This window comes from Pseudoxanthomonas sp. 22568 (assembly GCF_052044485.1).
Classification (GTDB): domain Bacteria; phylum Pseudomonadota; class Gammaproteobacteria; order Xanthomonadales; family Xanthomonadaceae; genus Pseudoxanthomonas_A; species Pseudoxanthomonas_A beigongshangi.
This window is the reverse complement of sequence record NZ_JBQENC010000019.1, coordinates 1-54,605: the sequence shown is the minus strand read 5'-3', so window position 1 is coordinate 54,605 and position 54,605 is coordinate 1. Positions and strand designations below refer to the sequence as shown.

The 54,605-nt window shown below is 67.0% G+C and carries 57 protein-coding genes (1 of these 57 running past the window's edge); 13 read left to right on the top strand and 44 right to left on the bottom strand.

From position 1 onward, the window contains the following. Nucleotides 1-922 carry the 5' portion of a bifunctional 2-methylcitrate dehydratase/aconitate hydratase gene (locus ACTJI2_RS18510; protein WP_440842965.1) on the bottom strand. The gene continues 530 nt to the left of window position 1, outside the view, so the window shows 922 of its 1,452 coding nt (coding positions 1-922); its start codon is at nucleotides 920-922; the stop codon falls past the left edge of the window. Nucleotides 923-1,050: 128 nt separating this feature from the next. On the opposite strand from ACTJI2_RS18510, the gene ACTJI2_RS18505 reads away from it, so the two are divergent. Beyond that, a complete protein-coding gene (locus ACTJI2_RS18505) occupies nucleotides 1,051-1,860 on the top strand; it encodes a DODA-type extradiol aromatic ring-opening family dioxygenase (protein WP_318287603.1) in 810 nt (269 codons plus the stop codon). 33 nt (nucleotides 1,861-1,893) lie between these two features. Here the strand turns inward: ACTJI2_RS18505 and ACTJI2_RS18500 are convergent, their stop codons facing one another. After that, a complete protein-coding gene (locus ACTJI2_RS18500; protein ID WP_203322124.1) occupies nucleotides 1,894-2,823 on the bottom strand; it encodes a LysR family transcriptional regulator in 930 nt (309 codons plus the stop codon). A gap of 127 nt (nucleotides 2,824-2,950) precedes the next feature. Between ACTJI2_RS18500 and ACTJI2_RS18495 the strand changes: the two genes are divergently transcribed. From ACTJI2_RS18495 to ACTJI2_RS18480, 4 genes are read left to right on the top strand one after another with little or no spacing between them, the layout of a single operon-like run. After that, nucleotides 2,951-4,147 (top strand): MFS transporter, encoded by a 1,197-nt coding sequence (locus tag ACTJI2_RS18495; protein WP_440842970.1) that lies wholly within the window; start codon nucleotides 2,951-2,953, stop codon nucleotides 4,145-4,147. A 37-nt stretch (nucleotides 4,148-4,184) separates the two neighbouring features. Further along, the gene (locus ACTJI2_RS18490) at nucleotides 4,185-5,216 is read left to right on the top strand and encodes an aldo/keto reductase (protein ID WP_183638602.1); all 1,032 of its coding nucleotides are present in this window, start codon (nucleotides 4,185-4,187) and stop codon (nucleotides 5,214-5,216) included. Between the two features lie 38 nt (nucleotides 5,217-5,254). Next, nucleotides 5,255-6,274, top strand: coding sequence for a zinc-binding alcohol dehydrogenase family protein (locus tag ACTJI2_RS18485; RefSeq protein WP_183638605.1), 1,020 nt, complete (start codon nucleotides 5,255-5,257; stop codon nucleotides 6,272-6,274). Nucleotides 6,275-6,278: 4 nt separating this feature from the next. Beyond that, entirely contained in the window at nucleotides 6,279-6,908 is a 630-nt protein-coding gene (locus tag ACTJI2_RS18480; protein ID WP_203322121.1) for a LysE family translocator, read from the top strand. A gap of 12 nt (nucleotides 6,909-6,920) precedes the next feature. On the opposite strand, the gene ACTJI2_RS18475 is transcribed toward ACTJI2_RS18480, so the two are convergent. Genes ACTJI2_RS18475 through ACTJI2_RS18465 form a run of 3 tightly spaced genes read right to left on the bottom strand, consistent with a single transcriptional unit; the run spans nucleotide 6,921 to nucleotide 11,849 of the window. After that, a complete protein-coding gene (locus ACTJI2_RS18475) occupies nucleotides 6,921-9,728 on the bottom strand; it encodes an AAA family ATPase (protein WP_440842964.1) in 2,808 nt (935 codons plus the stop codon). Further along, a complete protein-coding gene (locus ACTJI2_RS18470; protein ID WP_318287608.1) occupies nucleotides 9,721-10,488 on the bottom strand; it encodes a hypothetical protein in 768 nt (255 codons plus the stop codon). The genes ACTJI2_RS18475 and ACTJI2_RS18470 overlap by 8 nt, the downstream gene beginning before the upstream one ends. Beyond that, nucleotides 10,485-11,849: a hypothetical protein gene (locus tag ACTJI2_RS18465; RefSeq protein WP_440842963.1), complete on the bottom strand. Its 1,365-nt coding sequence runs from the start codon at nucleotides 11,847-11,849 to the stop codon at nucleotides 10,485-10,487. The genes ACTJI2_RS18470 and ACTJI2_RS18465 overlap by 4 nt, the downstream gene beginning before the upstream one ends. 179 nt (nucleotides 11,850-12,028) lie before the next feature. Between ACTJI2_RS18465 and ACTJI2_RS18460 the strand changes: the two genes are divergently transcribed. The 3 genes from ACTJI2_RS18460 to ACTJI2_RS18450 all read left to right on the top strand — a co-directional run bounded on the left by ACTJI2_RS18460 (nucleotide 12,029) and on the right by ACTJI2_RS18450 (nucleotide 15,744). Further along, complete coding sequence (locus ACTJI2_RS18460) at nucleotides 12,029-14,071, top strand: FAD-dependent oxidoreductase (protein ID WP_440842962.1); 2,043 nt, start codon at nucleotides 12,029-12,031, stop codon at nucleotides 14,069-14,071. Nucleotides 14,072-14,522: 451 nt separating this feature from the next. Continuing rightward, the gene (locus ACTJI2_RS18455; RefSeq protein ID WP_192199249.1) at nucleotides 14,523-14,987 is read left to right on the top strand and encodes a cell wall hydrolase; all 465 of its coding nucleotides are present in this window, start codon (nucleotides 14,523-14,525) and stop codon (nucleotides 14,985-14,987) included. Nucleotides 14,988-15,132: 145 nt separating this feature from the next. Continuing rightward, entirely contained in the window at nucleotides 15,133-15,744 is a 612-nt protein-coding gene (locus ACTJI2_RS18450) for a glutathione S-transferase N-terminal domain-containing protein (RefSeq protein WP_183638620.1), read from the top strand. A 103-nt stretch (nucleotides 15,745-15,847) separates the two neighbouring features. Here ACTJI2_RS18450 and prpF read toward each other — a convergent pair whose 3' ends face one another. From prpF to prpB, 5 genes are all read right to left on the bottom strand, one after another. Further along, complete coding sequence (prpF, locus tag ACTJI2_RS18445) at nucleotides 15,848-17,041, bottom strand: 2-methylaconitate cis-trans isomerase PrpF (RefSeq protein ID WP_440842961.1); 1,194 nt, start codon at nucleotides 17,039-17,041, stop codon at nucleotides 15,848-15,850. An 18-nt stretch (nucleotides 17,042-17,059) separates the two neighbouring features. Then, nucleotides 17,060-17,518, bottom strand: a complete 459-nt coding sequence (locus ACTJI2_RS18440; RefSeq protein WP_203322211.1) for an SRPBCC family protein — start codon at nucleotides 17,516-17,518, stop codon at nucleotides 17,060-17,062. Nucleotides 17,519-17,576: 58 nt separating this feature from the next. Further along, nucleotides 17,577-20,186: a Fe/S-dependent 2-methylisocitrate dehydratase AcnD gene (gene acnD, locus ACTJI2_RS18435; protein WP_440842969.1), complete on the bottom strand. Its 2,610-nt coding sequence runs from the start codon at nucleotides 20,184-20,186 to the stop codon at nucleotides 17,577-17,579. Between the two features lie 97 nt (nucleotides 20,187-20,283). Continuing rightward, nucleotides 20,284-21,438, bottom strand: coding sequence for a bifunctional 2-methylcitrate synthase/citrate synthase (gene prpC, locus ACTJI2_RS18430; RefSeq protein ID WP_141455913.1), 1,155 nt, complete (start codon nucleotides 21,436-21,438; stop codon nucleotides 20,284-20,286). Between the two features lie 91 nt (nucleotides 21,439-21,529). After that, nucleotides 21,530-22,417 (bottom strand): methylisocitrate lyase, encoded by an 888-nt coding sequence (prpB, locus tag ACTJI2_RS18425; protein WP_440842960.1) that lies wholly within the window; start codon nucleotides 22,415-22,417, stop codon nucleotides 21,530-21,532. Nucleotides 22,418-22,562: 145 nt separating this feature from the next. Here prpB and ACTJI2_RS18420 point away from each other — a divergent pair, with 145 nt between their 5' ends. After that, nucleotides 22,563-23,780: a citrate synthase family protein gene (locus tag ACTJI2_RS18420; RefSeq protein WP_440842959.1), complete on the top strand. Its 1,218-nt coding sequence runs from the start codon at nucleotides 22,563-22,565 to the stop codon at nucleotides 23,778-23,780. A gap of 7 nt (nucleotides 23,781-23,787) precedes the next feature. Here ACTJI2_RS18420 and prpE read toward each other — a convergent pair whose 3' ends face one another. The 4 genes from prpE to ACTJI2_RS18400 form a co-directional block, all read right to left on the bottom strand. After that, nucleotides 23,788-25,728: a propionate--CoA ligase gene (gene prpE, locus ACTJI2_RS18415; protein ID WP_440842958.1), complete on the bottom strand. Its 1,941-nt coding sequence runs from the start codon at nucleotides 25,726-25,728 to the stop codon at nucleotides 23,788-23,790. Nucleotides 25,729-25,828: 100 nt separating this feature from the next. After that, nucleotides 25,829-26,815: a malate dehydrogenase gene (locus ACTJI2_RS18410; protein WP_203322111.1), complete on the bottom strand. Its 987-nt coding sequence runs from the start codon at nucleotides 26,813-26,815 to the stop codon at nucleotides 25,829-25,831. A 32-nt stretch (nucleotides 26,816-26,847) separates the two neighbouring features. Further along, complete coding sequence (locus ACTJI2_RS18405) at nucleotides 26,848-28,047, bottom strand: pyridoxal phosphate-dependent aminotransferase (protein WP_192199241.1); 1,200 nt, start codon at nucleotides 28,045-28,047, stop codon at nucleotides 26,848-26,850. 172 nt (nucleotides 28,048-28,219) lie between these two features. Then, nucleotides 28,220-28,714, bottom strand: a complete 495-nt coding sequence (locus ACTJI2_RS18400; RefSeq protein ID WP_141455906.1) for a peptidylprolyl isomerase — start codon at nucleotides 28,712-28,714, stop codon at nucleotides 28,220-28,222. Between the two features lie 205 nt (nucleotides 28,715-28,919). On the opposite strand from ACTJI2_RS18400, the gene typA reads away from it, so the two are divergent. The 4 genes from typA (at nucleotide 28,920) to ACTJI2_RS18380 (ending at nucleotide 36,519) form a co-directional block, all read left to right on the top strand. Next, nucleotides 28,920-30,749, top strand: a complete 1,830-nt coding sequence (typA, locus tag ACTJI2_RS18395) for a translational GTPase TypA (RefSeq protein WP_192199240.1) — start codon at nucleotides 28,920-28,922, stop codon at nucleotides 30,747-30,749. Nucleotides 30,750-30,759: 10 nt separating this feature from the next. Continuing rightward, on the top strand, nucleotides 30,760-31,230 hold the full coding sequence (locus ACTJI2_RS18390; RefSeq protein WP_440842957.1) for a DUF2127 domain-containing protein: 471 nt from the start codon (nucleotides 30,760-30,762) through the stop codon (nucleotides 31,228-31,230). Nucleotides 31,231-31,283: 53 nt separating this feature from the next. Continuing rightward, a complete protein-coding gene (locus ACTJI2_RS18385) occupies nucleotides 31,284-32,897 on the top strand; it encodes an amidase (protein ID WP_192199238.1) in 1,614 nt (537 codons plus the stop codon). Between the two features lie 91 nt (nucleotides 32,898-32,988). Beyond that, nucleotides 32,989-36,519 (top strand): bifunctional diguanylate cyclase/phosphodiesterase, encoded by a 3,531-nt coding sequence (locus ACTJI2_RS18380; RefSeq protein ID WP_440842956.1) that lies wholly within the window; start codon nucleotides 32,989-32,991, stop codon nucleotides 36,517-36,519. 7 nt (nucleotides 36,520-36,526) lie between these two features. On the opposite strand, the gene ACTJI2_RS18375 is transcribed toward ACTJI2_RS18380, so the two are convergent. From ACTJI2_RS18375 to tuf, 30 genes are all read right to left on the bottom strand, one after another. After that, nucleotides 36,527-37,921 (bottom strand): class II 3-deoxy-7-phosphoheptulonate synthase, encoded by a 1,395-nt coding sequence (locus ACTJI2_RS18375; RefSeq protein WP_440842955.1) that lies wholly within the window; start codon nucleotides 37,919-37,921, stop codon nucleotides 36,527-36,529. A gap of 55 nt (nucleotides 37,922-37,976) precedes the next feature. After that, on the bottom strand, nucleotides 37,977-38,492 hold the full coding sequence (locus ACTJI2_RS18370; protein WP_183638666.1) for a disulfide bond formation protein B: 516 nt from the start codon (nucleotides 38,490-38,492) through the stop codon (nucleotides 37,977-37,979). Between the two features lie 215 nt (nucleotides 38,493-38,707). Beyond that, nucleotides 38,708-39,079, bottom strand: a complete 372-nt coding sequence (rplQ, locus tag ACTJI2_RS18365) for a 50S ribosomal protein L17 (protein ID WP_183638668.1) — start codon at nucleotides 39,077-39,079, stop codon at nucleotides 38,708-38,710. Nucleotides 39,080-39,283: 204 nt separating this feature from the next. Further along, the gene (locus ACTJI2_RS18360) at nucleotides 39,284-40,282 is read right to left on the bottom strand and encodes a DNA-directed RNA polymerase subunit alpha (protein WP_141455898.1); all 999 of its coding nucleotides are present in this window, start codon (nucleotides 40,280-40,282) and stop codon (nucleotides 39,284-39,286) included. 54 nt (nucleotides 40,283-40,336) lie between these two features. Further along, on the bottom strand, nucleotides 40,337-40,963 hold the full coding sequence (gene rpsD, locus ACTJI2_RS18355; RefSeq protein ID WP_141455897.1) for a 30S ribosomal protein S4: 627 nt from the start codon (nucleotides 40,961-40,963) through the stop codon (nucleotides 40,337-40,339). Nucleotides 40,964-40,977: 14 nt separating this feature from the next. Continuing rightward, the gene (rpsK, locus tag ACTJI2_RS18350) at nucleotides 40,978-41,370 is read right to left on the bottom strand and encodes a 30S ribosomal protein S11 (protein WP_055941307.1); all 393 of its coding nucleotides are present in this window, start codon (nucleotides 41,368-41,370) and stop codon (nucleotides 40,978-40,980) included. Between the two features lie 12 nt (nucleotides 41,371-41,382). Then, nucleotides 41,383-41,739, bottom strand: coding sequence for a 30S ribosomal protein S13 (gene rpsM, locus ACTJI2_RS18345; protein ID WP_055943298.1), 357 nt, complete (start codon nucleotides 41,737-41,739; stop codon nucleotides 41,383-41,385). Between the two features lie 354 nt (nucleotides 41,740-42,093). Next, on the bottom strand, nucleotides 42,094-43,446 hold the full coding sequence (gene secY, locus ACTJI2_RS18340) for a preprotein translocase subunit SecY (RefSeq protein ID WP_183638670.1): 1,353 nt from the start codon (nucleotides 43,444-43,446) through the stop codon (nucleotides 42,094-42,096). A gap of 7 nt (nucleotides 43,447-43,453) precedes the next feature. Further along, complete coding sequence (gene rplO / locus ACTJI2_RS18335) at nucleotides 43,454-43,897, bottom strand: 50S ribosomal protein L15 (protein ID WP_181444278.1); 444 nt, start codon at nucleotides 43,895-43,897, stop codon at nucleotides 43,454-43,456. Next, nucleotides 43,897-44,088, bottom strand: a complete 192-nt coding sequence (rpmD, locus tag ACTJI2_RS18330) for a 50S ribosomal protein L30 (RefSeq protein ID WP_055941302.1) — start codon at nucleotides 44,086-44,088, stop codon at nucleotides 43,897-43,899. Before rpmD ends, rplO begins: the two co-directional genes overlap by 1 nt. Next, complete coding sequence (rpsE, locus tag ACTJI2_RS18325; RefSeq protein WP_141455894.1) at nucleotides 44,081-44,623, bottom strand: 30S ribosomal protein S5; 543 nt, start codon at nucleotides 44,621-44,623, stop codon at nucleotides 44,081-44,083. The genes rpmD and rpsE overlap by 8 nt, the downstream gene beginning before the upstream one ends. 153 nt (nucleotides 44,624-44,776) lie before the next feature. After that, a complete protein-coding gene (gene rplR / locus ACTJI2_RS18320) occupies nucleotides 44,777-45,133 on the bottom strand; it encodes a 50S ribosomal protein L18 (RefSeq protein WP_183638672.1) in 357 nt (118 codons plus the stop codon). 29 nt (nucleotides 45,134-45,162) lie between these two features. Next, nucleotides 45,163-45,690, bottom strand: a complete 528-nt coding sequence (gene rplF, locus ACTJI2_RS18315) for a 50S ribosomal protein L6 (protein ID WP_440842954.1) — start codon at nucleotides 45,688-45,690, stop codon at nucleotides 45,163-45,165. Between the two features lie 12 nt (nucleotides 45,691-45,702). Further along, nucleotides 45,703-46,101, bottom strand: coding sequence for a 30S ribosomal protein S8 (gene rpsH / locus ACTJI2_RS18310; RefSeq protein WP_141455891.1), 399 nt, complete (start codon nucleotides 46,099-46,101; stop codon nucleotides 45,703-45,705). A 198-nt stretch (nucleotides 46,102-46,299) separates the two neighbouring features. Then, on the bottom strand, nucleotides 46,300-46,605 hold the full coding sequence (rpsN, locus tag ACTJI2_RS18305) for a 30S ribosomal protein S14 (protein ID WP_183638676.1): 306 nt from the start codon (nucleotides 46,603-46,605) through the stop codon (nucleotides 46,300-46,302). Nucleotides 46,606-46,625: 20 nt separating this feature from the next. Beyond that, entirely contained in the window at nucleotides 46,626-47,168 is a 543-nt protein-coding gene (gene rplE, locus ACTJI2_RS18300) for a 50S ribosomal protein L5 (RefSeq protein WP_141455889.1), read from the bottom strand. 11 nt (nucleotides 47,169-47,179) lie between these two features. Further along, the gene (gene rplX, locus ACTJI2_RS18295) at nucleotides 47,180-47,497 is read right to left on the bottom strand and encodes a 50S ribosomal protein L24 (RefSeq protein ID WP_141455888.1); all 318 of its coding nucleotides are present in this window, start codon (nucleotides 47,495-47,497) and stop codon (nucleotides 47,180-47,182) included. A 15-nt stretch (nucleotides 47,498-47,512) separates the two neighbouring features. After that, a complete protein-coding gene (gene rplN, locus ACTJI2_RS18290; protein WP_013535986.1) occupies nucleotides 47,513-47,881 on the bottom strand; it encodes a 50S ribosomal protein L14 in 369 nt (122 codons plus the stop codon). A 15-nt stretch (nucleotides 47,882-47,896) separates the two neighbouring features. Further along, the gene (gene rpsQ, locus ACTJI2_RS18285) at nucleotides 47,897-48,163 is read right to left on the bottom strand and encodes a 30S ribosomal protein S17 (RefSeq protein ID WP_183638678.1); all 267 of its coding nucleotides are present in this window, start codon (nucleotides 48,161-48,163) and stop codon (nucleotides 47,897-47,899) included. A 12-nt stretch (nucleotides 48,164-48,175) separates the two neighbouring features. Beyond that, nucleotides 48,176-48,361 carry a 50S ribosomal protein L29 gene (rpmC, locus tag ACTJI2_RS18280; RefSeq protein WP_141455886.1) on the bottom strand — a complete coding sequence of 62 codons (186 nt, stop codon included), beginning with the start codon at nucleotides 48,359-48,361 and terminating at the stop codon, nucleotides 48,176-48,178. After that, nucleotides 48,361-48,774 carry a 50S ribosomal protein L16 gene (gene rplP, locus ACTJI2_RS18275; protein ID WP_183638680.1) on the bottom strand — a complete coding sequence of 138 codons (414 nt, stop codon included), beginning with the start codon at nucleotides 48,772-48,774 and terminating at the stop codon, nucleotides 48,361-48,363. Before rplP ends, rpmC begins: the two co-directional genes overlap by 1 nt. A 2-nt stretch (nucleotides 48,775-48,776) precedes the next feature. Then, nucleotides 48,777-49,511, bottom strand: coding sequence for a 30S ribosomal protein S3 (rpsC, locus tag ACTJI2_RS18270; protein ID WP_141455884.1), 735 nt, complete (start codon nucleotides 49,509-49,511; stop codon nucleotides 48,777-48,779). Between the two features lie 2 nt (nucleotides 49,512-49,513). Then, nucleotides 49,514-49,849, bottom strand: coding sequence for a 50S ribosomal protein L22 (gene rplV / locus ACTJI2_RS18265; RefSeq protein WP_079724420.1), 336 nt, complete (start codon nucleotides 49,847-49,849; stop codon nucleotides 49,514-49,516). 12 nt (nucleotides 49,850-49,861) lie between these two features. After that, nucleotides 49,862-50,137: a 30S ribosomal protein S19 gene (rpsS, locus tag ACTJI2_RS18260; RefSeq protein ID WP_183638682.1), complete on the bottom strand. Its 276-nt coding sequence runs from the start codon at nucleotides 50,135-50,137 to the stop codon at nucleotides 49,862-49,864. A gap of 6 nt (nucleotides 50,138-50,143) precedes the next feature. Then, nucleotides 50,144-50,971, bottom strand: a complete 828-nt coding sequence (gene rplB / locus ACTJI2_RS18255; protein WP_141455883.1) for a 50S ribosomal protein L2 — start codon at nucleotides 50,969-50,971, stop codon at nucleotides 50,144-50,146. Between the two features lie 11 nt (nucleotides 50,972-50,982). Further along, a complete protein-coding gene (gene rplW, locus ACTJI2_RS18250; protein ID WP_141455882.1) occupies nucleotides 50,983-51,279 on the bottom strand; it encodes a 50S ribosomal protein L23 in 297 nt (98 codons plus the stop codon). Beyond that, on the bottom strand, nucleotides 51,276-51,881 hold the full coding sequence (gene rplD / locus ACTJI2_RS18245; RefSeq protein WP_440842953.1) for a 50S ribosomal protein L4: 606 nt from the start codon (nucleotides 51,879-51,881) through the stop codon (nucleotides 51,276-51,278). The genes rplW and rplD overlap by 4 nt, the downstream gene beginning before the upstream one ends. A gap of 11 nt (nucleotides 51,882-51,892) precedes the next feature. After that, nucleotides 51,893-52,546, bottom strand: a complete 654-nt coding sequence (gene rplC / locus ACTJI2_RS18240; RefSeq protein ID WP_183638685.1) for a 50S ribosomal protein L3 — start codon at nucleotides 52,544-52,546, stop codon at nucleotides 51,893-51,895. Between the two features lie 11 nt (nucleotides 52,547-52,557). After that, nucleotides 52,558-52,869 (bottom strand): 30S ribosomal protein S10, encoded by a 312-nt coding sequence (gene rpsJ, locus ACTJI2_RS18235; protein ID WP_022968186.1) that lies wholly within the window; start codon nucleotides 52,867-52,869, stop codon nucleotides 52,558-52,560. Between the two features lie 566 nt (nucleotides 52,870-53,435). Further along, nucleotides 53,436-54,605, bottom strand: a 1,170-nt coding sequence (gene tuf / locus ACTJI2_RS18230) for an elongation factor Tu (protein WP_235997023.1), incomplete at its 5' end; no start/stop codon positions are given.

The following is a 54,605-nucleotide window of genomic DNA, read 5'->3' as shown; positions in this document are numbered from 1 at the left end:
GCGGATGCAGGCGCAGGGCGCATTCGACCGCGGTCTGCGCATGGAACTCGGCGGGATGGCTGATCTTGAAGAGGATGTTTTCCATCACGTAACTGCCGAAGGGTCGCTCGAAGCGAAACGGCTGGCCGCCGAAGGCCACGTCATAGAAGCCCCAGACCGGGGCGCTGAGGGCGCTGGGGTAGCCGGTTTCGCCCTTCACCGCATTCAAGGCGTGGATCACCGCACGGCGGCAGGCGTCGCCCGCCGCCCAGCTCTTGCGAGGGCCGGTGTTGGGCGCGTGGCGATAGGTGCGCAAGGCGCCGTTGTCGATCCAACTGTTGGAAATCGCATTGATGATCTGCCCGCGGGTTCCGCCGAGCATGTGGGTCGCCACCGCGGTGGAGGCCAGCCTGACCAGGATGACGTGATCCAGGCCGACCCGGTTGAAGGCATTGAGCAGCGCATAGCCGCCCTGGATCTCGTGGGCCTTGATGGCATGGCCCAGCAGGTCGCGTACCGTCATTGGCGCGCGGCCTTCGCGGCGCGCCTGCCGGCTCAGATAGTCTCCCAGCGCCAAGAGGGTGCCCAGGTTGTCGGACGGATGCCCCCACTCGGCGGCCAGCCAGGTGTCGTTGAAGTCCAGCCAGCGGATCTGGGTGCCGATGGCGAACGCCGCCTGGACGGGATCCAGTTCGTGGACCGTTCCCGGTATCCGGACGCCGCCGGCCATCTCCGCGCCCGGCACCACCGGTCCCAGGTGGCGGGCACACTCGGGAAACTCCGTCGCCAGCATCGCGCAGGCCAGCGAATCCAGCAGTACCCAGCGCGCGGTGTCGTAGGCCTCGGCCGAGTCGATGCGATGGTCGACGACGTAGTCGGCCACCTGGACCATCGGCGGATCGGGATCCGGGCGGCGCGCCGAACGGAGATCATCCTGGCTCATGGGGCCTCCTTGGACCGAGGGCAGCGCCATCTTGCCAGAACCCGATCCCGCGCCGGCTTCGCAGGGCGTTCCGGCGCCGCAACACATCGGTGTGCCGCCGTCTATTGGCGTGGACCCGGGGCGGGCCCATGCTGCACGGCATGGACACTCCCGCCGCGCTTCCCGCCGTCTTCCTTTCCCACGGTTCGCCGATGCTGGCGGTCGAGGACTCGCCCACCGGCCGGTTCCTGGATCGGCTCGGCGAACTGCTGCCGCGCCCGCGCGCCATCGTGGTCGCGTCGGCGCACTTCATGGCGGCGGTCCCGACCGTCACCGCCACCGGCGCGCCCCGCACCATCCACGACTTCGGTGGCTTTCCCGCGCCGTTGTACGAAATCCGCTATCCGGCGCAGGGCTCGCCGTCGCTGGCCGGCACGGTCTTCGAACTGCTGCGCGAGGCCGGCATCGACGCGCGCCAGGACGATCAGCACGGCATCGATCACGGCGTCTGGGTGCCGCTGCGGCGGATGTATCCGCAGGCGGACATACCGGTCGTGGCGCTGTCGGTGAATCCGGATGGCGATGCCGAGGAGCACTATCGGGTCGGCCGTGCGCTCGCGCCGTTGCGCGCCGATGGCGTGCTGGTGGTCGGCTCCGGCGGTTTCTCGCACAACCTGCGCGCGCTGGACTGGCGCAACCCCGGAGCCGCCGAGTTCCCGTGGGTCGCCGCGTTCACCGACGCGCTGCGCGCGAAACTGGAGGCGGGCGACACCGCCGGCGCGCTGGACTGGCGCGCGCTGCCCGAAGCATTGCGCAACCATCCGACCCAGGAACACCTGTATCCGCTTTACGTCGCCCTTGGCGCGGGTGGCGACGGTGCGCACGGCCGGCTGCTGCATCGCGACGTGGAGATGGCGGGCCTGGCGCTGGACGCCTTCGCCTTCGACACCTGGACCTGAGGCGGCGCCGACCGGCGCGCCCGAACCGGACGTTCAGCCGACCAGCGAGGGAAGTCCCTGCTCCCAGGGCGGGTTTTCGCCGAATCGTGCGGCCAGCAGGTCGATGAACGCGCGCACCCGCGGCGGCACCAGCCGCCGCTGCGGCATCACCGCGCTGATCGCGGTGGTGGCCGGCGGGTACATCGGCAACACGACTTCCAGCCGGCCGGCACGCAGGTCGTCGGCCACGTGCCACAGGGAATGCACGGCAATGCCCTCGCCCGCGACCGCCGCGTCGCGCAGCAGTTCGCCGAAGTTGCTTTCGTAGCGTCCGTTCACCCGCACCGCGACCTCCTTGCCCTGCGGATCCTGCAACCGCCACACATCCTGCCGCCCCTGGCTGCCGACCAGCAGCAGACATTCGTGCTGCGCCAGTTGTTCCGGATGCAACGGACGCCCGCGCCGCCGCAGGTAGTCGGGCGAGGCGCACAGCAGCCGTCGGTTGGGCGCGATGCGGCGTGCGACCAGCCCCGAGTCCTCGAGCGCGCCGATGCGAATCGCCAGATCGAAGCCCTCGCTGACCAGATCGACCACCTGATCGCTCAGGTGCACGGCCATCCGCAGTTTCGGATGCTCGGCGAGGAACGCGGGCAGCAGCGGCGAGACGTACTGCCGTCCGAAGGTCGCCGACAGGGTCACCCGCAGGGTGCCGGCCACCTCGGTGGCGGCTTCGCGCAGGCCGGCACCCAGCGACTCCAGATCCTCCACCAACGCCCGGCCCTGCTGGGCCAGCGCCGCGCCTTCCGGGGTGGGGTGCAGGCGACGGGTGGTCCGGTGCAGCAGGCGCACGCCGAGTTCGCGCTCCAGCCGCTTCAGCCGCTGGCTGGCGACCGCCACCGACAGGTCCAGGCTGTGCGCCGCCGCGGTGATGGACCCCAGGTCCAGCACGCGCAGGAACAGGGTCAGGTCGCCGACACGATCCATGATTATCAAATATTCATTGATAGTGATTCGGCATATTCGCGCTTTTTCGCAACCTGTGGAAGGTCCAGAGTGCGCACCTTCTCCACCCGGACCCTTCCCCGTGACCGCTGCCGCCCCCCGCTCCCGCATGCCGATCGCGCTGTACGCCCTGACCGCCGGGGCATTCGGCATCGGCACCACCGAATTCGTCATCATGGGCCTGCTGATGCAGGTCGCCACCGATCTGCATGTCTCCATCGCCGCCGCCGGGCTGCTGATCTCCGGCTACGCGCTGGGCGTGTTCGCCGGGGCGCCGCTGCTGACCGCGGCCACCAGCCGGATGCCGCGCAAGGCGGTGCTGGTGGCGCTGATGATCATCTTCACCCTCGGCAACCTGGCCTGCGCGATCGCGCCGGACTACACCTCGCTGATGATCGCGCGGGTGATCACTTCGCTGGCGCACGGGACGTTCTTCGGCGTCGGCGCGGTGGTCGCCACCGGGTTGGTGGCCGAGGACCGCAAGGCGTCGGCGATCTCGATCATGTTCACCGGCCTGACCGTGGCGACGCTGCTCGGCGTGCCCGCCGGCGCCTGGCTGGGTCTGCAGTTCGGCTGGCGCGCGACATTCTGGGCCGTGACCGCGATCGGCGTGATCGCCACCATCGTGATCGCCACGCTGGTGCCCTCCGATCGCGGCGACGCCGCGCCGATCGCCTTCCGCGAGGAATTGAAGTCGATCGCGCAGCCGCAGGTGCTGCTGGGCCTGCTGATGACGGTGCTGGGCTTCGGCGGCATGTTCACCGTGTACACCTATATCCAGCCGCTGCTCACCCAGATCACCGGCTTCGCCGACGCGGCGGTGTCGCCCATCCTGCTGGTGTTCGGCGTCGGCATGATTGTCGGCAACCTGCTGGGCGGCCGCTTCGCCGACCGCCGCCTGCAACCGGCGCTGCTCGGCACGCTGATCGCGCTGGCGCTGGTGATGGGGCTGATGAGTTTCGCGCTGCACAGCCGCTGGGCGATGGTGCTGTTCACCGGCCTGCTCGGCGCCGCCGCGTTCGCCACGGTCTCGCCGCTGCAGCTGTGGGTGCTGCAGAAGGCCGGCGCCGCGCAGAGCCTGGCCTCCAGCCTCAATATCGGCGCCTTCAATCTGGGCAATGCGATGGGCGCCTGGCTGGGCGGCCTGGTCATCGCCCACGGCGCCGGCCTGTCCGCGCTGACCTGGATTGGCGCGCTGGTGCCGCTGTCGGCCTTCGTGGTGGCGCTGTGGAGCATCGCGCTGGAGCGCCGCCAGCTTCGCGACGCCGCCACTCCGGCCGCACTGCGCGCCGGCGAATGCGCTTGACGTACTTCCTTCCCCCTTCTCCCTACTAGGACATTCCATGGAAACCCGTTTTCTCGGCCGTTCCGGCCTCAAAGTCTCCGCGCTCGGCTTCGGTGCCGGCACCTTCGGCGGCAAGGGTCCGCTGTTCAGCGCCTGGGGCAACACCGATGTCGCCGAAGCACGCCGGATGATCGATCTGTCCATCGAAGCCGGCATCAATTTCTTCGACACCGCCGATGTCTATTCCGACGGCGCGTCCGAATCCATCCTCGGCGAAGCGCTGCGCGGCCGCCGCGACCAGGTGATCCTGTCCAGCAAGACCGGGCTGCGGCTGGGCGACGGCGCCAACGACGCCGGCACCTCGCGGCTGCGCCTGCTCAAGGCGGTGGACGCTTCGCTGAAGCGGCTGGATACCGACTACCTGGATCTGCTGCAACTGCATGCCTTCGATGCGATGACGCCGATCGAGGAGACCCTCTCCACCCTCGATGACCTGGTCCGTGCTGGCAAGGTGCGTTATCTCGGCGTCTCCAACTTCTCCGGCTGGCAACTGATGAAATCGCTGGGCATCGCCGAGCGCCACGGCTGGAGCCGCTACGTCGCCAACCAGGCCTACTACTCGCTGATCGGCCGCGATTACGAATGGGAACTGATGCCTCTGGGCCTCGACCAGGGTGTCGGCGCGGTGGTCTGGAGTCCGCTGGGCTGGGGCCGGCTGACCGGCAAGATCCGCCGCGGCCAGCCGCTGCCGGAAACCAGCCGCCTGCACGACACCGCCGCGATCGGTCCGGCGGTGGATCCCGAACGCCTGTACCGCATCGTCGACGTCCTCGATGAAATCGCCGCCGAGACCGGCAAGGCGGTCCCGCAGATCGCCATCAATTGGCTGCTGCAGCGTCCCACCGTGTCGACCGTACTGATCGGCGCGCGCAACGAAGAGCAGCTGAAGCAGAACCTTGGCGCGGTCGGCTGGCAGCTCACGCCGGATCAGATCGCCCGCCTTGACGCCGTGAGCGCGACCGAAACGCCGTATCCGTACTATCCCTACTGGCGCGGGCAGTTCGCCGAGCGCAGCCCGCTTCCCGTCTGAATCACTCGCCCGAATCCTCGTCGCAACCGGAGTCCCCCATGAAAGCCGTCGGCCTTACCCGCTACCTGCCCATCGACGATCCGCAATCCCTGCAGGACATCGAACTGCCCAAGCCAGAACCCACCGGCCACGACATCCTGGTGCGGGTGGAAGCGATCTCGGTCAACCCGGTCGATACCAAGGTGCGCGCGCCCAAGCCGCAGCAGGAAGATCCGCCGCGCGTGCTCGGCTACGACGCCGCCGGCGTGGTCGAAGCGGTTGGCGACCAGGTGACCCTGTTCGCGCCCGGCGACGAGGTCTACTACGCCGGCGACATCACCCGTGCCGGCAGCAACGCGCAGTTCCAACTGGTCGACGAGCGCATCGTCGGCCGCAAGCCGGCGACGCTGGACTTCGCCGAGGCCGCGGCGCTGCCGCTGACCACCATCACCGCCTGGGAGCTGCTGTTCCACCGCATGCCCTATTCGATCGACAACGAATGCAACCGCCGCAGCCTGCTGGTCATCGCCGGCGCCGGTGGCGTAGGGTCAATGGCGATCCAACTGGCGCGCCGCGCCGGCTTCACCGTCATCGCCACCGCCTCGCGTCCGGAAACGATCGAATGGTGCCGTTCGCTGGGCGCGCAGCACGTCATCGATCATCGACAGGATCTGGCGCCGCAACTGGCGGCGATCGGGTTTTCACAGGTTGACGCGGTGCTGAACCTGGCCGACACCGACCGCTACTGGACCGCGATTGGCGAAATCATTGCTCCGCTCGGCCATGTCGGCTTGATCGTCGAACCCAGGGGCGAGCTGCGCATCGGCGATCCCTACAAGGCCAAGTCGGTCGGCATCCACTGGGAAATGATGTTCGCGCGCCCGCGCTTCCAGACACCCGATCTGATCGAACAGCACCGGCTGCTCAGCCGCGCCGCCAGCCTGATCGATGCGGGTGAACTGCGCAGCAACCATCGCGAGACATTGGGGCCGATCAACGCCGCCAACCTGCGCGAGGCGCATCGCCGGCTGGAGTCCGGCACCACCATCGGCAAGCTGGTGCTGGCGGGCTGGGAGTGACGGCATGAGCGCAGGCGCCTGGTGGCTGTTCTGCACGCTGTCACTGATCACCGCCTTCACGCCGGGACCGGCGGTGCTGCTGGCGGTTTCCAATGCCGCCACGCTGGGCGCGCGGCGGGCGCTGATCAGTTCGCTCGGCAATGCGACCGGCGTGTTCGTCGTCGCGGTCACCGCGTTGCTGGGGCTGGGAGCGCTGTTGCAGGCGTCCTCGACCGCGTTCACCGTGCTCAAGATCGCCGGTGCGATGTATCTGGTCTATCTGGGCATCCGCCAATGGCGCAGCCCGCCGCCGTTCGCGGCAGACGCTTCGCTGTCGCCGGCCAATGGCGATGCATGGCGGTTGTTCGGCCAGGGCGTGCTGGTGGCGGCGACCAATCCGAAAAGCATCCTGTTCTTCACCGCGCTGCTGCCGCAGTTCATGCAGCCGCAGGCTTCGCCCTGGCGGCAGGGCCTGCTGCTGACCGTCACCTTCGCCGCCTGCACGGTGCTGTCGCACCTGTGCTACGTCGCCGCCGCGCGCCACCTGCGCCGCTGGCTGGGCGGCGCCCGTGGGCGCTGGTGGCAGCGTCTCAGCGGCACGTTGTTCATCGGGCTAGGACTGGGCCTGCTGCGACTGCGCAGGCAGGCCACCTGACGCCGCGTGGACTCAGGCCGCGGCCGCGTCCTGCCCGCGATCGCGCTTGAGCACCGCCACCGGTTCGGCCCAACTGCTGCCGGCGCGCCGCTTGCTGGTCGCCAGCACCAGGTCCGAGGGTTCGAACACGTTGACGTTGTGGGTGATCGGCGTGGTCAGGATGTACTGGGCGTCGGTCGAGCGCAGGAAGCGGCCGACCTTTTCGATGTTGGCCACGTCCAGGTGCGCGAACGGTTCGTCGATGAAGACGAATCCGCCCGGTTGTTCCTCGTCGCGCAGCAGCGCCACCAGCAACAGCAGCGACTTCATCACCTGCTGGCCGCCGGACGCCTCGCCGTCGTCCAGGCCGATCCAGCCCTTGCGATCGAAATCGAAGCGCACGGTCAGGCCCGCCTGCGCCAGCGCGGTGTCCTCGTTGACCAGTTCCGGCATCTCCACGTCGACGCCGATGCCGGACAGCTCGCCCAGCGCGACCAGGTTCTTGCGGTAGCGGCGGACGGTGGCACGCAGCACGTTGATGTAGGCGCCCCGCGCTTCCTCGGTCAACTTGCGCGCGCGGTGCAGGTGCGCCTCGCGTTTGCCGATGGCGGCTTCCAGCCCGGCGTGGTCGGCGGCGAACTTGTCGCGCAGCGCGACGCAGCCGTCGTCCTCCACGTAGGCGCCGCGCGCCAGCCGCTCGTCGATGCGCTCGACTTCGCGACGCACCGCGTTGGCGCTTTCGTATTCGTCGCGTGCGGCCCGCAACGCGGCCACGCCGCGCCACTCCACCGGCATCTGCGCGCGGCGGCGGCGGAAGTCGACGATCCGCTGCACCAGCGCCATCCGCTCCTGCGCGATCTGGTGTTCGCGCTCGCGCAGTTCATTCTGCAGCGCCTTCAGTTCGCCCGCCCGGCTGGCGGCGGCGAGGCTCTCCGCCTTGTCCTCGGCGGCCAGGCGATCGAGCTCGGTGCGCACTTCCATCAATGCGGTGGCCGCCTGCTGCGCGGCCTCGGCCAGTTCCGGCAGGCGTTCGGCCGCATCGGCGAACTCGGCCGCGCGCGTCACCAGTTCGTTGCCCGCGCCCAGTCCGAGCAGGCGCGCCTGGCTGGCGTCGACCTGCTGGCCCAACCCGCTCAGTTCTTCCTCGCGCGCATGCGCGCGCTGCTGGAGGGCCGTCAGTTCCGCGCGCAGTTCGGCCAGTTGCGCCTGGCGGGCACCCGCACCGAAGTGATGCGCGTTGCCGCCGATATGACGACCGCCACGCTGTTCGCGCAGATAGCCCTTGGCGGTAATCCAGTCCTGGCCCTTGGGCAGGCGATGGCCGGCCTGCACGTCCTCCACCCGCTGGATCCGATCCAGCTGGCGCGGCAGCCACGCCGGCGGGTCGTCGAGGAAGCGCACCACTTCCAGCAGCGAACCGCGGGTCGGCTTGTCGGCCGGCGCGCGATCGGCGACCAGGAAGTGGCGGTACTGCATCTGCTCGCCCAGTTGCCACGCCGCGGCGGCGTCCTTCGGCGAATCCAGCACCAGCAGATGGCGGTAGGGCGCGAGCACCGCTTCCACCGCCGTCGCCCATTCCGGCTCTGCAATCTCGACCAGTTCGGTCAGCACCTTGTGGCCGATGCCCTTGGCGTCGAGCGCGGCACGGAAGTCGCGTTCGAACGGCTCGGTGACCCGACCGCCGCCGCTGAGCGCGGCGACCTGGGCGGTTATCTCGGCGGCGCGCTGGCGATCGCGCTGGCCTTCCAGTTTCAGCTCGGCCTGGCGCCGGCGGCCCTCCTCGACTTCCCGGCTCAGCGCCTTGACATCGGCGCCCTTGCGTCCACCCTGCAGGCGATCCAGATCGTCGCGTCGCTTGACCAGCATCTCCGCATCGCGCGCATGGTCGCGGGCATGGGTGAACACCGCTTCGGCCTCAGCCTGGCGCGCGCGCACCTCGGCCAGCGCCTGCTGCAAGGTGGTGCGCTGCGCCTGCGCGCCGGCTTCCTGCGCCAGCAACGCGGCGTGCGCATGCCCGCGTTCGCGCAGCGCGCGGCGCAGGCCGGTGAGGCGCGGCCGCGCGCCTTCGATGGTGGCACGCAGATCCGCCAGTTCCACCTTCGGCACGATCTCGGTATGCAGGCGGTTGCGCTGCGACCGCAGCGACAGGCCGTCTTCGAACGAGCGCACATCGGCGCGCGAGGACTCCAGCCGCAGATGGAGTTCCGCCAGGCCCTGCTGGAGCTGGCCGATTTCCTTCTCCACGTCGAATTGTTCGCTGCGCGCGCGCTGGTAGTCGTCCAGCACCGCCTTGTCCTCGAACACGTCGAACACCAGTTGCAGCAATTCGCGCGGCGAAAGCTGGCAGAGTTTGTCGGTGGCGCCCTGCTCCAGGGTCAGCACGCGGCAGATCGCGCGGCTCAGGCCCGCGCCGGCCAGGCGCACCCGGTAGTCGCGCACGCCCAGCCATTCGCCACCCTGCTCCAGCGTCTCGATCGGCACGTCGCCGGGCACGATCTGGTAGTCGCGGGACCAGTCGCCGCCGCGCTTGCGCACCCGACAGGCAATCGTGACCTGCTCGTCCATGTACGGGAAGAACGCGCGCTTGCCGCGCCGATCGGCGGGATTGCTGACCACCGCGCGCAGCCAGGCATAGGGCTTGCCGTTGTGGCGCAGGTAGGTCTTGTAGTCGCGCGCCATGTCGCGATCATCGATGGCCAGCAGCGTGCGCAGCGCATCCAGCAGGGTGGTCTTGCCGGAGCCGTTGGGGCCGACCACGGTGATGATAGAAGCATCCAGCGGCAGCGTGTAGCGCTGCCAGTAATCCCAGTGGACGACTTCCAGCTGACGGAACTCAAACATCGGCCTGCACCTCTTCGTCCAGCGCGCTCTCGTCGAGTGCGTCCTCGTCGGGCACGTCATCGCCCGACGCATTCCCGGACGCATCCACGCCCGCTTCCTCGCCGCGTTCGCGGGCGGCGGCCTGCGACTGCCGCGCTTCCTCGATGACCTGCGACAGCGCGCCGTCCATCACCCGGCTGGCGATGCGCTCGTAGTCGAACGCCAGGTCCAGCAGCGGGCCCTCGTGGATGCGCTCGCGACGGCGGACGATGAAACCCTGGCGCTGCAGCGCGCCCAGGTTCATCTGCAATCGCCCCTTGCCGCCCAGCTTGTCGCTGAAGTCGGCCAGCAGGGTGCGTTCGTTGATCGGCTCGATCACTTCCGCGCCCACCGGCACCGGCTTGAGTTCGGCGAACATCTGCTCCTGTTCCTGCGCGCGCTCGCCTTCCTGGCGCGCGATCTGGCGCTGGCGCTTGGGCAGCACCAGCAGCGCCCACAGGACCACCAGCAACGCCAGCGCGTCGCGGCCCAGCGACAGGTTGCTGGCCGCCCACGCCTCGGCGTTGCCGAATACCTCGTTCTCCTGCGCGCGTGCCACGCCCACCGCCACATGCGCGGCGTAGGGATGTTCGAGCAGGCGCAAGCCGGCGGCGGCGAGGCGGCGATCGAGGTCGTCGCGCAGTTCGGCGTCGACCAGGACCTGGCGCATGGCGCGGTCCTCGCGCGGCAGCCAGCGCTCGGCCAGCAGCCGCGCGATCAGGGATGCGATGGGGTCACTCATGCGGTCTGGGTCTTCCGTTTCTTCGGTTTGTCTTGCTTGTCTTGCTTGTCTTGTTTGTCTGGCTTGCGCGTGGCGACGGGCATGGCAGGTGTCGGCGCGGATTGCGGCAGCAACTGGCCGCGGCTCATATAGGCGACGCCGGCGCGCTGGACCTCTTCGAACACCGGTTCGACCCGCCACTGCATCGGCAACTGCGCCAGCGACGCGCCCACACCCTGCCGGTTCTCGGCACCGGCATCGCCGATCAACCCGAGCAGCGACAGCCGGTACGCGCTGAGCGCAAAGCTTTCCTGCGGCACCCAGTCGGCCAGCGGGGCCTCCTGGTCGAGGCCGGCGAGCTGATCCAGCCATTGTTCGGCATGGGCGTAGTCGTTCTGCGCGACCGGGGCCTGGGTATCGCTGGGCGCCTGCTGCGCCGGCGGCAGCGCGGTGCTTTCCTGGCCTTCGCGTTCGCGCTCGACCAGTTCGTACTCGGCCACGTCCAGGGCGATCGGCCCGAGCACGAAGGCCGGCATCGGCGTGCGCACCAGCACGTCGTCGGCCAGGGCGGCCAGCGCGTCGATGTCGCGGGCGCGCAGGAAACGGTTGACGTCGGAAGAGGACAGTCCGCTCGCGCCCAGGTGCACGCGGTGGCGATCCAGCTGGTTCAGCGCGCGCTGGAACACCGACGCCTGGCGCAGCAACGCGCTCTGCGCGCGGCCGATCTGCTGGGCCACCCGATGGGTCGCGGTATCCAGATCGCCGTCGGCGGCGATGTCGCGAATCAGTTCGGTGCCCTTCTCCACCCATTGCCAGACCGACTGCAACGTATCGGCGGCGCGCTGGATGCGGTGTTCCGAACCGCTCAGCACGGCCTGGTCGAAATCCTCGCGCAGTTCGTTGAGCCGCGACAGCAGGTGCTGCAGATCGTCGGCGCCGACCCGGCCCACCGCCTGGCCCGCGGCCAGCTGCGCGGTGACGTAGGCCAGTTCGTCGCCTTCGCGGTTGAACTGCAGCAGCATGCCGATCGCCGCCAGCGCCTGGCGCCCGACCGGACTGATACGGTAGCGCTGGCTGTGCGCTTCCCATAGCAGCAGGCCGTTCTCGCGCAGGCGTCCCAGCACGGTGTCGAACTTGACCGGATCCAGATACGCGAACTGGTCGCGCAGTTCCTGCGGACTCCAGTCCGGCGCCTGCCCGCGCTCGCCGATCGTGCGCAAGACCAGCAGGCGCACCATGACGTTCTCCTCGCCCCCGTGGAACAGGGTCGAGAAGGCCCGCAACTGATCGCGGGCGGCAAGCAGGGGATGGAGGTCCGGCAGATCCGCGGCGGCGATGCCGTCGCGCAGGTAGTCGTGCAGGGGAGGTGATGCGGCGTCCATGACGTCCCGAAAGCCTTGGTCCCCTATGGTCCCCGAGCCGGACGGACGGGACAACTCTTGCCAAGCGGGCGCGTTCTGTGCCGTGCTTGGACTTGTCCCGGAGGTGGCGCCAGCACTTGCGCCGGCGCGCTGCCCGGGGCATCGTGTCGCATCCATACGCCAGCGTATCCATCGCCCGCATGACGTCCAGCGCCGCCGCCCTCCCCGCCGAGCACTATCCGCACCTGTTCGCCCCGCTGGATCTGGGTTTCACCCGGGTCCGCAACCGCATCCTGATGGGTTCGATGCACACCGGCCTGGAGGACCGCGCCCGCGACTTCCCGCGGCTGGCCGCCTATTTCGCCGAACGCGCCGCCGGCGGCGTGGGCCTGATGGTGACCGGCGGCTTCTCGCCCAACCTGGTCGGCTGGCTGAAGCCGTTCGGTGGCAAGCTGTCCTGGCCGTGGGAAGTACGTCCGCACAAGTTCGTCACCCGCGCCGCGCACGAGCACGGGGCGCTGATCTGCCTACAGTTGCTGCATGCCGGCCGCTACGCCTACCACCCGCTCTCGGTGGCGCCGTCGAAGCTGAAGGCGCCGATCAATCCGTTCACCCCGCGACAGATGTCCGCGCGCGCCGTGCAGTCGCAAATCAACGCCTATGCCGGCGCTGCCCGGCGCGCCCGCGATGCCGGTTACGACGGTGTCGAGGTGATGGGCTCGGAAGGCTATCTGATCAACGAGTTCACCGCGCCGCGCACCAATCGCCGCAACGATGCCTGGGGCGGCACCCCGGAAAAGCGCATGCGCTTCGCGGTCGAGATAGTCCGCCGCATCCGCGAGGCCTGCGGGCCGGACTTCATCATCATCTACCGGCTGTCGCTGCTGGATCTGGTGGAGGACGGCAACCAGTGGGAGGAGATCCTCGCCCAGGCCCGCGCGGTGGAGGCGGCCGGCGCGACAATCATCAATTCCGGCATCGGCTGGCACGAGGCGCGGGTGCCGACCATCGTCACCTCGGTGCCGCGCGCGGCGTTCGTCGACGTCACCGCCAAGCTCAAGCCGCATGTGTCGGTGCCGGTGGTGGCGACCAACCGCATCAACATGCCGGACGTGGCCGAGGGCATCCTGGCCGCCGGCAAGGCCGACATGGTGTCGCTGGCGCGGCCGCTGCTGGCCGATCCGCAGTGGCCGGAGAAGGCACGCACCGGCCGCGCGCGCGCCATCAATACCTGCATCGCCTGCAACCAGGCCTGCCTGGATCATGTGTTCGAGAACAAGACCGCCAGCTGCCTGGTCAATCCGCGCGCCTGCGCGGAAACCGAGCTGACCTATCCGAAGACCTTCGCCGCCAAACGCGTCGCCGTGGTCGGCGCGGGGCCGGCCGGGCTGGCCTGCGCGACCGTGGCCGCCGAACGCGGACACCGGGTCACCCTGTTCGATGCCGAGCCGGAAATCGGCGGGCAGTTCAATTTCGCCAAGCGCATCCCCGGCAAGGAGGAATTCCACGAGACCCTGCGCTATTTCCGCCATCGGCTGGAAGAGACCGGCGTCGAAGTGAAGCTCTCCACGCACGCCGATGCGGCGCTGCTGGCCGGCTTCGACGAAGTGGTGCTGGCGACCGGCATCACCCCGCGCCGCGTGGATTTTCCCGGCGCCGATCACCCCAGGGTGATCAGCTATACCGACGTACTGTCGGGCCGGGTCACGGTCGGCGCCCGCGCGGCGTTGATTGGCGCCGGCGGCATCGGATTCGACGTGGCCGAGTTCCTGGTCCAGGAAGGCCCCTCGTCCAGCCTGGATCCCGCGCGCTGGATGGCCGAATGGGGCGTGGACGCGACCTTCGAGGGCCGCGGCAGCCTGGCCCGCCCGCACCCCGAACCGCCGGCCCGCCAGGTCTGGCTGCTCCAGCGCAGCGCCGGCAAGCCGGGCGCGCGGCTGGGCAAGACCAGTGGCTGGGTCCACCGGGCGACGCTCAAGGCGAAGCAGGTGAAGATGCTGGGCGGGGTCGAGTATCTGGGCGTGGACGACGCCGGCCTGCGCATCCGCGTGGACGATGCCGAACAGGTGCTGCCAGTCGATCACGTGGTGGTCTGCGCCGGCCAGGAGCCACGCCGGGAACTGCAGGCGGCGTTGCTGGCCGCTGGCCACACCCCGCACCTGATCGGCGGTGCCGACGTGGCCGCCGAACTCGACGCCAAGCGCGCCATCGCGCAGGGCAGCCGGCTGGCCGCGGCGCTCTGAACCGACGGGCGGCGAGGCGGTCCCTCGCCGCGCTTGATGACGGCCATCACGGAATCATGCGCGCGCATCGCCGCGCGTGCATGCGACCACGGCGCTTTTCCCGGGCTTTTCAGGCGTTTCCCGCCAGCGCGCGACGGTTCGCGGACGCACTGCCAAGCCGCCTCGACCTTGACACGGCTTTCACCAACAAGCATTTCCAATCAAATACTTAGTAGAGCTGTCAACCCGGCGTGTTCAGGGGGGGTTCCGGTTTTCGCCCGTACCTTGCGCCAACTTTTTCGGCCCGCCCCCCCAGTTCCGGCAGGCCGCCCCGGCGCCCTCATCATTCAGCCGGGACCCCGGGCAGCCCGTGTGAAGGCTGCCTCCCCATGACGCCCTGCCGCGTCCCTCCCCCGCCGCTTCCAATGGATCGGAACGGTCGGGACCGGCAAAGACGGAGCAAGGAGTTCCCATGAAACTGGCCTGGATTCTCTGGCTGTCGCAGATGTTGCCGCAGCCGGCCGCTGATTCGTTGTGCCTCAGTACCACCGTATACCTGGAAGCCCGCGACCAGACCCTGCGCGGCCAGCAAGCCGTCGCCGAGGTCGCCCTGCGCCGCCGCGACAGCGGCCTGTGGGGTGATTCGGTCTGCGAGGTGGTGACCGCCCGCAAGCAGTTCGCCCCCACCATCGTCGCCCCCGGCACCCGCCTGCAGAATGCGGACGCCTGGGCCAAGTCGGTCAGCGTGGCCCTGAACGCCGAGCGCAACTGGGCCCTCCCGCCCGGCCAGCGCAAGGAAATCGTGCCCGGCGCCAGCCACTTCATGGCCCACCAGATCGCCAGCCCGAGTTGGCGCAACGCCTACCGCGTGGCCACCATCGGCGATCACACCTTCCTGCGCGTGCAGTCGCTCAAGCCGCAGCCACCGCGTTCGTAAACCCGAGCGCCCGGTCGCCGACGTGGCGATTTTCCCCTTCCGGCAAGCGGGCCGTCCGTGACGGTCCGTTACGGCGGTGGCCTTGTGGGCCCTGGACAGGTCTGGGAGAGTTCCCGGATCGCTTTCTAGTACTTGGAGTCCACCCATGAAGCTGTACAGCAAGCCCGGCGCCTGTTCCACCGCCGACCATATCGCCCTGCAATGGACCGGCCAGCCCTTCGAGTTGAAGGTGATGACCGCCGCGGAGATGAAGGCGCCGGAGTACCTGGCGATCAACCCGACCGGCGCGGTCCCGGCGATTGTCGACGGCGACTTCGTCCTGACCCAGAACGCCGCGATCATGGGCTATATCGCCGACCGCTACCCGCAGGCCGGGCTGGGCGGCGACGGTTCCGCGCAGCAGCGGGCCGAGGCGGCGCGCTGGCTGTCCTTCGTCAACTCCGACGTGCATCCGGCTTTCACTCCGCTGTTCGCGCCGGGCAAGTTCATCGCCGACGAATCCGAGTTCGATGCCATCAAGGCCACCGCCCGCAAGCGCCTGCGCGGCCTGTTCGAAAGCGCCAACCAGCGGCTTGAAGGCCGGCAGTGGCTGGCGGGCTTCCGCAGCTTCGCCGATCCCTATCTCTACATCACCCTGCGCTGGGCGGGTAACGTCGGCGTGGATCTGGGCGGCCTGGACAACCTGGCGGCATTCCGCCAGCGCATGGAAGCCGACCCGGGCGTGCAGGCGGCGCTCAAGGCCGAAGGCCTGCACTGAAACAAACGGAAGGGCGGGCCAAGGCCCGCCCTTCTCGTTTCAACAATCGATGCCACCAGCAGACATCCCCATACGCGCGCGGTGACGTTGGCTCGGCGCCGATTCAGAACGCATCGCCGGGAACGCGTACCCAGCCTTCCATCAGGATGCGCGCGCTGCGGCTCATGATGGCCTTGGCGACTTTCCATTCACCGTTTTCCTGGGTGGCTTCCGCGCCCACCCGCAGCGTGCCGGACGGATGACCGAAGCGCACCGCGCTGCGTTCGCCACCGCCCGCGGCCAGGTTGACCAGCGTGCCTGGCACCGCCGCGGCGGTGCCGATGGCGACGGCGGCGGTGCCCATCATCGCGTGATGCAGCTTGCCCATCGACATCGCGCGCACCAGCAGGTCGATATCACCCGCGCCGACCTGCTTGCCGCTGGAAGTGACGTAGTCCTTCGCTGGCGCCACGAACGCCACCTTCGGCGTGTGCTGGCGGCGCGCGGCCTCCGACACATCGGCGATCAATCCCATCCTTACCGCGCCGTGCGCGCGGATCGTCTCGAACATGGCCAGCGCCTTCGGATCGCCGTTGATGGCGTCCTGCAATTCCGCGCCGGTGTAGCCGATGTCGGCGGCGTTGACGAAGATGGTCGGGATGCCGGCATTGATCAGCGTCGCCGGAAACGTGCCGACGCCCGGCACTTCCAGGTCGTCGACCAGGTTGCCGGTCGGAAACATCGCGCCGCCGCCCTCGCCTTCGCCCTCGTCGGCCGGATCCAGGAATTCCAGTTGCACCTCGGCCGCCGGGAAGGTCACGCCGTCCAGTTCGAAATCACCGGTTTCCTGCACATGACCATCCGTGATCGGCACGTGCGCGACGATGGTCTTGCCGATGTTCGACTGCCAGATCCGCACCGTGCAGACACCATCCTGAGGGATGCGCGCGGCATCGACCAGTCCACCCGCGATGGCGAACGATCCCACCGCCGCCGACAGGTTGCCGCAGTTGCCGCTCCAGTCAACGAAGGCGCTGTCGATGGAGACTTGGCCGAACAGGTAATCGACATCGTGGTCCGGCCGCTCGCTCTTCGCCAGGATCACCGTCTTGCTGGTGCTGGAAGTCGCGCCGCCCATGCCGTCGATCTGCTTGCCGTAGGGATCGGGGCTGCCGATTACCCGCAGCATCAGCGCATCGCGCGCCGCGCCCGGCGCGCGCGCGGGTTCGGGCAGATCCTGCAGCCGGAAGAACACGCCCTTGCTGGTGCCTCCGCGCATGTAGGTGGCGGGGATTCGGATCTGGGGCGCGTGTGGCATGAAGGTCTCGGTGTTCGGTCAGGGATTGTCGGGAATCTGGGGTTCGACCACGTTGGCCAGCAGGGTCAACGACTCCTGCCAGCCGAGGTAACAGAACTCCACCGGAATCATCGCCGGAATGCCTTCCTGCACGATGCTGATCTCGGTGCCGCAGGCCACCGCCTTCAGCGAGACGCTGACCTGCATGGTGCCCGGCAACGCCGGGTTCTCGAACTGATCGTCGTAGCGGATGCGCTCACCCGGCACCAGTTCGCGATAGGTGCCGCCGAAGGCATGGCTGGAGCCGGTGCCGAAATTGGTGAACGACATCCGGTAGGTCCCGCCGACCACCGGATCGATGTGGTGGACCTTGCCGGTGAAGCCGTGTGGCGGCAGCCACTTCACCATCGCCTCCGGATCCAGGAAGGCGCGGTAGACGCGCTCGGGCGGCGCGCGCAGGACGCGGTGCAGGCGGACGGTTCCGGTCTCGTTCGACATGGTCATGGCCTCTCGGGGATGGTCCGTCCCACTCTAGCGCGGCGGGCGCAAGACGGCGTCACGCCGCCTGCGCCGACTCCAGGAAATCCTGGGCGAAGCGCTGGAGCACGCCACCGGCTTCGTAGATCGAGACTTCCTCGTCGCTGTCCAGGCGGCACGTCACCGGTACCTCGATGCACTCGCCGTCGCGGCGATGGATCACCAGGGTCAGCGTCGCGCGTGGCCTGCGTTCACCGACGACGTCGAAGGTCTCGGTGCCATCGATGCCCAGGGTCAGGCGGGTGGTGCCGGGCTGGAACTCCAGCGGCAGCACGCCCATGCCGATCAGGTTGGTGCGGTGGATGCGTTCGAAGCCCTCGGCGACGATTGCCTCGACGCCCGCCAGGCGCACGCCCTTGGCCGCCCAATCTCGCGACGAACCCTGTCCGTAGTCGGCGCCGGCGATGATGACCAGCGGCTGCTTGCGCTCCATGTAGATCTCGATCGCTTCCCACATGCGCATCACCTGGCCTTCGGGCTCGACCCGCGCCAGCGAGCCCTGCTTCACGCCGCCGTCGGGGTTGCGCACCATCTCGTTGAACAGCTTCGGATTGGCGAAGGTCGCGCGCTGCGCGGTCAGGTGGTCACCGCGGTGGGTGGCATAGGAATTGAAGTCCTCTTCCGGCAGGCCCATCTTCGCCAGATATTCGCCGGCCGCGCTGTCCAGCAGGATCGCGTTGGACGGTGACAGGTGATCGGTGGTGATGTTGTCCGGCAGCACCGCCAGCGGGCGCATGCCGCGCAGCGTGCGTTCGCCGGCCAGCGCGCCCTCCCAGTACGGTGGGCGGCGGATGTAAGTGCTCATCGGGCGCCAGTCGTACAGCGGGCTGGCGCGTTCGCCGTGTTCGACCCGCACGTTGAACATCGGACCGTACACGCGGCGGAACTGTTCCGGCTTCACCGAGGCGCGCACCACCGCGTCGATTTCCTCGTCGCTCGGCCACAGATCCTTCAGCCGGATCTCGCGCCCCTCGAACGTGCCCAGCACGTCCTTCTCGATATCGAAACGCACGGTGCCGGCGATCGCGTAGGCCACCACCAGCGGCGGCGAGGCCAGGAAGGCCTGCTTGGCGTAGGGATGGATGCGGCCGTCGAAGTTGCGGTTGCCGGACAGCACGGCGGTCGCATACAGATCGCGATCGACGATTTCCTGCTGGATCTTCGGATCCAGCGCGCCGGACATGCCGTTGCAGGTGGTGCAGGCGAAGGCGACCACGCCGAAGCCGAGCTTTTCCAGTTCCGGGGTCAGTCCGGCCTCGTCCAGGTACAGCGCGACCGCCTTGGAACCGGGTGCCAGCGACGACTTCACCCATGGCTTGCGGGTCAGGCCGACCCGGTTGGCGTTGCGTGCCAGCAGCGCGGCGGCGATCACGTTGCGCGGGTTGCTGGTGTTGGTGCAGCTGGTGATGGCGGCGATGATCACCGCGCCATCCGGCATCAGGCCCTCGGCCTCCTGCGCGCGTGCCTGCGCCAGATCGCCGGCGATGCCCTTCTCCGCCAGATCGGCGGTGGCGACGCGGGCATGCGGATTGGACGGACCGGCCATGTTGCGGACGACACTGGAAAGATCGAACGCCAGCGTCCGTTCGTATTCGGCGTTGCCCAGGCTGTCGGCCCACAGGCCGGCGGTCTTCGCGTAGGTTTCGACCAGACGGACCTGCTCTTCCTCGCGGCCGGTCAGGCGCAGGTAGTCCAGGGTCTGGCCGTCGATGAAGAACATCGCCGCGGTGGCGCCGTACTCCGGCGCCATGTTGGAGATGGTCGCGCGGTCGCCCAGGGTGAGCGCGGCGGCGCCTTCACCGCGGAACTCCAGATAGGCGCCGACCACCTTCTGCTTGCGCAGGAACTCGGTCAGGGCCAGCACGATGTCGGTGGCGGTGATGCCCGGCTGCGGGCGGCCGGTCAGCTCGACGCCGACGATGTCGGGCAGGCGCATCCACGAGGCGCGCCCCAGCATCACGTTCTCCGCTTCCAGACCGCCGACACCGATCGCGATCACGCCCAGCGCATCGACGTGCGGGGTGTGGCTGTCGGTGCCCACGCAGGTATCCGGGAAGGCCACGCCGCCACGCACCTGGATCACCGGCGACATCTTCTCCAGATTGATCTGGTGCATGATGCCGTTGCCCGGCGGGATGACGTCGACGTTCTCGAACGCATGCCGCGTCCATTCGATGAAATGGAAGCGATCCTCGTTGCGGCGATCCTCGATGGCGCGGTTCTTGGAAAACGCGTCCGGATCGTAGCCGCCGCATTCCACCGCCAGCGAGTGATCCACGATCAGCTGTACCGGCACCACCGGATTGACCTTGGCCGGATCCCCGCCCTTGTCGGCGATGGCGTCACGCAGGCCGGCCAGATCGACCAGCGCGGTCTGGCCGAGGATGTCGTGGCAGACCACGCGCGCCGGGAACCACGGAAAGTCGAGATCGCGACGGCGTTCGATCAGCTGCTTCAGCGAATCGGTCAGCGCTGCCGGTTCGCAGCGGCGCACCAGGTTTTCCGCCAGCACACGCGAGGTGTACGGCAGCCGGTCGTAGGCGCCGGGCGCGATCGCGTCGACCGCGGCGCGCGCGTCGAAGTAGTCCAGTGAGGTGCCCGGCAGGGCCTTGCGGTATTCGGTGTTCATGGCTTCGCGGTCGGCGTGGCTTTGCGGCGGTCGGGATTCCAGGCCATCGATGGCGGCTCCGCGCGTTCCCGGACGGAAACGCGCGGGCACGGCCGAATCAACGCTGGTCGATCGGGACGAACTTCAGGTTTTCGGGGCCGGTGTAGTTGGCGCTGGGGCGGATGATCTTGCCGTCGATGCGCTGCTCGATGACGTGCGCGCTCCAGCCGCTGGTGCGGGCGATGACGAACAGCGGGGTGAACATCGCGGTCGGCACGCCCATCATGTGGTAGCTCACCGCGCTGAACCAGTCCAGGTTGGGGAACATCTTCTTGATGTCCCACATCACCGCTTCCAGGCGCTCGGCGATGGCGTACATCTTCGTGCTCTGCTGTTCCTCGGACAGATCCTTCGCCACCTGCTTGATCACGTCGTTGCGCGGATCGCCGACGGTGTAGACCGGATGGCCGAAACCGATCACCACTTCCTTGCGCTCGACCCGCGCCTTGATGTCGGCCTCGGCCTCGTCCGGCGTCTCGTAGCGCTTCTGCACCTCGAACGCGACTTCGTTGGCACCGCCGTGCTTGGGTCCGCGCAGCGCGCCGATGGCGCCGGTGATGCATGAGTGCATGTCGCTGCCGGTGCCGGCGATCACGCGCGCGGTGAAGGTCGAGGCGTTGAACTCATGCTCGGCATACAGGATCAGCGAGGTGTGCATCGCGCGTACCCACGAGTCACGCGGCTTCTCGCCATGCAGCAGGTGCAGGAAGTGGCCGCCGATCGAGTCGTCGTCGGTCTCCACGTCGATGCGCTTGCCGTTGTGGCTGTAGTGGTACCAGTACAGCAGCATCGAACCCAGCGAGGCCATCAGCTTGTCGGCGATGTCGCGCGCGCCCGGGTGGTTGTGATCGTCCTTCTCCGGCGACACGCAGCCGAGCACCGAGACACCGGTGCGCATCACGTCCATCGGGTGCGCCGACGGCGGCAGCTGTTCCAGCGCGGTCTTGACCGAGGCCGGGATGCCGCGCAGCGACTTCAGCTTGGCCTTGTAGCCAGCCAGTTCGGCGCGGTTGGGCAGCTTGCCGTGGACCAGCAGGTAGGCGACCTCCTCGAACTCGCTGGTGGTGGCGATGTCGAGGATGTCATAGCCGCGGTAGTGCAGGTCGTTGCCACTGCGGCCGACCGTGCACAGCGCGGTGTTGCCGGCGGCGGTGCCGCTCAGGGCGACGGACTTCTTCGGCTTGAAGCCGGTGGCTGGGGTGGGTTCACTCATTGCTGCCTCCCGATGGTGTGGCGGTGCGGCGGAAGCTGCTCCACCGCGCTGGAATGACCGGGGACGGACCGAACCGCCCCCCGGGCTGATGTCAGGCGTCGCCCTTCTTCGCGAACAGGGCGTCGAGCTTGTCTTCGTAGGCGTGGTAGCCCAGGTAGTCGTACAGGTCCGCGCGCGACTGCAGGGTATCGATGATGTTCTTCTGGGTGCCTTCGCGGCGCACGGTCTCGTAGAAGTTCAACGCCGCCTTGTTCATGGCGCGATAGGCGCCACAGCAGTACAGCGCGATGTCCACGCCAGCCGTGCGCAGTTCGTCGACGGTGAAGAACGGGGTGGAGCCGAACTCGGTCAGGTTGGCCAGGATCGGCACCTTCACCGAGTCCTTGAAACGGCGGTAGTCCTCCAGCGTCTTCATCGCCTCGGGGAAGATCATGTCCGCGCCGGCCTCGACATAGGCCACCGCGCGTTCGATCGCCGAGTCGATGCCCTCGACGGCGGCGGCGTCGGTGCGCGCCATGATCACGAAGCCTTCATCGCCACGCGCGTCCACCGCGGCCTTGACCCGATCGACCATCTCGTCCTTCGACACCACTTCCTTGCCGGGGCGATGGCCGCAGCGTTTCTGGCCGACCTGATCCTCCATGTGCACGGCGGCAACGCCGACGCGCTCGAACGAACGGATGGTGCGCGCGATGTTGAACGCGCCGCCCCAGCCGGTGTCGATGTCGACCAGCAGCGGCAAACCGGTGGCGTCGACGATGCGGCGCGCGTCGGTCAGCACGTCTTCCATCGTGCTGATGCCCAGATCGGGCATGCCCAGCGAGTTTGCGGCGACGCCGCCGCCGGACAGGTACAGCGCCTTGTAGCCGACGCGGCGGGCCATCAGGCCGGCATAGGCGGTGATGGCGCCCATCACCTGCAGCGGGGATTCCTCGGCGATCGCGGCGCGGAAGCGCGCGCCTGCGGATGCGTTGCTCATGCATGTCTCCTGCGGAAGCGGATGGCGCCCGTTCCTCGGCGGAGCGGGCCGGGGGTGCGCGCAAGGGTACGCGCACCGGCGGCGCACAATCTGGCACCATCGCTCGGGTTGATCAATCTTGATCAAATCAATCAATCTATCGATCATGGACACCGACCTGCTCTCCGCCCAGGACACCTGTCGACTGCTCGGCATCAGCCAGGCCACCCTGTATGCGTATGTCAGCCGTGGCCTGATCGAGTCGCGCCCCGGCCCGGACCACCGCAGCCGGCTGTACCTGCGTCGCGACGTCGACCGGCTGGCCCAGCGCAAGCGCGCCGGGCGCGGCGCCGCCCGCGGGGCCGCGCAGAGCCTGGATCGCGGCCTGCCGGTGCTGGAGACGCGGATTTCGCTGATCCGCCCGGAGGGCCCCTACTACCGCGGACGTTCGGCGGTCGCCGCGGTGCGCGAAGGCGCCACCCTGGAAGACGCCGCCCGGCTGCTGTGGGACTGCGGCGACCAGGATCCCTTCACGGCGACGCTGGAGACGCAATGGCCGGCGCACGTCGCCCCCATTGCCGGCGACGCGGACCTGCCGCCGCTGGCGCGCGCGATGTCGGCGATTCCGCTGCTGGCGCTGGACGTGCGCCAATCCGTGGGCGCCTCCGCCCTGGTCCGCCACGAAATCGCGGCCACCCTGCTGCGCCACAACGCCGCGTTGCTGGTGGCGCGCCCACCTTCCGCGGGGCCGGTCCATCGGCTGCTGGCGGACACGTGGAAACCGGGCGACGCAGGCTTCGCCGATACGGTGCGCGCGGCACTGGTCTTGTGCGCCGAACACGAACTCAATGTCTCCGCATTTGCCGCGCGCGTGGTCGCCTCGACCGGTGCCCACCTGCACGCCACCGCGTGCAGCGGCCTGGCGGCGTTGTCCGGTCCGCGCCACGGCGGCGCCACCGCACGTGCCTATTCACTGATCGAAGCCGCCTGCGCGGCAGACTCGCCCCGTGATTTCATCGCCGCACGCTGGCAGCAAGGCGAGGATCTGCCCGGCTTTGGCCATGCGCTCTATCCGCATGGCGATCCCCGCGCGACAGAACTGCTGGCGCGGCTGCGCCGGCAACACGCGGATACGCCGATGATGCAGCGGATGGAGGCGGTGATCAGCGCCACCGAGGACATCAACGGACTGCGCCCCAACGTCGATTTCACCCTGGCGGCGATCTGCCACGCCAACGCCCTGCCCGCCTCGCCGGCATTGGTGATGTTCGCGGCGGCGCGGCTGGCAGGCTGGCTCGCGCATGCGCTGGAACAGCAGGCCCAGGGCCGGCTGATCCGTCCCCGCGCCAGCTACGCCGGCGTGCCGCCCGCCACGGCGGAATGAATCGGCATCAGTTGCCGGCCTCCGGCCCGCGCCGCAGCGCCTTCCTCACTTCCTCCAGCGCGTTCGGATCATCCAGGGTGGAAAGGTCGCCGGGATCCGCGCCCTGCGCCAGCGCCTGCAACGAACGCCGCAGCAGCTTGCCGGAACGGGTCTTGGGCAACGCATTGACGATGTACACGCGCGCCGGCCGCGCCACCGCGCCCAGGCTCTGTTCCACGGTACGGCGCATGCCTTCGGCGGCACGCACGCGTTCGTGCGGTTCCTCGGTCGCCTGCCGCAGCGTTGCGAATACCACCGGTACCTGCCCTTTCAGTTCGTCGTTGACACCAATCACCGCGGCCTCGGCCACGGCGGGAAAGCCGGACACCGATTCCTCGATCTCGCGCGTGCCCAGACGATGGCCGGCGACATTGATTACGTCGTCGGTGCGGCCGAGGATGAAGGTGTAGCCCTGCTCGTCGCGGATGGCCCAGTCCAGCGAGCTGTACAGCAGTTCCTTGAAGTGGCTGAAATAGCTGGACAGGAAGCGGGCGTCGTCATTCCAGATGGTGGTCATGCAACCCGGCGGCAGCGGCGGCTGGATGACCAGGACGCCCTTCTCGCCCGGCCCGACTTCCGCGCCGGTGCCTTCGTCGATGACCTTCATCCGGTACCCGAGATTGGGAAAACCGGGCGAGCCGAACTTCACCGGCTTCATGTCCAGGCCCGGCAGCAGCGTCAGCGCCGGCCAGCCGGTCTCCGTCTGCCAGTAGTTGTCGATGACCGGCTTGCCCAGCGCGTCGTTGATCCAGTGCGCGGTCGGTTCGTCCAGCGGCTCGCCGGCCAGGAACAGGTATTGCAGCTTCGACAGATCATGCCGGCGGATGAAATCGACATCGTGCTTCTTCAGTACCCGGATCGCCGTCGGCGAAGAGAACATGGTGCGCACGCCGTACTTCTCGCACAGCGACCACCAGATGCCGGCATCCGGGTGGAATGGCAGGCCTTCGTACAACACCGAAGTGGCACCGACGATCAGCGGCCCATAGACGTTGTACGAGTGCCCGACCGCCCAGCCCACGTCGGAGGTGGAGAACATCACCTGCCCCGGCGCGACGTCGAACACCGTGCGCATCGACAGCGCCAGCGCGACCGCGTAGCCGCCGACATCGCGCTGCACGCCCTTGGGCTTGCCGGTGGTGCCGGAGGTGTACAGCAGGTAGCTGGGTTCATTGGATTCCAGCCACACCACCTCCACCTGCTCGTCGCCGACCACCTGGCGCAGCGTGGCGTAGTCCTCGTCACGCCCCGCCACCCTCGGTTCGGCCGGATCCAGTCCGCGCGAGACAATCAGCACCTTGGGCGGCGGCGTGGCCGCCTTCGCGCAGGCTTCGTCGACCAGCGGCTTGTACGGGATGACCTTGCCGCCGCGCATGCCGGCATCGGCGGCGATCAACAGCCTGGGTTGGGCATCGTCAATGCGCAGCGCGAGGTTGTGCGCGGCAAAACCGCCGAAGACCACCGAATGGATGGCTCCGATGCGCGCGCAGGCGAGCATCGCGAACACCGCCTCGGCCATGTTGGGCATGTAGATGACCACCCGATCGCCACGCCGCACGCCCAGGCGCTGGAGGATGGCGGCGAAAGCGTTCACCTCGCGATGCAGTTCGCGGTAGCTGATCTCGCGCGTGGTGCCGGTTTCGGAGGACACCGCCACCAGCGCCAGCTGATCGGCGCGTTCGGGCAGATGCCGGTCCACCGCGTTGTAGCAGAGATTGGTCTGGCCACCCACGAACCAGCGCCGGAACGGCGGCTTCGAATAGTCCAGCACCTGCCGTGGCGGTACGTGCCAGTGGATGGCGCGCGCCTCCTCGCCCCAGAAGGCTTCCGGCTCGTCGATCGACCGGCGATAGACTTCCTCGTAACCCATGGCCACCCTCCCGGCGTTGCGATTGGCTTTTGCCAGCATAGTCCCGGGACGGCGCGCGGACCTTCCGACATTGGTCGCAGAAGAAAACAAGAACGCCGGGCATGGCCCGGCGTTCCTGATTCAGCCAGGGAAGGAAAACTCAGCCCAGCAGGTGCGCCACGCCGGCGCGCTCTTCTTCCAGCTCGGCCAGGGTCTTGTCCATCGCGGCGCGGCTGAACGCGTCAACTTCCAGGCCTTCCACGCGGGTGTATTCGCCGTTGGCGGTGATCACCGGCACGCCGTAGATCACGCCTTCCGGAATGCCGTAGCTGCCGTCGGACGGCACGCCCATGGTCACCCACTTGCCGTTGCTGCCCAGCACCCAGTCACGGATGTGGTCGATCGCGGCATTGGCGGCGGAAGCGGCCGAGGACAGGCCGCGCGCCTCGATGATCGCGGCGCCGCGCTTGCCGACCTGCGGGATGAACGCGTTGGCGTTCCAGTCGGCGTCGTTGATCTTGTCCTTCAGCGACACGCCGTTGGCGGTGGCGAAGCGGTAGTCCGGGTACATGGTCGGGCTGTGGTTGCCCCACACCACCAGCTTCTCGATGTCGCCGACGGCCACGCCGGCCTTGTTGGCGAGCTGGCTCAGCGCGCGGTTGTGGTCCAGGCGCAGCATCGCGGTGAAGTTCCTTGCCGGCAGGTCCGGCGCCGACTTCATGGCGATGTAGGCGTTGGTGTTGGCCGGGTTGCCGACCACCAGCACCTTGACGTCGCGGCTGGCGACCTTGTTCAGCGCGGCGCCCTGGGCGGTGAAGATCTTGGCGTTCTCCAGCAGCAGGTCCTTGCGCTCCATGCCCGGGCCGCGCGGACGCGCGCCGACCAGCAGGGCCACGTCGGCGTCCTTGAACGCCACTTCCGGGTCGTCGGTGCCGACCATGCCGGCCAGCAGCGGGAACGCGCAGTCTTCCAGCTCCATCATCACGCCCTTCAGCGCGGCCTGGGCCTTGTCGATCGGCAGCTCCAGCAACTGCAGGATGACCGGCTGGTCCTTGCCGAGCATTTCACCGGAGGCGATGCGGAACAGCAGGGCATAACCGATCTGGCCGGCGGCGCCGGTGACTGCAACACGGACGGGGGTCTTCATGGGGTTGTCTCCAAGGGAAAGGAAAGCCGGACTCACGCGAGTTCGGCGAAGAAGGCCTGGATGCGCGACAGGCCTTCATCCAGCTGGGCGTCGGCACAGGTGTAGGAAATGCGCAGCGCGCGCGGCTCGCCGAAGGCCGAACCCGGTACGCAGGCCACGCCCTTGGCTTCCAGCAGGGCGTTGCAGAAGTCCACGTCGTTGTGGATGACCACGCCATCATGGGTCTTGCCGAACGCGACCGAGATGTCCGGGAACGCATAGAACGCGCCTTCCGGACGCGGGCACACCACGCCCGGAATCCCGGCCAGCGCCGCCAGCACGCGATCCCGCTTGGCGGCGAATTCGGCGCACTTGCGCTGCGGAATGTCCTGCGGGCCGGTCAAGGCGGCGACCGCCGCGGCGGTGACCACTTCCGGCAAGTTGGTGATGTGGTTGGAGTTGAGCGCCACCAGCGCCTGGGCGACGTTCTCCGGCGCGGCGATCAGGCCGACCCGCCAGCCCGGCATGCCGTAGGTCTTCGACAGCGAGTCGATGACGACGGTGCGCTCACGCAGTTCCGGGCGGAAATGCAGGAAATTGTGATAGCCGACGCCATCGAACACCAGGCGGTTGTAGATGTCGTCCAGCAGGATCCAGGTATCCGGATGGCGCGCCACCACCTCGGCCAGCGCCGCGACCTCGTCCTTCGAATAGACCATGCCGGTCGGGTTGGACGGGTTGTTGAACAGGAACACCTTGGGCTTTTGAGCCAGCGCAGCGTCCAGTTGTTCCGGGGTGAGCTTGTAGTTCTGCTCGGGCGGGCACGGCAGCTTCAGCGACACCGCGCCGACGATGTCGGCGATGTCCTGATAGGTGGTCCAGTACGGGGTCGGATAAGCGATGGTGTCGCCCTCGTCCAGCAGCGCCTCGGCCAGGTTGTACAGCACGTGCTTGGCGCCGACGCCGGCGACGATGTTGCGGCGGGTGTAGCCGGTCAGCCCGCTGCCTTCAAGATGATGCAGGAAGGCATCCAGCAGCGCGTCGGTACCGCGGTTGGAACCGTACTGGCCGGAATCCTTGTCCAGCGATTTGCGCGCGGCCTCGTAGACATGCTCGCCGGGCAGGAAATTCGGTACGCCGATCGAGAAGCTGATGATGTCGCGGCCTTCGGCCTTGAGCTTCTTCGCCTTTTCCGCGACCGCCATGATCGCGCTGGGCTTGGCGCGACCGGTGCGCCGGGCAAGCTGGGGCATTGCATTACCTCGCAGGGGATGTTTCGCGGGAGGAACGTGCGTGCGCCGTTTTTTGCGGCGCGGAATTTTACCACGCCGCCCCGGTCCGGCCGGGGTGGATCGGAGGGTCCGGCCTCCTCCCTTGGTCGTAGCCGAGGCTCCCCCGACCGGGGGAGCGCACGGCCGGCGCGGGTCAGGCGCTCAGGTAACGGTTCCACTCGGCCACGCGGTCGGCCTTGGCGGCCAGCACGGCGTCGGCGTCACCCTCGATGGTGAGGCGGTTGATCAGGTCGCCCTGCTGGACCGCGTCGACCACGTCCAGGCCCTCCAGGACCTTGCCGAACACGGTGTGCTTGCCATCCAGCCACGGGGTCGCCACGTGGGTGATGAAGAACTGGCTGCCATTGGTATTGGGGCCGGCATTGGCCATCGACAGCACGCCGCGCTCGTGGCGCACGCCGTTGTTGGTCTCGTCCTCGAACCGGTAGCCCGGGCCGCCGCGGCCGGACCCCTCGGGGCAGCCGCCCTGGATCATGAAATCGGCAATCACCCGGTGGAAGTTCAGGCCGTCGTAGAAGCCGCGCTTGGCCAGGTTGACGAAGTTGGCGACCGTCAGCGGGGCCTTGTCGGGGTACAGCTCGACCTTGATGGGGCCGCGGGAGGTGTCGAAAGTGGCGATGAGGGACATCGGGAGCTCCAGATACGGGACAGGGGTTCTTCGGGGGGCCGGGGGTCCGGAAACCGGGCCTAGCCCGAATCTGGGGGCCGTTGGCACCGTTTCCAGCCCCGGCCGTTCAGCCAGGACGCCCGGACGCTAATTGCGGGGACGTAACCCGTTATAATACGCCCCATTCCTCCACAGCCCCTGCGCGCACACTGGCGCGCTTTTCCGCATGTCCATCCAGAATCTCCGCAACATCGCCATCGTCGCCCACGTCGACCACGGCAAGACCACCCTCGTCGACTGCCTGCTGAAGCAGTCCGGCACCCTGTCCGAGCGCACGGTGCTTGCCGAGCGGGTGATGGACAGCAACGACCAGGAAAAGGAACGCGGCATCACCATCCTGGCCAAGAACACCGCCATCACCTGGCAGGGCAACCGCATCAACATCGTCGACACCCCCGGGCACGCCGACTTCGGCGGCGAAGTGGAGCGCGTGCTGTCGATGGTCGACTCGGTGCTGATCCTGGTCGATGCGATGGACGGCCCGATGCCGCAGACCCGCTTCGTCACCCAGAAGGCGTTCGCGATGGGCTTCAAGCCGATCGTCGTGGTCAACAAGATCGACCGTCCCGGCGCGCGTCCGGACTGGGTCATCGACCAGGTTTTCGATCTGTTCGACAAGCTGGGCGCCACCAACGAACAGCTGGACTTCCCGATCGTCTACGCATCGGCGCTGCACGGCTACGCCAGCCTCGACGACACCACCCGCGACGGCGACATGACCCCGCTGTACGAAGCGATCATGAAGCACGTCCCGGCGCCGTCGGTGGATCCGGAAGGCGCGTTCCAGATGCGCATCAGCCAGCTGGACTACAACAATTTCGTCGGCCTGATCGGCATCGGCCGGATCCAGCGCGGCAAGGTCAAGAAGAACCAGCCGGTCAGCGTGGTCGACCGCGAAGGCAAGAAGCGCCAGGGCAAGATCGTGCAGGTGCTGGGCTTCATGGGCCTGGAGCGCATCGAGGTCGAGGAAGCCGAGGCCGGCGACATCGTCGCCATCGCCGGCATCCAGGACCTGAGCATCTCCGATACCGTGTGTGCGCTGGACACCCCGGAAGCGCTGCCGGCGCTGACCGTGGACGAGCCGACCATCAGCATGACCTTCCAGGTCAACAACTCGCCGTTCGCCGGCCACAAGGATTTCTCCGGCGGCAAGTTCATCACCAGCCGCCAGCTGCGTGAGCGCCTGGAGCGCGAAACCCTGCACAACGTCGCGCTGAAGGTCGAGGAAACCGCCGACGCCGACAAGTTCCTGGTCTCCGGTCGCGGCGAACTGCACCTGTCGGTGCTGATCGAAACCATGCGCCGCGAAGGCTTCGAGCTGGCGGTGTCGCGCCCGGAAGTCATCATCAAGGAAATCGACGGCCAGTTGATGGAGCCGGTCGAGCAGTTGGTGGTCGACATCGAGGAAGTGCACCAGGGCGGCGTGATGGAAAAGCTGGGCACCCGCAAGGCGCAGCTGAAGAACATGGAGTCGGACGGCAAGGGCCGCGTGCGCCTGGACTACACGATTCCGGCGCGTGGCCTGATCGGGTTCCAGAACGAGTTCAGGACCCTCACCCAGGGTTCGGGCCTGCTGTTCCACGTCTTCGATCACTACGGTCCGAAGGAAACCGGCCCGATCGCCAAGCGCCAGAACGGCGTGATGATCGCCAACGCCCCCGGCGTCACCCCGGCCTACTCGCTGGGACCGCTGGAAGAGCGCGGCCGCCTGTTCGCCGCCGAAGGCGACAACGTCTACGAAGGCCAGCTGGTCGGCATCCATTCCAAGGACAACGACCTGACCGTCAACGTGATCAAGCCCAAGCCGCTGACCAACATGCGCGCGTCGGGCAAGGACGACGCGATCAAGCTGACCCCCGCGTTGAAGTACTCGCTGGAACAGGCCCTGGATTTCATCGAGGACGACGAGCTGGTGGAAGTCACCCCGAAGGAAATCCGCCTGCGCAAGAAGATGCTGACCGAAAGCGATCGCAAGCGCGCCTCGCGCGCCGCCTGATCGCCCACGGATGGTCGAGGCCCCCTACAACCCGGATCCCAAGGCGCATCCGGGCCTGCACGTCATCGCCCTGTTCGAGGGGTTGAAGGGGGTACTGGCGCTGGCCGCCGCGACCGGGCTGGCGCTGCTGGGACCGCAGCCGCTGCGGCGCTGGGTGGAGGCGATGATCGCCCGCTTCCACCTCGATACCGATCACGGCACCCTGCCGTCGCTGCTCAACGCCATCAATCCCGAAGCGGTCCACCTGGCCGTCCTGGTGGTCGTGCTGTACGCGATCATGCGACTGGCTGAAGCCTGGGGCCTGTGGCGCGCCCGGGCTTGGGCTTCCTGGCTGGGCTGCATCGGCTCGGCGCTGTACCTGCCGCTGGATCTGTACGCGCTGTACCACCATCCCGGCTGGCACACCTGGGCGGTGCTGCTGATCAACCTGGCCGTGGTCTACATCCTCGGCCGCGACCTGCACAGGCGCCGCAGGGTTTGAAAGGACCTCCCGGCCTGCTAGCCTCACGCTAGCTCACCGGGGGAATCCGCCACATGCGTTCGCGAACGCTGCTGTTCTCAGCCGCCCTGATGCTGGCCGCCTGCCAGCGCCAGCCCGCCGCCGTCACCAACGCGCCCGCCGACGCGCCGACGGACTTCGCCTACGCCGAACTGGACATCGACGACCTGCAGGGACGCATGCAGCGCGGCGAACTCGACAGCCGCACCCTCACCCGCGCCTACCTGGACCGCATCGCCGCGATCGACAAGGCCGGGCCGCAACTGAACTCGGTCATCGAAATCAACGCCGACGCCATGAAGGAAGCCGCCCTGCGCGATCTCGAGCGCAAGGACAACGCGGTGCGCGGCCCGCTGCACGGCATCCCGATCCTGCTCAAGGACAACATCGACGCCACCCCGATGGTCAACTCGGCCGGTTCGCTGGCGCTGAAGGATTTCCGGCCCGCCAGCGACGCCTTCCTGGTCAAGCGCCTGCGCGAAGCCGGCGCGGTCATCCTGGGCAAGACCAACCTGAGCGAATGGGCGAACTTCCGTTCCACCCATTCCACTTCCGGATGGAGCGCCCGCGGCGGCCAGACCCGCAATCCCTACGTGCTGGATCGCAATCCCTGCGGCTCCAGTTCCGGCAGCGCGGTCGCCGTTTCGGCCAACCTCGCCGCCGCCAGCATCGGCACCGAAACCGACGGCAGCATCATCTGCCCGGCCGCGGTCAGCGGCGTGGTCGGGCTGAAGCCGACGGTCGGCCTGATCAGCCGCGACGGCATCATCCCGATCTCGTTCAGCCAGGACACCGCCGGACCGATGACCCGCAGCGTGGCGGACGCGGCGCTGCTGCTGACGGCACTGGCCGGTCGCGACGCCGCCGATCCCGCCACCACCAACGCGGCCTGGAACATCACCCTCGACTATCACGCGCGGCTGAAACCGGACGGGCTGAAGGGCGCGCGCATCGGCGTGCTGCGCAGCAAGCTCGCGATCCACCCGGACGCCGCCGCCGCGATGGAAGGCGCGATCAAGGTGATGCGCGAGGCCGGTGCGACGATCGTCGATGCCGAAATCCCGACCGATGGCCAATGGGACGAGGCCGAACTGGAATTGATGCTGTACGAGTTCAAGGCCGGGCTGGAGCGCTACCTCGCCGGCCACGGCGCGCCGGTGAAAACCCTGTCGCAGCTGATCGGCTACAACCAGCAGTACCGCGTCTCGGAGATGCCGTATTTCGGGCAGGAGCTGTTCGAGATGGCCAACGCCAAGGGTGGCCTCGGCGAAAGCGACTACATCAGCGCGCGCAGTCGCGCGCGCCGGCTGGCCGGTCCGGAGGGCATCGATGCGGCGCTCAAGGCGCAGCGGCTCGATGCGCTGATCGCGCCGGCCACCGGTCCGGCATGGCTGACCGACCACAAGGCCGGCGATCACTTCCCGGGTGCGGGCTACGGCGCCGCCGCGGTCGCGGGTTATCCCAGCCTGACGGTGCCGATGGGCCACAGCGATGGCCTGCCGCTGGGCATCGTCTTCATGGGAACCGCCTGGAGCGAGGGCCGCCTGATCGAACTCGGCTACGCCTACGAGCAACTGACCCGTGCCCGCAATCCCCCCGAGTACTGGCCAACCCTGGATACCCGCGGGTCGCAGGCGGTCCGCCGCTGAACGCTCCACTCCCTTCCCGGTTCTGGCGACCATCCGGGAGCCGGCGTAGCATGGCCGCAACTGTCCGCGCGGCCACCCGACCAGAACGCTGATGGAGCTCGATCCGCAACGCGCCTCGGAACTGCGTGCCCTGGGCAGCTCCCGCTTCGCCGCCGCAGAGCGCCGGCGGCGCCTGGACCGGCTGGCGTGGGGCGTGCTGGTGCTGTCCTTCCTGCTGTCCCTGTGGTTCGGGGTGATGGCCTGGCAGCAGGCGCGGGCCGGCGCCGGCGCGCGCTTCCATGCGCGGGCCGAAGCCATGGCCACCGCGCTGGCCACCCACATGAATGCCTACGAGGACACGGTGCGCGCCGCCGCGGCCGTGCTGGAGGCGCAGCCGGGTCTGGATCGCGCCGGCTTCCAGACCTTCGCCCGCCGGTTGCGGATTCCCAACCAGCCCACCGGCGTGCATGGCCTGGGCTTCGCGCGCCGGGTGGCGGCGGCCGAGCTACCCGCCTATCTGGCCCGCCAGCGCGAAATCCACGGGCCGGCATTCCGTCTGCATCCCGACGGCGCGCGCGACGAATACGTGGTGCTCGACCTGGTCTACCCCGAACGGGACGGCATGCTGCCGCTGCTGGGCAAGGACGTGTTCGCCGAACCTGACCGGCGCGCGGCCATGCAGCGGGCCCGTGACAGCGGACAACTGAGCATCGCCCCGCGGATCGCCCTGGCCGACAGTTCGCGCGGCGATTCCGGACGTCCCGGCTTCCTGCTTTATTCGCCGGTCTACGACGCCGCGATGCCGCTGGAGGCCGATGCGGCATTGCGCCGCGCGCACCTGCGCGGCTTTGCGACGGCGGGATTCGGCTGGGCCCAGGTGATGCAGGAAGTCGCGGGCGAAACCGGCGGCGGAGATCCGCTCGATCTGCGCCTGCTCGTCCGCGCGCCCGGTGCCCCTCCGATGCTGGTGTTCGAACGCGCCAATCTGCGCGCGCGCTACGGCACCGACATGGAGCCGGCTTTCCACTACACCCGCAACCTGGATTTCCTCGGCGGCGCCTGGGAGTTGGCCCTGTTTTCGGCTCCCGCGCGCGTCGCCATTCCCGGCCTGCTGCCCATTGCGGCACTGACGCTCTGCGGCCTGGCCTTCGGCGTGCTGATGTTCCTCCTGCTGCGCAGCCTGGCACGCGCGGAGCACCGCAGCCGCGCCTTGCTCGATGCGGTCGCCGATCACCTGCCGGCGCTGATCGCCTACGTGGGCCGGGATCGCCGCTACGGCTTCACCAACCGGGCCACCCGCGACTGGTTCGGCGACCAGGCGCCCTGGACGGATCGCACCATCGAGGAAGTCCATGCCAGCAATCCCGCGTTCCTGGCCGATCTGCGCCGGGCGCTGGAGGAAAGCACTCCGGATCACGGCGCGGTGTGGGAGACCCGCATCGGCGACCCGGAACGCCCGGTCCAGGCCTATCTGGTGCCGGACGTGGACCCCGACCGGACCATCGCCGGCTGGTACCTGATGGCCACCGACACCAGCGAGCAGAAGCGCGCGCAGCGCGAAATTTCGCTCGCCCGCGATCATCTGCAGCGCATCACCGACAAGCTGCCGGCGATGGTCGCCCAGTACGATCGCCAGGAACGCACGGTGTTCTTCAACCGCGCCTGCCAGGAGCTGCCGATCTGGCAACGCCCATACTCGCCGGGCGTGCCGATTCGCGAGATGCTGGGTGAAGAGCACTACGCGCGCCGCAAGCCCTACATCGACGCCGTGCTCTCCGGCCGCGATGTCGACTTCGAGACATCCTTCACCCTGCCCTCCGGCCCGCGCCGGATGCACGTCTACTACACACCCGACATCGGCGACGACGGCGCGGTGAACGGTTTCCTGGTGATGGTGATCGACATCACCGACAAGGCACAGCTGGAAAGCGCGCTGCACGACGCCACCGAGCGCGCCGAGGTCACCCTGTCCTCGATCAGCGAGGCGGTGGTCACGGTCGATACCGAAGGCCGCGTCACCTACATGAACCCGGCGGCGGAAGCGATCGGGGGCTGGACGCTGCAGGAGGCCGTCGGCCTCGCGCTGGAGAAAGTGCTGCCATTGCGGTCCGTCGCCGAATCCGCGGAAGAAGGCGAAACCGGTGCACCGGTTTCAGTGCCGGGCGATCTGGAACTGGCTCGGCGGGACGGTCGACGGATGCTGGTGAAGCGCTCCGTCTCGCCCCTGCACGGGCACGACGACAGTCTGATGGGTTCGGTCATGGTCCTGCGCGACATCACCGAGGAGCGCACGCTGAGCGCGCGCATGGCCTATCTGGCGCACCACGACTCGCTGACCACCCTGCCCAACCGCCTCCAGCTCAACGAGGCGCTGGCGCAGTCGATCGCCAACGCCACCCATCGTGGCACCAGCGTCGCGGTGCTGTTCATCGATCTGGACCTGTTCAAGCACGTCAACGACGCGCTTGGCCACCACATCGGCGATCAACTGCTGCAGCAGGTAGCCAAGCGGATCCAGCGCAACATCGGCAACCTGGGCACGGTCTACCGGACCGGCGGCGACGAGTTCGTCGTGCTGCTGGACAACGTGGTCAACCGCGACGGCGTCGCGCTGATCGCAGAGCGATTGCTGGCGATCGGCGGCACGCCCTACACGGTGGCCTCGCACGAGTTGCACCAGGCCTTCAGCATCGGCGTCAGCCTGTTCCCCGAGGATGGCTACGATGCGCCCACCCTGATGATGCGTTCCGACGCGGCGATGTACCTGGCCAAGCGCAACGGCCGCAATGCGTTCCGTTTCTACACCCGCGAACTGGCGTCGAGCGTGGACGCGCGCATCGAGCTGGAAAGCAGCCTGCGCCGCAGTCTGCGCAACGGCGATCTGACCCTCTACTACCAGCCGCAGATCGACCGCCGCACCGGCCGCATCGTCGGCGTCGAAGGACTGGTGCGCTGGAAGCGCGGCGAGCGGCTGATGCTGCCCGGCGAATTCCTGCCGATCGCCGAGGAAACCAACCTCATCGTCGATCTGGACCAATGGGCCATCCGCGCCGCCTGCCGACAGAGCCGGCAGTGGCAGCAGATGGGCCTGCCGCCGATCCGGGTTTCGGTGAATGTCGCCGCCGCCAACTTCGACACCGATACGCTGGTGGACACCGTCGTCTCCGCGCTCGGCGAAAGCGGCCTGCCCGCCGAGTACCTGGAACTGGAAGTCACCGAAACCACACTGATGCGCGACGTGCAGCGCACCGACCACGTCCTGCGCGCGCTCAAGGCGCTGGGCGTGCGCATCGCCATCGATGATTTCGGCACCGGCTTCTCCAGCCTGAGTTACCTGGGCAACTACGGCTTCAACGTGCTCAAGATCGACCAGTCGTTCGTGCGCGACGTCACCGAGGCCAACCAGGGCGCGATCACCCGCGCCATCATCGGCCTCGCCGGTCAGCTCCAGTGCCGCACGGTCGCCGAGGGCGTCGAGACCCAGGCACAGCTGGCGTGGCTGGTGGCCAACGGATGCGACGAATTGCAGGGCAACCTGTTCAGCCCTCCGGTTCCGGCGGCCGATTTCGCCCGCCTGTTCGCAGGCGAGCCTTCATGGTTCATTCCGCAACCGGCGCGCGGGATGCACGCGCACTGGTCCTGAGTCGGGCTCAGCGCTCGGCCGGCGACGCCAGCTGGTTCTGCTTGCGCACGATCGACATCGCGATTTCCAGCGATTGCTCGTAGTTCAGGCGTGGGTCCACGGTCGAGCGATATGCGCGCTCCAGGTCGGCGTCGGTCAGTTCGCGCGCGCCACCGGTGCATTCGGTGACGTCCTCGCCGGTCAGTTCCAGGTGCACGCCTCCCAGCCGGGTTCCGGCCGCGGCGTGCAGATCGAATGACTGCTCGACCTCGCCCCGGATGTTGTCGAACCGGCGGGTCTTGTAGCCGTTGGAAGTGCTCTCGGTATTGCCGTGCATCGGATCGCAGACCCACAGCACGCGCCGGCCGTCGCGGCGGACCGCTTCCAGCAACGGCGGCAGCTTCTCGGCGATCTGGGTCGCGCCCATGCGGTGGATGAAGGTCAAGCGGCCCGGCTCGTCTTCCGGATTCAGCACATCGATCAGGCGCAGCAGTTGATCGGGCGAGACCGACGGCCCCACCTTGATGGCGATCGGATTGCGCACGCCGCGAAGATACTCCACGTGCGCGCCATCGACCGCCGCGGTGCGCATGCCAATCCACGGGAAGTGCGTGCTCAGGTTGAACCAGCCCCACTGCCGCGGCACTTCACGGGTCAACGCTTCCTCGTAAGGCAGCAGCAGCGCTTCGTGCGAGGTATAGAAATCGATGCGATTGAGATTGTGGACTTCGGATCCGGACAGGGTCTCCATGAAGCGCACGGCGTCGCCAATCGAGCGCACCATGTCCTGGTACTCAGCCGCCAGCGGCGAGTAGCCCACCCAGCTCAGGTTCCAGTATTCCGGATGGTGCAGGTCGGCGAAACCGCCGTCGATCAGCGCGCGCACGAAATTCATCGTCATCGCCGAACGCGCATGCGCCTTGATCATCCGGCGCGGATCCGGGATCCGCGCCTCCGCGGTGAACTCCGACCGGTTGACCAGATCGCCGCGATAGCTGGGCAGCGTGATCCCATCGCGGGTCTCGTTGTCGGCCGAACGCGGCTTGGCGTACTGGCCGGCGAACCGTCCCACCCGCACCACCGGCAGGCGCAGGCCATGCACCAGCACCAGGCTCATCTGCAGCAGGACCTTCAACCGGTTGGAGATCAGCCCCGACTCGCAGTCGCTGAAACTCTCGGCGCAGTCACCGCCCTGCAACAGGAAGCGCTTGCCTTCCTGCGCCTCGGCCAGCTGCTTCTTCAGCGCGAAGATTTCCCACGACGTCACCAGCGGCGGCAACTGCCGAAGTTCGGCCAGCGCCGACGCGAGCTCCGCGGCGTCGGGATAGGTCGGCATCTGCACCGCCGGCCGTTCGCGCCAACTGTCGGGCGCCCAGTTTGCGGGCAGGCTGACGGCGCGGAGATTGCGATCGGGGGAGCTCATGGGGAATTCCTCGTGCGGTCCACCATGGTGACAGAATGGTGCGCCGCGTCAAACCTCAGTAGTAGCGCGACTTGCGCCGCTTGAACGCGGCGAACAGCGCCCACAGGGCCAGCAGCACGAACCAGACCAACGCCCAGCCCGGCATCGACAAGCCCAGGAAGGCCCAGTCGACCTTGGCGCATTCGCCGGAGCCGGTCAGCACCTGCCTCAGCACGTCGCCCATCGGGAAGGCTTCCATCATGTAGGCCAGATCCGGGCCACAGGCCGGCACCTGATCCGGCGGCAGGCCCTGCAGCCAGACGTGACGTCCGGCGATACCGATGCCCAGCCCGGCCGCCGCCAGTCCGAGAATGCCGTAAAAGCCGCGCCCGCCCGCCGCTTTCGGCGAGTGCAGGCCGCCCAGCAGGAACACCAGCGCCAGCAGCGCGAACGCACCGCGCTGGAAGGTGCACAGCGGACAGGGAATCAGCCCCTGGACATGCTCCAGATACAGCGCATAGCCCAACAGGCCGGCGCAGATGACGAAGCCAAGGAGAAACTGCGCGCGGAACGACCAGCGGAACGGGTTCATGAAAGCTCGCTGCGGACGGGTAAGGCGCATTATCGCCGTGTGAAGGCCAAAAACAAATTCCAGCTGGTTACCAGCGATTCCCTTCGCGGCCTCCTCCCCAAGGACGACGCGCCGGCGGGGAATCCGCATTCCGCTCCCATCCCCGGGGCCGGATCCTCCGGACACAAAAAACCCCGGCATCGCCGGGGTCTTTCGGGGTCCTGCGGGACGGCGGATTACTCGGCCGCTTCCGGACGGTCCACGAGTTCCACGTAGGCCATCGGCGCATTGTCGCCAGCGCGGAAACCGCACTTGAGGATACGCAGGTAACCGCCCGGACGGGACTGGTAGCGCGGGCCGAGGGTGGTGAACAGGGTACCGACGGCTTCCTTGTCGCGCAGGCGCGAGAAGGCGAGGCGGCGGTTGGCGACGCCGTCGACCTTGGCCAAGGTGATCAGCGGCTCGGCGACGCGGCGCAGTTCCTTGGCCTTGGGCAGGGTGGTACGGATGAGGCCGTGCTTGATCAGCGAGGCAGCCATGTTGCTGAACATCGCTTCGCGATGGGCGCTGGTGCGGCTGAACTTGCGGCCGGCTTTCTGGTGGCGCATGGTTTTGATTCCTGATGATGAATGTTGAAGCTGTTGGACGTCGTTGTCGCCTTCCTGGCGTTGGAACTTGGACTGCGGATGGCCCGAACCGGCCTGTGCTCCCTGGCCGGAAACCGCCGCGGACCTTCAGGCCCGTCGACGTTGTTGCTCTGGTGAAACCACCCGCGCCCGGAGGCGCGGGGTATTGCGATGACTGCGTGCGGCTTAGCCGAGCATGCCGTGCTGGGCGACGCCGGCCGGCGGCCAGTTCTCCAGCTTCATGCCCAGGGACAGGCCACGCTGCGCCAGGACTTCCTTGATCTCGGTCAGCGACTTCTTGCCGAGGTTCGGGGTCTTGAGCAGTTCCACTTCGGTCTTCTGGATCAGGTCGCCGATGTAGTAGATGCTCTCGGCCTTCAGGCAGTTGGCCGAACGCACGGTCAGTTCCAGATCGTCGATCGGACGCAGCAGCACCGGATCCACGCCGCTGCTGGCCGGCTTGGCCGCGCCGCGGTCGCGGTGGGTGAAGTCGCCGAACACCGACAGCTGGTCGCTGAGGATGTCGGCGGCGGTGCGCACGGCTTCCTCGGCGTCGATCGTGCCGTTGGTCTCGATATCCAGGACCAGCTTGTCCAGGTCGGTACGCTGCTCCACGCGCGCGGCTTCCACGGCGTAGGCGACGCGGCGGACCGGCGAGAACGAGGCGTCCAGCACCAGGCGGCCGATGCTGCGGGTCTCTTCATCCGGACGACGGCGGGCAGCCGCCGGCTGGTAGCCGAAACCGCGCTCGATCTTCAGGCGCATGTTGATCGCGGTGTCCTTGGTCAGGTTGCAGATGACCAGGTCCGGATTGAGGATTTCGACGTTGTGATCGGTCTTGATGTCGGCGGCGGTCACCACGCCCGGGCCCTGCTTGCTCAGGGTCAGGGTCGAGGAATCACCGGTGTGGATGCGGATGGCCACATCCTTGAGGTTCAGCAGGACTTCCAGCACGTCTTCCTGCAGGCCTTCGATGGTGCTGTATTCGTGCAGCACGCCGTCGATCTCGACTTCGGTGATCGCGAAGCCGGGAATCGAGGAGAGCAGCACGCGGCGCAGCGCATTGCCGAGCGTATGGCCGTAACCACGCTCCAGCGGTTCGATGACCACTTTGGCGCGGTTGTCGGTCAGACGCTCGATCTGCGGGCCGCGGGGGCGCAGCACTTGCTGAGTGATACCCGTCATGTTGCTTTGTCTCCTGCAAACCCCCGACGGGGGCATCGGGGGTGCGTGAATGAATTACTTCGAGTACAACTCGACGATCAGCGCTTCGTTGATGTCCGCAGGCAGGTCGGAACGTTCCGGCACGGCCTTGAACACGCCGCTGAACTTCTTCGCGTCGACTTCGATCCAGGACGGGCTCAGGTCGAGCTGTTCGGACAGGGTCAGCGACTCCTGCACGCGCAGCTGCTTCTGGGCACGCTCGGACAGGGCGATCGCGTCACCGGCCTTGACCTGGTAGGACGGCAGGTTGACCGGCTTGCCGTTGACCAGCACGCCGCGGTGCGAGACCAGCTGGCGGGCGGCCGGACGGGTCACGGCGAAGCCCATGCGGTAGATCACGTTGTCCAGGCGGGTTTCCAGCAACTGCAGCAGGTTCTCGCCGGTGTTGCCCTTCTTGGTCGAGGCCTTCTTGTAGTAGTTGCGGAACTGGCGCTCCAGCAGACCGTAGATACGCTTGACCTTCTGCTTTTCGCGCAGCTGGGTGGCGTAGTCGGACAGCTTGCCCTTGCGGGCGGCACCGTGCTGGCCGGGCTTCTGCTCCAGCTTGCACTTGGAGTCCAGCGCGCGGGCCGGGCTCTTCAGGGACAGGTCGGCGCCTTCGCGGCGCGCGAGCTTACAGGTAGGACCGATATAACGAGCCATTTCTTATCGCCCCCTTAGACGCGACGCTTCTTCGGCGGACGGCACCCGTTGTGCGGGATTGGCGTCACGTCGATGATGTTGGTGATCTTGTAGCCGACGTTGTTCAACGAACGAACGGCCGACTCACGGCCCGGACCCGGGCCCTTGATGCGGACTTCCAGCGACTTCACGCCGTAGTCCAGCGCGGCACGGCCGGCCTTTTCGGCGGCGACCTGTGCGGCGAACGGAGTCGACTTGCGCGAACCGCGGAAACCGGCACCACCCGAGGTCGCCCAGGAAAGCGCATTGCCCTGGCGATCGGTGATGGTGACGATGGTGTTGTTGAAAGAAGCGTGGACGTGGGCGACGCCGTCGGTGATGACGCGCTTGATCTTCTTCTTGACTTTGGCAGCAGCTGGCTTGGCCATGATGGTCGCCCCTTACTTCTTGATGGCTTTGCGCGGACCCTTGCGGGTACGAGCGTTGGTGCGGGTGCGCTGGCCGCGCAGCGGCAGGCCGCGGCGATGGCGCAGGCCGCGATAGCAGCCCAGATCCATCAGGCGCTTGATCGCGATGCCGACTTCACGGCGCAGGTCGCCCTCGACGACGTACTTGCCGACTTCGGCGCGCAGGCGCTCGACTTCCGGCTCCGACAGGTCGCGGATCTTGGTGGTCGATGCGACGCCAGCGGCTTCGCAGACCTTCTTGGAACGGGTACGGCCAATGCCGTAAATGCTTTGCAAACCGACCCAGACATGCTTCTGGGCAGGCAGGTTGACACCTGCAATACGCGCCATGACGCGGTCTCCAACTGTGTTTGATGGCCCGGCAGGCCGCCTTCCGGCAAGGAAAACGGGCAGACGGACGGAGTGAACTGGAAATTTTAGCAAGATCTCGGGTTACTGGGAAGCCCGCGCCGACCAGGGGTCGGCACGAAGCCCGGCATGGGGAGTGTGCCCATGCTCCGGCGCCGGAAGCTGCCTGGTGCCGGGCTTCCGGGGTTTCCCCCGGGGCCCTGCCCCGCCCGCGCTACTCTGGCGCGGGACCGGCGGCTTCACACCCGTGCGCGAGATCGCCGCCCGGGCCGCCCTTTTGGTTGGTCCGGTCCTCTCGGGCCGGCCGCGCGGAAGGCTTCCGCGCCAGGGGAGCGATTATCCGCGCGAAAGTCCGCCGCGGGAACCACCCTTCAAATTTGCCTTCTTCAACAGGCTTTCGTACTGGTGCGACATCAGGTGCGCCTGGACCTGCGCGATGAAGTCCATCACCACCACCACCACGATCAGCAGCGAGGTGCCGCCGAAGTAGAACGACGTGCCCAACTGGGTTCGCATCACTTCCGGCAGCAGGCACACCGCCACCAGGTACAGCGAGCCGGCCGCGGTCAGGCGGGTCAGCACGCCGTCGACGTAATCCGCCGTCGCCTTGCCCGGACGGATGCCCGGAATCAGCGCGCCCGACTTCTTCAGGTTTTCGGCGGTTTCCTGCGAGTTGAACACCAGCGCCGTGTAGAAGAACGCGAAGCCGATGATCATCGCCGCGAACACGATCATGTGCAGCGGTTCGCCCGGCGCCAGCGCCTGCGAGATGCGCTGCAACCAGGTGGTCGCGCCGTTCTGGCCGGACCACATCGCCAGCGTGGCCGGGAAGGCCAGGATGCTGGAGGCGAAGATCGGCGGGATGACGCCGGACATGTTGAGCTTCAGCGGCAGGAACGAGGTCTGGTTCATGTACGCGCTGCGGCCACCCTGGCGGCGTGCGTAATTCACCGTGATGCGGCGCTGGCCGCGTTCCACGAACACCACGAAGAAGGTGAAGCCGAAGACCACCAGCACGATGATGATCAGCGAGATGGCGCTGAGCGTACCGGCCTGGAAGGCTTCCAGGGTGGTCAGCACGGCGCCCGGCAGGCCAGCGACGATGCCGGCGAAGATGATCAACGACACGCCGTTGCCGACGCCGCGCTCGGTCACCTGCTCGCCCAGCCACATCAGGAAGATGGTGCCGGCGGTCAGCGCCACCACGGCGGTCAGGACGAAGCCGAGGCCCGGTGCATACACCACCGGCACGCCGCCCGGAGCGACCTGGTTCTGCAGCGCGACGGCGATGCTGCCGCCCTGCACGACCGCCAGCAGCACCGCGCCGATGCGCGAGTACTGGGTGATCTTGCGGCGGCCGGACTCGCCTTCCTTCTGCATCGCCTTCAGGCTGGGGAAGATGTGCACGCCCAGCTGCATCACGATCGACGCCGAGATGTACGGCATCACGTTCAGCGCGAAGATGCTGAAGCGATGCAGGGCGCCACCCGAGAACATGTTGAACATGTCCACGATGCCGCCCTGGTTCTGCATCATCGCGAGCATGGCGTCGGGATTGACGCCCGGCACCGGCACGTAGCAGCCGATGCGATAGACGATCAAGGCACCCAGCACGAACAGCAGGCGCTGGCGGAGTTCGGTGAACTTGCCTGCGCCTGCCAGCGCGCTGGCGGCATTACCCTGCGCCATGCGTCACTTACTCCTGCACGCTGCCGCCAGCGGCTTCGATAGCCGCCTTGGCACCTGCGGTGGCCAGCACGCCCTTCAGCACGAACTTCTTGGTCAGTTCGCCCTTCTTGACGATCTTGGCGCGCTTGGCGGTGCTGGGGACCAGCTTGGCGGCACGCAGCGCGGCGAAGTCGATCTCGCCGGCTTCCAGCTTGTCCAGCTGGTAGGACAGCACTTCCGCGGTGTCCTGCTTGAGCTTGGAACGGAAACCGACCTTCGGCAGACGCTTGATCAGCGGCATCTGGCCGCCTTCGAACTTCGCCTTGATCTTGCCCTTGCCCGCACGGGCGAAGGAACCCTTGTGACCGCGACCGGCGGTCTTGCCCAGGCCGGAACCGATACCGCGGCCAACGCGGGTGCGTTCGGCGCGGGCGCCCTCGGCGGGCTTCAACGTATTCAGACGCATGATGATTACTCCTCGACCTTGACGAGGTAGTGGACCTTGGCGATCAGGCCGCGAACCTGCGGGCTGTCCTTGAGTTCACGCACATCGTTCAGCTTGTTCAGGCCCAGCGCCTTCACCGACAGGCGGTGGCGGGACTGGGAACCACGCAGGCCGCGCACCAGGCGGACCTTGACGGTCTTGTTGGACTCGTTAGCCATTGAGGAGTTCCTCCACCTTCTTGCCGCGCTTGGCCGCGATGCGGGTGGGCGACTGCATGTCGTTCAGGCCCTTCAGGGTGGCGCGCACCAGATTGATCGGGTTGCGCGAACCGACAGCCTTGGCCAGCACGTTCTTCACGCCGACCGCTTCCAGCACGGCGCGCATCGCGCCGCCGGCGATCACGCCGGTACCTTCCGACGCCGGCTGCATGAACACGCGCGCCGCGCCGTGACCGGCCTTGACCGGGTGCCACAGGGTGCCGTTGTTCAGGTCGACGTTGGACATGTTCTTGCGGGCATACTCCATCGACTTCTGGATGGCGACCGGCACTTCGCGCGCCTTGCCGTAGCCGAAACCAATCTTGCCGGCGCCGTCGCCCACCACCGTCAGCGCGGTGAAGGTGAACTGGCGGCCGCCCTTGACGGTCTTGCTGACGCGGTTGACCGCGACCAGCTTCTCGATCATGCCGTCGTCGACTTTCTCTTCGCGGTTGCGGTCGCGATCACGACCCCGCGGTTCACGTTGTTCTGCCATTTCGAAATCCTTGGTTGATGTGGATTTGTGGCTTGGCCACTTATGGTTGTGGAGTACTTCGTTGCCACGCTTCCGGTCACACAAGGACCGGGGCGCCCGGCGCAGCCCGCGCCGGCAGGTCAAGGCATGGGGTCGCCCCCATGCCTTTCAAGATTAGAACTGCAGGCCGCCTTCGCGGGCCGCGTCGGCCAGGGCCTTGATGCGGCCATGGAAGCGGTAACCGGAACGGTCGAAGGCCACCTTCTCGATGCCCGCGGCCTTGGCGCGCTCGGCGATCAGCTTGCCGACCTTGGCGGCGGCGTCGCTGTTCTTGCCGTTCTTCAGGCCATCCTTCACGTCGGACTGCAGGGTGTTCGCCGAAGCGATGACCTTGGCGCCGTCGGCGGTGAACAGCTGGGCGTAGATGTGCTGGCCGGTACGCAGGACGGACAGGCGCGGCACACCCAGTTCGCGGATGTGCGCACGGGTCGACTTGGCGCGGCGCAGGCGGGCGGTGTTCTTGATGCTCATGATCTGGTTCCTCGAAGCCGAAGGCGTGCTTACGCCTTCTTCGCTTCCTTACGGATGATGGTCTCGTCGGAGTACTTCACGCCCTTGCCCTTGTAGGGCTCCGGCGGACGGAAACCGCGGATCTTGGCGGCGACTTCGCCCACGCGCTGCTTGTCCGCGCCCTGGACCAGGATTTCGGTCTGGGTCGGGGTGGCGATGGTGATGCCTTCCGGCGCCTTGAACACGACCGGGTGCGAGAAGCCGAGCGACAGGCTCAGATCCTTGCCCTGCATCGCGGCACGGTAACCCACGCCGACCAGTTCCAGCTTGCGCTCGAAACCTTCGGACACGCCCTTCACCATGTTGGCGAGGATGGCGCGGATGGTACCGGTGATGGCGTCGTGCTCGATGGCTTCCGGCGCCAGGTTGGCAACGCCGTTCTCGATCTTCACTTCGACGCCGGCGGGCTTGGTGATCGCCAGGATGCCCTTCGGGCCCTTGACGGTCAGCGTTTCCGCCTGGAGATTGATTTCAACGCCCTTGGGCAGGGCAATCGGCTTTTTGGCTACACGGGACATTGGCTTACTCCGTTAGGCCACGAAGCACAGGACTTCACCGCCGACGCCCTGCTGGCGCGCCTGCGCATCGGTCATGATGCCCTTGGAAGTGGAAATGATGGCGACGCCCAGGCCGCCGAGGACCTTCGGCAGCTCGGCCTTGCCACGGTACTGGCGAAGGCCCGAACGGGACACGCGCGACAGCTTCTCGATGACCGGCTTGCCTTCGAAGTACTTCAGGACGATTTCCAGCTCGGCCTTGTTGTTTTCCGTCTTCGTCACGCGCGCGTCGGCGATGTAGCCTTCCGACTTCAGGACGTTGGCGATCGAGGCCTTGATCTTGGAGGACGGCATCTTCACCGTCTGCTTGCCGACCGCGGCCGCATTCTTGATGCGGACCAGCATGTCGGCGATGGGATCAGTCATGCTCATAAGTAAATGCCTTTTGAGTAGCACCGATATCCGCTTTCGCGAAAATCTTGGGTTGTGCCTGGAAGCCCCAGGTGGCGGCCCCGACGGGGCCCCGGTCCGCGGCGGGCCGCGGGAACCGGCAATTGTACAGCAACAAGTCCGGCATGTGCCGGACTTGGATTCTGGCCATCCCGGGGAGTGCCCGGGAGGCCGGATGGCTTACCAGCTGGCCTTGCGCAGGCCCGGCACGTCGCCACGCATGGTGGCTTCGCGCAGCTTGTTGCGGCCGAGGCCGAACTTGCGGTAGACGCCGCGCGAACGGCCGGACAGCTCGCAGCGGTTGCGCTCGCGGCACGGCGACGAGTCGCGCGGCAGCTTCTGCAGCTTGGTCACGGCTTCCATCTTTTCTTCATAGGAAGCGGTGGTGCCCGAGATGATCTTCTTCAGCGCTTCGCGCTTGGTGGCGTACTTCTTCGCCAGCTTGGCCCGCTTGATATCGCGGTTCACCATTGAGGTCTTGGCCATGTGTGGTATTCCTCGCGATATCAGTTGCGGAACGGGAACTTGAACGCTTCCAGCAGCGCCTTGGCTTCGGCGTCGCTCTTGGCGGTCGTGGTGATGGCGATATCCATGCCGCGGAGCGCGTCGACCTGGTCGAAGTCGATTTCCGGGAAGATGATCTGTTCCTTCACGCCCATGTTGTAGTTGCCGCGGCCGTCGAACGAACGACCCGACACGCCGCGGAAGTCACGCACGCGCGGCAGCGAGATGTTGATCAGGCGATCCAGGAACTCGTACATCTTGGCGCGACGCAGGGTCACCTTGCAGCCGATCGGCCAGCCGTCGCGGATCTTGAACGAAGCCACCGAAATGCGGGACTTGGTCGTGATCGGCTTCTGGCCGCTGATCTTGGCCAGGTCGGCCACGGCGTTTTCCAGGATCTTCTTGTTGGTCGCCGCTTCACCCACACCCATGTTGATGGTGATCTTGGTGATCTTCGGGACTTCCATCGGATTGGTGTAACCGAACTTCTTCATCAGAGCCGGCGCCACTTCTTCCTTGTAAATTTTTTCGAGACGGGTGGTCATGACCTCATTCCTCAGGCGTCGAGCGCCTCACCACTGGAGCGGAACACACGCAGTTTGCGTCCATCCTCCAGGACCTTGAAACCGATACGCTCGCCCTTGCCGGTGGCCGGGTTGAACAGCGCGACGTTCGAAATGTGGATCGAGGATTCACGCTCGACCACGCCGCCGGCGATGCCCGCCTGCGGATTCGGCTTGGTGTGGCGCTTGACGACGTTGACGTTGGAGACGACCACGCGGTCACCGTCCACGCGCACCACGTCGCCCTTCTTGCCCTTGTCCTTGCCGGCGATGACGACCACCTGGTCGCCCTTCTTGATACGGTTTGCCATTTCTATGTCCTCCGCTCAGAGCACTTCAGGCGCGAGCGAAACGATCTTCATGAACTTCTCGGAACGCAGCTCGCGGGTCACGGGCCCGAAGATGCGGGTACCGATCGGCTCCTGCTTGTTGTTGAGCAGCACGGCGGCGTTGCCGTCGAAGCGGATCAGCGAACCGTCCGGGCGACGAACGCCCTTGCGGGTGCGCACGACCACGGCATCGTAGACTTCGCCCTTCTTGACCTTGCCACGCGGGATGGCGTCCTTGACGGTCACCTTGATGATGTCGCCGATGCCGGCGTAACGGCGCTTGGAGCCGCCCAGCACCTTGATGCACATCAGTTCCTTGGCGCCGGAGTTGTCGGCCGCGTCAAGGTAGCTCTGCATCTGGATCATGATTCAGATCTCCTCTTATTCAGCCGCGCGGGTGATGATTTCCACCACGCGCCAGTTCTTGGTCTTGGACATCGGGGCGATTTCGGTCACCCGCACCACGTCGCCTTCCTTGCAGCTGTTGTCCGCGTCGTGCGCGTGCAGCTTGGTGGAACGACGAATGTACTTGCCGTACAGGGCATGCTTGACCTGACGCTCCACCAGCACGGTGACGGTCTTGTCCATCTTGTTGCTGACGACGCGGCCTTCGATGGTGCGTTGCGCTTTGTCTTTGTTATCGCTCATCTCGGGCGCTCCTTACTTCTTGCCGCCAAGCAGGGTCTTGACGCGAGCGATCTCGCGGCGAACCCGGCGGGTTTCATGGGTCTTCGGCAGCTGGCCGGTGACCTTCTGCATGCGCAGGGAGAACTGCTCCTTGCGCAGATCGGTCAGGTGGGCCTTCAGTTCGTCAGCCGACTTCTCGCGGAGTTGCTTGAGTTCCATTAGCGCACCGTCCGGGTCACGAATTGGGTGGTGACGGACAGCTTGGCCGCGGCCAGGCGGAACGCCTCGCGCGCGATTTCCTCGCTGACGCCTTCGATTTCATAAATCATGCGGCCGGGCTGGATCTGGGCGACCCAGTACTCCACGTTGCCCTTACCGGAGCCCATTCGGACTTCGATCGGCTTCTTGGTGATCGGCTTGTCGGGGAACACGCGGATCCACATCTTGCCGCCACGCTTGACGTAACGGCTGATGGAGCGGCGGGCCGCCTCGATCTGGCGCGCTGTCAGCTGACCGTGCGCCGTGGCCTTCAGGCCGTACTCGCCGAAGCTGACGAGGTTGCCGTTCCAGCTCAGGCCGTCGTTACGGCCCTTGTGCATCTTGCGGAATTTGGTTCGCTTGGGTTGCAACATGATTATTCCCTCGCCTCGCGATCACGGCGCGGTCCACGCGGACGGTCGCTGCGCTCATTGCGTTCGGCGCGCGGCGTGTCGTCCTGCTTTTCCTGGCCCACCTGGCTGAAATCGAAGATTTCGCCCTTGTAGACCCACACCTTGATGCCGATGATGCCGTAGGTGGTCTTGGCTTCAGCAAAGCCGTAGTCGATGTCCGCACGCAGGGTGTGCAGCGGCACGCGACCTTCGCGGTACCACTCCGAACGGGCGATTTCGGCGCCGTTCAAGCGGCCAGCGACATTGACCTTGATGCCCAGGGCGCCCAGGCGCATCGCGTTGCCGACCGCACGCTTCATGGCGCGGCGGAACATGATGCGGCGCTCCAGCTGCTGGGCGATCGACTCGGCCACCAGCTGCGCGTCCAGTTCCGGCTTGCGGACTTCGGTGACGTTGATGTGCGCCGGAACGCCCATCAGGTCGCTGACTTCCTTGCGCAGCTTCTCGATGTCCTCACCACGCTTGCCGATCACCACGCCCGGACGGGCGGTGTGGATGGTCACGCGGGCGGTCTTGGCCGGACGCTCGATCAGGATCTTGGAGATGCCCGCCTGCGCCAGCTTCTTGCGCAGCATTTCGCGCACCTTGAGGTCGGCGGCCAGGTAGTCGGCGTAGTCGCGCTTGTTGGCGAACCACTTGGAATTCCAGTCCTTGGCGATGCCCAGGCGGATTCCGGTCGGATGAACTTTGTGACCCATACTTATTTGCCCTCGCCCACGACCACGGTGATGTGGCTGGTGCGCTTAAGAATGCGGGTACCACGGCCCTTGGCACGGGCCATGAAACGCTTCAGCACCGGACCTTCGTCGACCATGATGGTCTTGACCTTCAGCTCGTCGACGTCGGCACCCTGGTTGTTCTCGGCGTTGGCGATAGCGGACTCGACCACCTTCTTGATCAGGTGGGCGGCCTTCTTGTCCGAGAACTTCAGCAGGTTGACGGCGCGTTCGGCCGACAGGCCACGCACCTGGTCAGCAACCAGGCGGGCCTTCTGCGGGGAGATGCGCGCGGTGCGCAGGATGGCTTTCGCTTCCATGGTCATCTCTCCTTACTTCTTCCCGCCGGCTTTCTTGTCGCCACCGTGGCCCTTGAAGGTACGGGTGACGGCAAATTCGCCGAGCTTGTGGCCAACCATGTTCTCGTTGACGAGCACCGGAACGTGGTTCTTGCCGTTGTGGATGGCGATCGTGAAGCCCACCATTTCCGGCAGGATCATCGAGCGGCGCGACCAGGTCTTGATCGGCTTCTTGCTGCCGCCCGCGGCCTCCACCTTCTTGATGAGGTGGTGATCGACGAACGGGCCCTTCTTGAGTGAACGTGCCATGGTCGATTAGCCCCTACGATCGCGGACGATGAATTGCTGAGTGCGCTTGTTCTTGCGCGTCTTGTAACCCTTGGTCGGCACACCCCAGGGGGTGACCGGATGCGGGTTGCCCTGGCCGGCCTTGGCCTCACCACCACCGTGCGGATGGTCAACCGGGTTCATGGCCGCACCGCGGACGGTCGGCTTGACACCGCGCCAGCGCTTGGCACCGGCCTTGCCCAGCTTTTCCAGGCTGTGCTCGTCGTTGCCGACTTCGCCGACGGTGGCGCGGCACTCGACCTGCACCTTGCGCATTTCGCCCGAGCGCAGGCGCAGCGTGGCGAAGCCCTGCTCGCGGGCAACCAGCTGCACGGCAGCACCGGCGGCGCGGGCGATCTGGGCGCCCTTGCCCGGCTTCAGCTCGATGCCGTGCACGGTGGTACCGACCGGGATGTTGCGCAGCGGCAGCGTGTTGCCGACCTTGATCGGCGCATCGCTGCCGGCGATGACCTGGTCACCGGCCTTCAGGCCCTTCGGGGCGATGATGTAGCGGCGCTCGCCATCGACGTAGCACAGCAGCGCGATGTGCGCGGTGCGGTTCGGATCGTATTCGATCCGCTCAACGCGCGCCGGGATGCCTTCCTTGTCGCGCTTGAAGTCGATGATGCGGTAATGCTGCTTGTGGCCACCGCCGATGTGGCGGGTGGTGATGCGGCCGTGGTGGTTGCGACCGCCGGTCTTGCTCTGCTTTTCAAGCAGCGCAGCATGCGGGGCACCCTTGTGCAGGTCCGGCGTCACCACGCGGACCGCGGAACGGCGGCCGGCGGAGGTTGGCTTGAATTTCATCAATGGCATGTGGGTCTACCTCAGGCCTTGGCCGTTACGTCGATAGCCTGGCCCTCGGCCAGACGCACGTACGCCTTGCGCCAGTCGCCGCGACGGCCGTTGCGGAAACGGAAGGACTTGTTCTTGCCCTTCACGTTGACCACATTGACTGCCTCGACCTTGACGTCGAACAACTTTTCCACGGCGGCCTTCACATCGGCCTTGGTGGCGTCGTTCGAAACTTCAAAGACGTATTGGTTGGAAACTTCCTGCAGGCGCGCCGTCTTCTCGGAGACACGCGGAGCACGCAGCACGCTGAAGATTTTTTCGTTGCTCATGCCAGCCACTCCTCGATCTTCTTGACGGCATCGGCGGTGACGACGACGCTGTCGGCGCCCACCAGGGCGACCGGATCCAGGCCCTGCACGTCGCGCACTTCCACATACGGCAGGTTGCGGGCGGACAGGTACAGATGCTCGGAGGCGTCTTCGGTGACGATCAGCGGACGCTGACCGACTTCCAGACCCTTCAGCTTTTCGATCAGCGTCTTGGTCCTGGTGGTGTCGAGGTCGAACGCATCCACCACCATCAGGCGGTTCTGGCGGTTCAGCTCCGACAGGATCGCGCAGATGGCCGCGCGGTACATCTTGCGGTTGACCTTCTGGTCGAAGCTGCGGGGCTTCGCTGCGAAGGTCACGCCGCCGCCGACGAAGATCGGCGCAGTCAGCGCACCGTGACGGGCACCACCGCCCTTCTGCTTCTTCGACTTCTTGGTGGTGCCGTTGACTTCGGCGCGGGTCTTCTGCGCCTTGGTACCGGCACGACCGGCATTGCGATAGGCAACGACGACCTGGTGGACCAGATCTTCGCTGAATTCACGACCGAACACGGCGTCGGAAACCGACAGCTTGTTGGCGCTACCTGTAATGGCTAGTTCCATTGTCGTTCTCCTTAAGCCTTGCTAGCCGGACGCACGATCACGTCGCCACCGGCAGCACCCGGAACGGCGCCGCGGACGGCGATCAGGCCGCGCTCGGCATCGACGCGAACCACTTCAAGGTTCTGGGTGCTCTGCTGCACCGCGCCCATGTGACCGGACATCTTCTTGCCCGGGAAAACGCGACCCGGGGTCTGGCGCTGGCCCAGCGAACCCGGCGCGCGATGCGACAGCGAGTTACCGTGGGTGGCGTCGCCCATGGTGAAGTTCCAGCGCTTGATGGTGCCCTGGAAGCCCTTGCCCTTGGTCACGCCCTGGACGTCGACCTTCTGGCCCACTTCGAAAATGTCGGCCTTGATTTCGCCGCCGACGGTGAAGTCGCCCAGCTTGTCGGCTTCGACGCGCAGTTCCCACAGGCCACGACCGGCTTCGACCTTGGCCTTGGCCAGGTGGCCGGCGACCGGCTTGGTGACCAGCGACGCACGGCGGGTGCCGACGGCAACCTGCACGGCGCTGTAGCCGTCGGTTTCCTGGGTCTTGATCTGGGTGATGCGGTTCGGGGTGGCTTCAATCAGCGTCACCGGAATGGACTTGCCGTCCTCGGTGAACACGCGGGTCATGCCGGCCTTGCGGCCGACGATTCCCAACGAATACTTCTTCGCGGTCATGGTCGTTGGCCTCAGGTCAGCTTGATCTGGACGTCGACGCCGGCCGCGAGTTCGAGCTTCATCAGCGCGTCCACGGTCTTGTCGTTGGGGTCGACGATATCGAGCACACGCTTGTGCGTGCGGGTTTCGTACTGGTCGCGGGCGTCCTTGTCGACGTGCGGGGAAACCAGGACGGTGTAGCGTTCGATCTTGGTCGGCAGCGGGATCGGGCCGCGCACTTGCGCGCCGGTCCGCTTGGCCGTCTCAACGATCTCGCTGGCCGAGCGGTCGATCAAGCGATGATCGTACGCCTTGAGCCGGATTCGGATCTTTTGGTCCGCCATGACGGAATTTCCTTCGTTAAAGAGCGACGGGCGCGGCTTCTGGGATGCCTTGCCCCGGTAGGGTCCAGACGTTCAGCCCCGTTCCGGAACCGCCGGAAAGCGCGGTAACGGTGAGCCTGAGCGGCCTGGGGTTTCATCCTGAAAAACTGGGCAGGCCGGTAAACCGGCCCGCCCAGACAGAAAAGTATAGGACGCATGACTGGCCCCGTCAATAGCGGGGCGTCCACCCCTGAAACCGGGCGGCAGGCACGCGACTCTCCTTGTCTGGCGAACACGAAGCACTCCCTGCGCTTCTTTTCGCGGTAGCGCCGGCATACCTCCCAGGGGGGACCGGCGCGGGTATTGCGATATCCCGGGATGGCTGGGCCATCTGGGGGCGCGCATTATAGCGATGTTTTTGCTGGTTTGCAGCAAATCCGGCGAATTTTTATTACCGGAGACCGGTGGAGGCTGGAATCCCTGCCCCGCCGGGGTACTTCTCGCCTTGCCGGTTCAATGGCCCCGGCTTTCGCCAGGAAAAGAACCGACAAAACGGGGCGGGCCTTTCGGCCCGCCCCGTCGATTCATTACTTGATGATCTTGGCCACGACGCCGGCGCCGACGGTACGACCGCCTTCGCGAATGGCGAAACGCAGACCTTCGTCCATCGCCACCGGGTTGATGAGCTGCACGGTCATCTTGATGTTGTCGCCCGGCATCACCATCTCGGTGCCTTCCGGCAGCGTCACCGCACCGGTGATGTCCGTGGTGCGGAAGTAGAACTGCGGACGGTAACCCTTGAAGAACGGCGTGTGACGGCCACCCTCGTCCTTCGACAGCACGTACACCTCGGCCTCGAACTCGGTGTGCGGGGTGATGGAACCCGGCTTGGCCAGCACCTGGCCACGCTCCACGTCGTCACGCTTGGTGCCGCGCAGCAGCAGGCCCGCGTTGTCGCCCGCCTGGCCCTGGTCCAGCAGCTTGCGGAACATTTCCACGCCCGTGACCGTGGTCTTCTGGGTCGGACGGATACCGACGATTTCGATTTCGTCGCCCACCTTGATGATGCCGCGCTCGATACGACCGGTCACCACCGTGCCACGGCCCGAAATCGAGAACACGTCTTCCACCGGCATCAGGAACGGCTTGTCCACGTCACGCTGCGGCTCCGGAATGAACGTGTCCAGCGCTTCCACCAGCTTCAGGATGGCCGGCACGCCAATCTCCGACTGGTCGCCTTCCAGCGCCAGGCGCGCCGAACCGTGGATGATGGGGGTGTCGTCGCCCGGGAACTCGTACTTGGTCAGCAGCTCGCGAACTTCCATTTCCACCAGTTCCAGCAGCTCGGCGTCGTCCACCATGTCCGCCTTGTTCAGGAACACCACGATGTACGGCACGCCCACCTGGCGCGACAGCAGGATGTGCTCGCGCGTCTGCGGCATCGGGCCGTCCGCGGCCGAGCACACCAGAATCGCGCCGTCCATCTGCGCCGCACCGGTAATCATGTTCTTCACGTAGTCCGCGTGACCCGGGCAGTCCACGTGCGCGTAGTGGCGCGTCGGGCTTTCGTATTCCACGTGCGCCGTCGAAATCGTGATGCCGCGAGCCTTCTCTTCCGGCGCCGCGTCAATCGCGTCGTACGCCTTGAACTCGCCGCCAAAGCGCTCGGCACCCACCTTCGTCAGCGCCGCCGTCAGCGTCGTCTTGCCGTGGTCAACGTGACCAATCGTGCCCACGTTCACGTGCGGCTTGGTGCG

Bases quoted from the DNA above. Each gene is read 5' to 3' on its own strand.
- secY (WP_183638670.1), bottom strand. From the start codon at position 43,446: ATGGCGCAGGGTAATGCCGCCAGCGCGCTGGCAGGCGCAGGCAAGTTC.
- rplE (WP_141455889.1), bottom strand. From the start codon at position 47,168: ATGACCACCCGTCTCGAAAAAATTTACAAGGAAGAAGTGGCGCCGGCT.
- ACTJI2_RS18465 (WP_440842963.1), bottom strand. From the start codon at position 11,849: ATGGACGCCGCATCACCTCCCCTGCACGACTACCTGCGCGACGGCATC.
- rplB (WP_141455883.1), bottom strand. From the start codon at position 50,971: ATGCCATTGATGAAATTCAAGCCAACCTCCGCCGGCCGCCGTTCCGCG.
- prpB (WP_440842960.1), bottom strand. From the start codon at position 22,417: ATGAGCAACGCATCCGCAGGCGCGCGCTTCCGCGCCGCGATCGCCGAG.
- rpsQ (WP_183638678.1), bottom strand. From the start codon at position 48,163: ATGAGCGATAACAAAGACAAAGCGCAACGCACCATCGAAGGCCGCGTC.
- ACTJI2_RS18470 (WP_318287608.1), bottom strand. From the start codon at position 10,488: ATGAGTGACCCCATCGCATCCCTGATCGCGCGGCTGCTGGCCGAGCGC.
- prpE (WP_440842958.1), bottom strand. From the start codon at position 25,728: ATGCTGGCAAAAGCCAATCGCAACGCCGGGAGGGTGGCCATGGGTTAC.
- typA (WP_192199240.1), top strand. From the start codon at position 28,920: ATGTCCATCCAGAATCTCCGCAACATCGCCATCGTCGCCCACGTCGAC.
- ACTJI2_RS18375 (WP_440842955.1), bottom strand. From the start codon at position 37,921: ATGAGCTCCCCCGATCGCAATCTCCGCGCCGTCAGCCTGCCCGCAAAC.
- rplW (WP_141455882.1), bottom strand. From the start codon at position 51,279: ATGAGCAACGAAAAAATCTTCAGCGTGCTGCGTGCTCCGCGTGTCTCC.
- ACTJI2_RS18485 (WP_183638605.1), top strand. From the start codon at position 5,255: ATGAAAGCCGTCGGCCTTACCCGCTACCTGCCCATCGACGATCCGCAA.
- rpsK (WP_055941307.1), bottom strand. From the start codon at position 41,370: ATGGCCAAGCCAGCTGCTGCCAAAGTCAAGAAGAAGATCAAGCGCGTC.
- acnD (WP_440842969.1), bottom strand. From the start codon at position 20,186: ATGAACACCGAATACCGCAAGGCCCTGCCGGGCACCTCACTGGACTAC.
- rpsJ (WP_022968186.1), bottom strand. From the start codon at position 52,869: ATGGCGGACCAAAAGATCCGAATCCGGCTCAAGGCGTACGATCATCGC.
- prpF (WP_440842961.1), bottom strand. From the start codon at position 17,041: ATGCCACACGCGCCCCAGATCCGAATCCCCGCCACCTACATGCGCGGA.
- rpmC (WP_141455886.1), bottom strand. From the start codon at position 48,361: ATGGAACTCAAGCAACTCCGCGAGAAGTCGGCTGACGAACTGAAGGCC.
- ACTJI2_RS18460 (WP_440842962.1), top strand. From the start codon at position 12,029: ATGACGTCCAGCGCCGCCGCCCTCCCCGCCGAGCACTATCCGCACCTG.
- prpC (WP_141455913.1), bottom strand. From the start codon at position 21,438: ATGAGTGAACCCACCCCAGCCACCGGCTTCAAGCCGAAGAAGTCCGTC.
- rplD (WP_440842953.1), bottom strand. From the start codon at position 51,881: ATGGAACTAGCCATTACAGGTAGCGCCAACAAGCTGTCGGTTTCCGAC.
- ACTJI2_RS18405 (WP_192199241.1), bottom strand. From the start codon at position 28,047: ATGCCCCAGCTTGCCCGGCGCACCGGTCGCGCCAAGCCCAGCGCGATC.
- ACTJI2_RS18440 (WP_203322211.1), bottom strand. From the start codon at position 17,518: ATGTCGAACGAGACCGGAACCGTCCGCCTGCACCGCGTCCTGCGCGCG.
- rpsE (WP_141455894.1), bottom strand. From the start codon at position 44,623: ATGGCAGAACAACGTGAACCGCGGGGTCGTGATCGCGACCGCAACCGC.
- rpmD (WP_055941302.1), bottom strand. From the start codon at position 44,088: ATGGCTAACGAGTCCAACAAGACCGTCAAGGTCCGCCTGGTGCGCGGC.
- rplV (WP_079724420.1), bottom strand. From the start codon at position 49,849: ATGGAAGCGAAAGCCATCCTGCGCACCGCGCGCATCTCCCCGCAGAAG.
- ACTJI2_RS18380 (WP_440842956.1), top strand. From the start codon at position 32,989: ATGGAGCTCGATCCGCAACGCGCCTCGGAACTGCGTGCCCTGGGCAGC.
- rpsC (WP_141455884.1), bottom strand. From the start codon at position 49,511: ATGGGTCACAAAGTTCATCCGACCGGAATCCGCCTGGGCATCGCCAAG.
- ACTJI2_RS18455 (WP_192199249.1), top strand. From the start codon at position 14,523: ATGAAACTGGCCTGGATTCTCTGGCTGTCGCAGATGTTGCCGCAGCCG.
- ACTJI2_RS18390 (WP_440842957.1), top strand. From the start codon at position 30,760: ATGGTCGAGGCCCCCTACAACCCGGATCCCAAGGCGCATCCGGGCCTG.
- rplR (WP_183638672.1), bottom strand. From the start codon at position 45,133: ATGAGCATCAAGAACACCGCCCGCCTGCGCCGCGCCAAGTCGACCCGT.
- ACTJI2_RS18450 (WP_183638620.1), top strand. From the start codon at position 15,133: ATGAAGCTGTACAGCAAGCCCGGCGCCTGTTCCACCGCCGACCATATC.
- rplP (WP_183638680.1), bottom strand. From the start codon at position 48,774: ATGTTGCAACCCAAGCGAACCAAATTCCGCAAGATGCACAAGGGCCGT.
- rpsH (WP_141455891.1), bottom strand. From the start codon at position 46,101: ATGAGCATGACTGATCCCATCGCCGACATGCTGGTCCGCATCAAGAAT.
- rpsS (WP_183638682.1), bottom strand. From the start codon at position 50,137: ATGGCACGTTCACTCAAGAAGGGCCCGTTCGTCGATCACCACCTCATC.
- ACTJI2_RS18400 (WP_141455906.1), bottom strand. From the start codon at position 28,714: ATGTCCCTCATCGCCACTTTCGACACCTCCCGCGGCCCCATCAAGGTC.
- ACTJI2_RS18505 (WP_318287603.1), top strand. From the start codon at position 1,051: ATGCTGCACGGCATGGACACTCCCGCCGCGCTTCCCGCCGTCTTCCTT.
- ACTJI2_RS18420 (WP_440842959.1), top strand. From the start codon at position 22,563: ATGGACACCGACCTGCTCTCCGCCCAGGACACCTGTCGACTGCTCGGC.
- ACTJI2_RS18495 (WP_440842970.1), top strand. From the start codon at position 2,951: ATGCCGATCGCGCTGTACGCCCTGACCGCCGGGGCATTCGGCATCGGC.
- rplX (WP_141455888.1), bottom strand. From the start codon at position 47,497: ATGGCAAACCGTATCAAGAAGGGCGACCAGGTGGTCGTCATCGCCGGC.
- rplQ (WP_183638668.1), bottom strand. From the start codon at position 39,079: ATGCGCCACCAGAAAGCCGGCCGCAAGTTCAGCCGCACCAGCGCCCAT.
- ACTJI2_RS18385 (WP_192199238.1), top strand. From the start codon at position 31,284: ATGCGTTCGCGAACGCTGCTGTTCTCAGCCGCCCTGATGCTGGCCGCC.
- ACTJI2_RS18370 (WP_183638666.1), bottom strand. From the start codon at position 38,492: ATGAACCCGTTCCGCTGGTCGTTCCGCGCGCAGTTTCTCCTTGGCTTC.
- rpsM (WP_055943298.1), bottom strand. From the start codon at position 41,739: ATGGCGCGTATTGCAGGTGTCAACCTGCCTGCCCAGAAGCATGTCTGG.
- ACTJI2_RS18490 (WP_183638602.1), top strand. From the start codon at position 4,185: ATGGAAACCCGTTTTCTCGGCCGTTCCGGCCTCAAAGTCTCCGCGCTC.
- ACTJI2_RS18500 (WP_203322124.1), bottom strand. From the start codon at position 2,823: ATGGATCGTGTCGGCGACCTGACCCTGTTCCTGCGCGTGCTGGACCTG.
- rplN (WP_013535986.1), bottom strand. From the start codon at position 47,881: ATGATCCAGATGCAGAGCTACCTTGACGCGGCCGACAACTCCGGCGCC.
- ACTJI2_RS18410 (WP_203322111.1), bottom strand. From the start codon at position 26,815: ATGAAGACCCCCGTCCGTGTTGCAGTCACCGGCGCCGCCGGCCAGATC.
- ACTJI2_RS18480 (WP_203322121.1), top strand. From the start codon at position 6,279: ATGAGCGCAGGCGCCTGGTGGCTGTTCTGCACGCTGTCACTGATCACC.
- ACTJI2_RS18475 (WP_440842964.1), bottom strand. From the start codon at position 9,728: ATGTTTGAGTTCCGTCAGCTGGAAGTCGTCCACTGGGATTACTGGCAG.
- rpsN (WP_183638676.1), bottom strand. From the start codon at position 46,605: ATGGCCAAGACCTCAATGGTGAACCGCGATATCAAGCGGGCCAAGCTG.
- rplC (WP_183638685.1), bottom strand. From the start codon at position 52,546: ATGACCGCGAAGAAGTATTCGTTGGGAATCGTCGGCCGCAAGGCCGGC.
- rpsD (WP_141455897.1), bottom strand. From the start codon at position 40,963: ATGGCTCGTTATATCGGTCCTACCTGTAAGCTCGCGCGCCGCGAAGGC.
- rplF (WP_440842954.1), bottom strand. From the start codon at position 45,690: ATGTCCCGTGTAGCCAAAAAGCCGATTGCCCTGCCCAAGGGCGTTGAA.
- ACTJI2_RS18360 (WP_141455898.1), bottom strand. From the start codon at position 40,282: ATGACGGGTATCACTCAGCAAGTGCTGCGCCCCCGCGGCCCGCAGATC.